The sequence below is a fragment of the Methylotenera sp. genome (assembly GCF_029945705.1).
Classification (GTDB): Bacteria; Pseudomonadota; Gammaproteobacteria; order Burkholderiales; family Methylophilaceae; genus Methylotenera.
This window is the reverse complement of the sequence record NZ_JAQSDC010000040.1, coordinates 1-57,671: the sequence shown is the minus strand read 5'-3', so window position 1 is coordinate 57,671 and position 57,671 is coordinate 1. Positions and strand designations below refer to the sequence as shown.

General features: G+C 43.1%; 59 protein-coding genes (1 of these 59 running past the window's edge). 28 read left to right on the top strand and 31 right to left on the bottom strand.

Annotation, left to right across the window (positions count from 1 at the left end; genetic code table 11):
* The 9 genes from murB to PSU78_RS08560 form a co-directional block, all read left to right on the top strand.
* Window positions 1-825: the 3' portion of a UDP-N-acetylmuramate dehydrogenase gene (gene murB / locus PSU78_RS08600; protein ID WP_300387057.1), read on the top strand. It extends 66 nt beyond the left edge of the window; only the last 825 of its 891 coding nucleotides appear in the window; the start codon falls outside the window, past its left edge; it ends in the stop codon at window positions 823-825.
* Window positions 826-828: 3 nt separating this feature from the next.
* A complete protein-coding gene (locus PSU78_RS08595) occupies window positions 829-1,767 on the top strand; it encodes a D-alanine--D-alanine ligase (RefSeq protein WP_300387055.1) in 939 nt (312 codons plus the stop codon).
* Window positions 1,757-2,590: a cell division protein FtsQ/DivIB gene (locus tag PSU78_RS08590; protein ID WP_300387053.1), complete on the top strand. Its 834-nt coding sequence runs from the start codon at window positions 1,757-1,759 to the stop codon at window positions 2,588-2,590. The genes PSU78_RS08595 and PSU78_RS08590 overlap by 11 nt, the downstream gene beginning before the upstream one ends.
* Before the next feature lie 29 nt (window positions 2,591-2,619).
* Entirely contained in the window at window positions 2,620-3,858 is a 1,239-nt protein-coding gene (ftsA, locus tag PSU78_RS08585) for a cell division protein FtsA (RefSeq protein ID WP_300387051.1), read from the top strand.
* A gap of 91 nt (window positions 3,859-3,949) precedes the next feature.
* Window positions 3,950-5,122 carry a cell division protein FtsZ gene (ftsZ, locus tag PSU78_RS08580; protein WP_300387049.1) on the top strand — a complete coding sequence of 391 codons (1,173 nt, stop codon included), beginning with the start codon at window positions 3,950-3,952 and terminating at the stop codon, window positions 5,120-5,122.
* A gap of 211 nt (window positions 5,123-5,333) precedes the next feature.
* A complete protein-coding gene (lpxC, locus tag PSU78_RS08575) occupies window positions 5,334-6,263 on the top strand; it encodes a UDP-3-O-acyl-N-acetylglucosamine deacetylase (protein ID WP_300387047.1) in 930 nt (309 codons plus the stop codon).
* Between the two features lie 72 nt (window positions 6,264-6,335).
* Window positions 6,336-8,294 (top strand): transglycosylase SLT domain-containing protein, encoded by a 1,959-nt coding sequence (locus PSU78_RS08570; protein WP_300387045.1) that lies wholly within the window; start codon window positions 6,336-6,338, stop codon window positions 8,292-8,294.
* Window positions 8,295-8,344: 50 nt separating this feature from the next.
* Window positions 8,345-9,307 carry a complex I NDUFA9 subunit family protein gene (locus PSU78_RS08565; RefSeq protein WP_300387043.1) on the top strand — a complete coding sequence of 321 codons (963 nt, stop codon included), beginning with the start codon at window positions 8,345-8,347 and terminating at the stop codon, window positions 9,305-9,307.
* Between the two features lie 12 nt (window positions 9,308-9,319).
* Complete coding sequence (locus PSU78_RS08560) at window positions 9,320-10,531, top strand: multifunctional CCA addition/repair protein (RefSeq protein WP_300387041.1); 1,212 nt, start codon at window positions 9,320-9,322, stop codon at window positions 10,529-10,531.
* 8 nt (window positions 10,532-10,539) lie between these two features.
* Here the strand turns inward: PSU78_RS08560 and PSU78_RS08555 are convergent, their stop codons facing one another.
* The 6 genes from PSU78_RS08555 to PSU78_RS08530 all read right to left on the bottom strand — a co-directional run bounded on the left by PSU78_RS08555 (window position 10,540) and on the right by PSU78_RS08530 (window position 15,521).
* Window positions 10,540-10,761, bottom strand: coding sequence for a DUF2788 domain-containing protein (locus PSU78_RS08555; RefSeq protein WP_300387039.1), 222 nt, complete (start codon window positions 10,759-10,761; stop codon window positions 10,540-10,542).
* A 55-nt stretch (window positions 10,762-10,816) separates the two neighbouring features.
* Complete coding sequence (gene slmA / locus PSU78_RS08550; RefSeq protein ID WP_300387037.1) at window positions 10,817-11,380, bottom strand: nucleoid occlusion factor SlmA; 564 nt, start codon at window positions 11,378-11,380, stop codon at window positions 10,817-10,819.
* A 76-nt stretch (window positions 11,381-11,456) separates the two neighbouring features.
* On the bottom strand, window positions 11,457-12,101 hold the full coding sequence (locus PSU78_RS08545) for a pyrimidine 5'-nucleotidase (protein WP_300387035.1): 645 nt from the start codon (window positions 12,099-12,101) through the stop codon (window positions 11,457-11,459).
* 1 nt (window position 12,102) lies between these two features.
* Window positions 12,103-12,987, bottom strand: coding sequence for an acetylglutamate kinase (argB, locus tag PSU78_RS08540; RefSeq protein ID WP_300387033.1), 885 nt, complete (start codon window positions 12,985-12,987; stop codon window positions 12,103-12,105).
* A gap of 60 nt (window positions 12,988-13,047) precedes the next feature.
* The gene (gene argA, locus PSU78_RS08535; protein WP_300387031.1) at window positions 13,048-14,658 is read right to left on the bottom strand and encodes an amino-acid N-acetyltransferase; all 1,611 of its coding nucleotides are present in this window, start codon (window positions 14,656-14,658) and stop codon (window positions 13,048-13,050) included.
* Between the two features lie 128 nt (window positions 14,659-14,786).
* Entirely contained in the window at window positions 14,787-15,521 is a 735-nt protein-coding gene (locus tag PSU78_RS08530) for a 16S rRNA (uracil(1498)-N(3))-methyltransferase (RefSeq protein ID WP_300387030.1), read from the bottom strand.
* Window positions 15,522-15,679: 158 nt separating this feature from the next.
* Here PSU78_RS08530 and PSU78_RS08525 point away from each other — a divergent pair, with 158 nt between their 5' ends.
* Genes PSU78_RS08525 through PSU78_RS08515 form a run of 3 tightly spaced genes read left to right on the top strand, consistent with a single transcriptional unit; the run spans window position 15,680 to window position 17,900 of the window.
* Window positions 15,680-16,234 carry a thioredoxin family protein gene (locus PSU78_RS08525; protein ID WP_300387028.1) on the top strand — a complete coding sequence of 185 codons (555 nt, stop codon included), beginning with the start codon at window positions 15,680-15,682 and terminating at the stop codon, window positions 16,232-16,234.
* On the top strand, window positions 16,231-17,250 hold the full coding sequence (locus tag PSU78_RS08520; RefSeq protein ID WP_300387026.1) for a Gfo/Idh/MocA family oxidoreductase: 1,020 nt from the start codon (window positions 16,231-16,233) through the stop codon (window positions 17,248-17,250). Before PSU78_RS08525 ends, PSU78_RS08520 begins: the two co-directional genes overlap by 4 nt.
* A 50-nt stretch (window positions 17,251-17,300) precedes the next feature.
* On the top strand, window positions 17,301-17,900 hold the full coding sequence (locus PSU78_RS08515) for a chalcone isomerase family protein (protein WP_300387024.1): 600 nt from the start codon (window positions 17,301-17,303) through the stop codon (window positions 17,898-17,900).
* Between the two features lie 2 nt (window positions 17,901-17,902).
* Here the strand turns inward: PSU78_RS08515 and PSU78_RS08510 are convergent, their stop codons facing one another.
* Window positions 17,903-18,763, bottom strand: a complete 861-nt coding sequence (locus PSU78_RS08510) for a DNA ligase (RefSeq protein ID WP_300387023.1) — start codon at window positions 18,761-18,763, stop codon at window positions 17,903-17,905.
* A 166-nt stretch (window positions 18,764-18,929) separates the two neighbouring features.
* Between PSU78_RS08510 and PSU78_RS08505 the strand changes: the two genes are divergently transcribed.
* The 9 genes from PSU78_RS08505 to ppa all read left to right on the top strand — a co-directional run bounded on the left by PSU78_RS08505 (window position 18,930) and on the right by ppa (window position 28,092).
* Window positions 18,930-19,406, top strand: coding sequence for a calcium-binding protein (locus tag PSU78_RS08505; protein ID WP_300387021.1), 477 nt, complete (start codon window positions 18,930-18,932; stop codon window positions 19,404-19,406).
* 373 nt (window positions 19,407-19,779) lie between these two features.
* Entirely contained in the window at window positions 19,780-21,762 is a 1,983-nt protein-coding gene (gene tkt / locus PSU78_RS08500) for a transketolase (protein WP_300387019.1), read from the top strand.
* 169 nt (window positions 21,763-21,931) lie between these two features.
* Window positions 21,932-22,930, top strand: coding sequence for a type I glyceraldehyde-3-phosphate dehydrogenase (gene gap / locus PSU78_RS08495; protein ID WP_300387017.1), 999 nt, complete (start codon window positions 21,932-21,934; stop codon window positions 22,928-22,930).
* Window positions 22,931-23,010: 80 nt separating this feature from the next.
* Window positions 23,011-23,247, top strand: a complete 237-nt coding sequence (locus PSU78_RS08490) for a hypothetical protein (protein ID WP_300387015.1) — start codon at window positions 23,011-23,013, stop codon at window positions 23,245-23,247.
* A gap of 76 nt (window positions 23,248-23,323) precedes the next feature.
* Complete coding sequence (locus tag PSU78_RS08485) at window positions 23,324-24,523, top strand: phosphoglycerate kinase (protein WP_300387013.1); 1,200 nt, start codon at window positions 23,324-23,326, stop codon at window positions 24,521-24,523.
* 102 nt (window positions 24,524-24,625) lie between these two features.
* Complete coding sequence (gene pyk, locus PSU78_RS08480; protein ID WP_300387011.1) at window positions 24,626-26,080, top strand: pyruvate kinase; 1,455 nt, start codon at window positions 24,626-24,628, stop codon at window positions 26,078-26,080.
* 158 nt (window positions 26,081-26,238) lie between these two features.
* Window positions 26,239-27,141: a phosphoribosylaminoimidazolesuccinocarboxamide synthase gene (locus PSU78_RS08475; RefSeq protein ID WP_300387009.1), complete on the top strand. Its 903-nt coding sequence runs from the start codon at window positions 26,239-26,241 to the stop codon at window positions 27,139-27,141.
* An 18-nt stretch (window positions 27,142-27,159) separates the two neighbouring features.
* Entirely contained in the window at window positions 27,160-27,441 is a 282-nt protein-coding gene (locus PSU78_RS08470) for a DUF1232 domain-containing protein (protein WP_300387007.1), read from the top strand.
* A gap of 102 nt (window positions 27,442-27,543) precedes the next feature.
* Window positions 27,544-28,092, top strand: a complete 549-nt coding sequence (gene ppa, locus PSU78_RS08465) for an inorganic diphosphatase (RefSeq protein WP_300387005.1) — start codon at window positions 27,544-27,546, stop codon at window positions 28,090-28,092.
* Between the two features lie 76 nt (window positions 28,093-28,168).
* Here ppa and PSU78_RS08460 read toward each other — a convergent pair whose 3' ends face one another.
* From PSU78_RS08460 to PSU78_RS08450, 3 genes are all read right to left on the bottom strand, one after another.
* Entirely contained in the window at window positions 28,169-28,861 is a 693-nt protein-coding gene (locus PSU78_RS08460; protein ID WP_300387003.1) for a VIT family protein, read from the bottom strand.
* A 141-nt stretch (window positions 28,862-29,002) separates the two neighbouring features.
* Window positions 29,003-31,036 carry a sodium-translocating pyrophosphatase gene (locus tag PSU78_RS08455; RefSeq protein ID WP_300387001.1) on the bottom strand — a complete coding sequence of 678 codons (2,034 nt, stop codon included), beginning with the start codon at window positions 31,034-31,036 and terminating at the stop codon, window positions 29,003-29,005.
* A 298-nt stretch (window positions 31,037-31,334) separates the two neighbouring features.
* Complete coding sequence (locus tag PSU78_RS08450) at window positions 31,335-31,751, bottom strand: DciA family protein (RefSeq protein WP_300386999.1); 417 nt, start codon at window positions 31,749-31,751, stop codon at window positions 31,335-31,337.
* Between the two features lie 44 nt (window positions 31,752-31,795).
* On the opposite strand from PSU78_RS08450, the gene PSU78_RS08445 reads away from it, so the two are divergent.
* The 3 genes from PSU78_RS08445 (at window position 31,796) to PSU78_RS08435 (ending at window position 35,871) form a co-directional block, all read left to right on the top strand.
* On the top strand, window positions 31,796-32,725 hold the full coding sequence (locus tag PSU78_RS08445) for a M23 family metallopeptidase (protein ID WP_300386997.1): 930 nt from the start codon (window positions 31,796-31,798) through the stop codon (window positions 32,723-32,725).
* 154 nt (window positions 32,726-32,879) lie between these two features.
* Complete coding sequence (gene secA / locus PSU78_RS08440; protein ID WP_300386995.1) at window positions 32,880-35,606, top strand: preprotein translocase subunit SecA; 2,727 nt, start codon at window positions 32,880-32,882, stop codon at window positions 35,604-35,606.
* A 67-nt stretch (window positions 35,607-35,673) separates the two neighbouring features.
* Window positions 35,674-35,871, top strand: coding sequence for a DUF1289 domain-containing protein (locus PSU78_RS08435; RefSeq protein WP_300386993.1), 198 nt, complete (start codon window positions 35,674-35,676; stop codon window positions 35,869-35,871).
* Window positions 35,872-35,911: 40 nt separating this feature from the next.
* Here PSU78_RS08435 and PSU78_RS08430 read toward each other — a convergent pair whose 3' ends face one another.
* The 14 genes from PSU78_RS08430 to rsxA form a co-directional block, all read right to left on the bottom strand.
* The gene (locus PSU78_RS08430) at window positions 35,912-36,673 is read right to left on the bottom strand and encodes a putative DNA-binding domain-containing protein (protein ID WP_300386991.1); all 762 of its coding nucleotides are present in this window, start codon (window positions 36,671-36,673) and stop codon (window positions 35,912-35,914) included.
* A complete protein-coding gene (locus tag PSU78_RS08425) occupies window positions 36,670-37,530 on the bottom strand; it encodes a DUF692 domain-containing protein (protein ID WP_300386989.1) in 861 nt (286 codons plus the stop codon). Before PSU78_RS08425 ends, PSU78_RS08430 begins: the two co-directional genes overlap by 4 nt.
* A 51-nt stretch (window positions 37,531-37,581) precedes the next feature.
* Window positions 37,582-37,962 carry a hypothetical protein gene (locus tag PSU78_RS08420; protein ID WP_300386987.1) on the bottom strand — a complete coding sequence of 127 codons (381 nt, stop codon included), beginning with the start codon at window positions 37,960-37,962 and terminating at the stop codon, window positions 37,582-37,584.
* A 45-nt stretch (window positions 37,963-38,007) separates the two neighbouring features.
* Window positions 38,008-38,268, bottom strand: a complete 261-nt coding sequence (locus PSU78_RS08415) for a zf-HC2 domain-containing protein (protein WP_300386985.1) — start codon at window positions 38,266-38,268, stop codon at window positions 38,008-38,010.
* Window positions 38,269-38,287: 19 nt separating this feature from the next.
* A complete protein-coding gene (locus PSU78_RS08410) occupies window positions 38,288-38,845 on the bottom strand; it encodes a sigma-70 family RNA polymerase sigma factor (RefSeq protein WP_300387159.1) in 558 nt (185 codons plus the stop codon).
* An 11-nt stretch (window positions 38,846-38,856) separates the two neighbouring features.
* Window positions 38,857-39,300 carry a DUF1841 family protein gene (locus PSU78_RS08405; protein WP_300386983.1) on the bottom strand — a complete coding sequence of 148 codons (444 nt, stop codon included), beginning with the start codon at window positions 39,298-39,300 and terminating at the stop codon, window positions 38,857-38,859.
* A 66-nt stretch (window positions 39,301-39,366) separates the two neighbouring features.
* A complete protein-coding gene (locus PSU78_RS08400) occupies window positions 39,367-40,458 on the bottom strand; it encodes an FIST C-terminal domain-containing protein (RefSeq protein WP_300386981.1) in 1,092 nt (363 codons plus the stop codon).
* The gene (gene nth, locus PSU78_RS08395; protein ID WP_300386980.1) at window positions 40,455-41,114 is read right to left on the bottom strand and encodes an endonuclease III; all 660 of its coding nucleotides are present in this window, start codon (window positions 41,112-41,114) and stop codon (window positions 40,455-40,457) included. Before nth ends, PSU78_RS08400 begins: the two co-directional genes overlap by 4 nt.
* 5 nt (window positions 41,115-41,119) lie before the next feature.
* On the bottom strand, window positions 41,120-41,800 hold the full coding sequence (locus PSU78_RS08390) for an electron transport complex subunit E (protein ID WP_300386978.1): 681 nt from the start codon (window positions 41,798-41,800) through the stop codon (window positions 41,120-41,122).
* 9 nt (window positions 41,801-41,809) lie between these two features.
* Window positions 41,810-42,457, bottom strand: coding sequence for an electron transport complex subunit RsxG (gene rsxG, locus PSU78_RS08385; RefSeq protein WP_300386977.1), 648 nt, complete (start codon window positions 42,455-42,457; stop codon window positions 41,810-41,812).
* Window positions 42,458-42,474: 17 nt separating this feature from the next.
* On the bottom strand, window positions 42,475-43,494 hold the full coding sequence (gene rsxD, locus PSU78_RS08380; RefSeq protein ID WP_300386975.1) for an electron transport complex subunit RsxD: 1,020 nt from the start codon (window positions 43,492-43,494) through the stop codon (window positions 42,475-42,477).
* Between the two features lie 29 nt (window positions 43,495-43,523).
* Entirely contained in the window at window positions 43,524-45,449 is a 1,926-nt protein-coding gene (gene rsxC, locus PSU78_RS08375; RefSeq protein WP_300386973.1) for an electron transport complex subunit RsxC, read from the bottom strand.
* A 70-nt stretch (window positions 45,450-45,519) separates the two neighbouring features.
* Entirely contained in the window at window positions 45,520-46,092 is a 573-nt protein-coding gene (gene rsxB / locus PSU78_RS08370) for an electron transport complex subunit RsxB (protein WP_300386971.1), read from the bottom strand.
* Window positions 46,093-46,146: 54 nt separating this feature from the next.
* Window positions 46,147-46,740, bottom strand: coding sequence for an electron transport complex subunit RsxA (gene rsxA, locus PSU78_RS08365; RefSeq protein ID WP_013149044.1), 594 nt, complete (start codon window positions 46,738-46,740; stop codon window positions 46,147-46,149).
* Window positions 46,741-47,042: 302 nt separating this feature from the next.
* On the opposite strand from rsxA, the gene dapA reads away from it, so the two are divergent.
* Genes dapA through PSU78_RS08350 form a run of 3 tightly spaced genes read left to right on the top strand, consistent with a single transcriptional unit; the run spans window position 47,043 to window position 50,066 of the window.
* Window positions 47,043-47,936, top strand: coding sequence for a 4-hydroxy-tetrahydrodipicolinate synthase (gene dapA, locus PSU78_RS08360; RefSeq protein WP_300386968.1), 894 nt, complete (start codon window positions 47,043-47,045; stop codon window positions 47,934-47,936).
* Window positions 47,937-47,982: 46 nt separating this feature from the next.
* Window positions 47,983-49,248: an outer membrane protein assembly factor BamC gene (gene bamC / locus PSU78_RS08355; RefSeq protein WP_300386966.1), complete on the top strand. Its 1,266-nt coding sequence runs from the start codon at window positions 47,983-47,985 to the stop codon at window positions 49,246-49,248.
* 44 nt (window positions 49,249-49,292) lie between these two features.
* Entirely contained in the window at window positions 49,293-50,066 is a 774-nt protein-coding gene (locus PSU78_RS08350) for an MBL fold metallo-hydrolase (RefSeq protein ID WP_300386964.1), read from the top strand.
* 82 nt (window positions 50,067-50,148) lie between these two features.
* Here the strand turns inward: PSU78_RS08350 and PSU78_RS08345 are convergent, their stop codons facing one another.
* The 6 genes from PSU78_RS08345 to PSU78_RS08320 form a co-directional block, all read right to left on the bottom strand.
* On the bottom strand, window positions 50,149-50,388 hold the full coding sequence (locus PSU78_RS08345; protein WP_300386962.1) for a hypothetical protein: 240 nt from the start codon (window positions 50,386-50,388) through the stop codon (window positions 50,149-50,151).
* Window positions 50,389-50,591: 203 nt separating this feature from the next.
* Window positions 50,592-51,446: a secretin N-terminal domain-containing protein gene (locus tag PSU78_RS08340; protein WP_300386960.1), complete on the bottom strand. Its 855-nt coding sequence runs from the start codon at window positions 51,444-51,446 to the stop codon at window positions 50,592-50,594.
* The gene (locus PSU78_RS08335) at window positions 51,443-51,949 is read right to left on the bottom strand and encodes a hypothetical protein (RefSeq protein ID WP_300386958.1); all 507 of its coding nucleotides are present in this window, start codon (window positions 51,947-51,949) and stop codon (window positions 51,443-51,445) included. Before PSU78_RS08335 ends, PSU78_RS08340 begins: the two co-directional genes overlap by 4 nt.
* A gap of 44 nt (window positions 51,950-51,993) precedes the next feature.
* Window positions 51,994-53,172 (bottom strand): cupin domain-containing protein, encoded by a 1,179-nt coding sequence (locus PSU78_RS08330; protein WP_300386956.1) that lies wholly within the window; start codon window positions 53,170-53,172, stop codon window positions 51,994-51,996.
* A gap of 15 nt (window positions 53,173-53,187) precedes the next feature.
* Window positions 53,188-53,958, bottom strand: coding sequence for a molybdopterin-binding protein (locus PSU78_RS08325; RefSeq protein ID WP_300386954.1), 771 nt, complete (start codon window positions 53,956-53,958; stop codon window positions 53,188-53,190).
* 2 nt (window positions 53,959-53,960) lie between these two features.
* Complete coding sequence (locus tag PSU78_RS08320) at window positions 53,961-54,773, bottom strand: cytochrome b/b6 domain-containing protein (RefSeq protein WP_300386952.1); 813 nt, start codon at window positions 54,771-54,773, stop codon at window positions 53,961-53,963.
* Between the two features lie 215 nt (window positions 54,774-54,988).
* On the opposite strand from PSU78_RS08320, the gene PSU78_RS08315 reads away from it, so the two are divergent.
* On the top strand, window positions 54,989-57,115 hold the full coding sequence (locus PSU78_RS08315) for a molybdopterin oxidoreductase family protein (RefSeq protein ID WP_300386950.1): 2,127 nt from the start codon (window positions 54,989-54,991) through the stop codon (window positions 57,113-57,115).
* A 77-nt stretch (window positions 57,116-57,192) separates the two neighbouring features.
* Here the strand turns inward: PSU78_RS08315 and PSU78_RS08310 are convergent, their stop codons facing one another.
* Window positions 57,193-57,420, bottom strand: a complete 228-nt coding sequence (locus tag PSU78_RS08310; RefSeq protein WP_300386949.1) for a hypothetical protein — start codon at window positions 57,418-57,420, stop codon at window positions 57,193-57,195.
* Between the last annotated feature and the right edge of the window lie 251 nt (window positions 57,421-57,671).

Here is a 57,671-nt window from a genome sequence, read left to right as displayed (position 1 = left end):
AGCTGGCGCGTGGGTGGTAAGGCAGATCAACTCTACATTCCAGCAGACTTGGAAGATTTACAGGCGTTTTTAAGAAATATTGAGACGAATCAAGCCATCCACTTTGTTGGCTTAGGATCTAACTTATTAGTGCGAGATGGCGGCATACGCGGCACGGTCATCATCATGCATAACGTTTTAACTGGCTTGAAGATGGATGGCGACTTGGTGTACGCCGAGGCAGGCGTGACCTGCGGCAAGTTGGCTAAATTTTGCGCGAAAGAAGCCAAACAAGGTGCGGAATTCTTTGCCGGTATTCCAGGTACTTTGGGCGGTGCGCTAGCAATGAATGCTGGTTGTTACGGCACAGAAACTTGGAATGTCGTGAATAGTGTGACTACGATTAACCGTCAAGGTGAGTTAAATAAACGTGCTGCGGCAGAGTTTATGGCAAGTTATCGCCATGTCGATATGCCCGTGGTGGGCGAGTGGTTTATTGCGGCCTGGTTAGCATTAAAAGCAGGCGATGCGCATGAGTCAGCAAAAAAGATTAAAGATTTATTGGCGACAAGATTAGCTTCACAGCCGCTTAATTTACCAAGTGCAGGCTCAACGTTTAGAAACCCACAAGGTGATTATGCCGCAAGGCTGGTAGAAGCCAGTGGTTTGAAAGGTTACATCATTGGTGGTGCGCAGGTTTCAGAAAAGCACGCCAATTTTATTGTGAATATTGGCGATGCAAACGCGCTAGATATTGAGTTGTTGATTAAACATATGCGCGAAACCGTGTTAGAGAAACAGGGCGTGGCATTGCAACAAGAAGTAAAAGTCATTGGGGAATATTAGGGTATGAATGACAACAGTTTAAGTAAGAAATTTGGAAAAGTAGCGGTATTGCTTGGTGGAAAATCAGGTGAGCGCGAAGTATCGCTAAAAAGTGGAGGCGCGGTGTTAGCAGCATTGCAAGCGCAAGGGATTGATGCACATGGCTTTGACCCACGCGATAAGCCACTGCATGACTTAGAAGTATTTGACCATGTATTTATTAATTTGCATGGACGTTTTGGTGAGGATGGTTGCATACAAGGCGCACTTGAAATGTTGCACATCCCATATACGGGTAGTGGTGTCATGGCCTCAGCCATTGGCATGGACAAATGGCGCACAAAATTATTGTGGCGCGCGATGAACGTTATTACACCAGACTTTGAGTTGGTGACAGCTACGAGTGACTTTGACGTAATCGAGAAAGAATTAGGTTTGCCGTTGTTTGTGAAGCCAGCGAATGAAGGTTCTAGCATCGGCATTAGCAAGGTAAAACAAGCGGGTGGTTTAGAAGCAGCTTATAAAATTGCCGCAGAAGCGGATCCATTGGTGATTGCTGAAAAATTTATCAATGGCGGTGAATATACCGTGGGCATTATTGGTGATGGTAAAGGTGGTTATCAAGCGCTGCCCATTATTCGTATTGTGCCAAAAAATGAATTTTATGATTTTGAAGCGAAATATTTACGTAACGACACTGAGTATTTATGCCCTTGCGGATTAAGCGCAGAGAAAGAAGCACAAATTCAGCAAGAGGCTTTGCAGGCGTTTAGAGCAATAGGCTGCCGTGGTTGGGGACGTGTGGATTTCTTAATGGACGACGCGGGAGATCATTACTTTTTAGAAGTGAATACAAGTCCAGGGATGACAGACCACAGTTTGGTGCCGATGGCGGCAAAAGCGACAGGTATTAGTTTTGAGCAGTTAGTGGTACGTATTTTGGAGCTTGCGGATGTGGGATAAACCTACATTGCTAAATTGGATTGCGAGCCTACTCTTTGCTTTGAGCGTGGTGGTGATGCTCTATGCGGCGCTCTTTGCCGTGGTGCATTTACCAATTTTTCCATTACGTGAAGTGAAGGTTGATGGCGAGCTTAGCCACGTGAATCGTGAGCAAATTAAGCTGATTGTCGCTAAGCACCTAAAAGGTAATTTTTTTACATTGGATTTAGTAAAAGCGCGTAATGCTTTTGAAAAGTTACCTTGGGCACGCAATGTGAGTTTGCGTCGTCGCTGGCCAGATACTTTAGAAGTGATGATCGAAGAGCATCAAGCGTTGGCGCGTTGGGGAACGATTGCATTAGTGAACACACATGGTGAGTTGTTTCATGCAGCTTCTGGTAGTGATTTACCCATGTTTTACGGGCCAGGTGACGGCGTGATTGAAGTGGCATCTCAGTACGGTGAGTTTAGCAAAATATTGAAAACGGCTAATTTAGACATCGCAAATTTAGCCCTTACGCCAAGACGTGCTTGGGAAGTGACAACAACAAATGGCATGGTGGTAGAGCTAGGACGCATAGAAATGCAGCCAAGATTAGAAAAGTTTGTCAGTGTCTATAGCCGCACAATTGCAGGCCTGAATATGAAAGTGACTTATGCCGATTTGCGCTACCCCAATGGGTTCGCAGTGCGTAAGCCAGTGCAAGTGAAGCCCGTCGCAGAAAGTAAGGATTTGGATACAACAATTTTAAAACCAAGTACTTTGAAACCTAGCATTTCAAAACCCAGTGTTTTGAAACCTGGCAAAACTAAGCCAACTGACATTATTAAGCAACAGACATAACCGTGCGCTAAGCACGGAGGGAGCAAGCCATGAGTAGAATAAAGGAAGATAAGAATTTGATTGTAGGCCTAGATATAGGCACATCAAAAATTGTTGCCATCGTTGCTGAATTGCAACCAGAAGGTACGGTGAAAGTCATCGGGCTAGGGCAGCATATTTCACGCGGCTTGAAAAAAGGCGTGGTGGTGAATATTGAATCCACCATGCAATCCATTCAGCGCGCTTTGGAAGAAGCTGAGTTGATGGCTGATTGTAAAATCAACAATGTCTATACGGGCATTGCAGGTAGCCATATCAAGAGCCTGAATTCACATGGCATGGTGAAAATTAAAGATGCTGAAGTCACGCAAATGGATGTAGACCGCGTGATTGAAACAGCCCGTGCGATTGCTTTACCGGCAGATCAGCAAATTCTGCATATTCTCACGCAAGAATTCATCATCGATGGTCAAGAGGACGTACGTGAACCTTTAGGCATGAGCGGTATGAAGCTTGAAGTGAAAGTGCATATCGTCACTGGCGCCGTAGCAGCCGCACAAAATATTGTGAAATGCATCAAGCGTTGCGGTATTGAAGTGAGTGATTTGATCCTTCAACCACTGGCTTCTAGCCTTGCAGTATTAACAGAAGATGAAAAAGAGTTAGGTGTTTGTTTAGTTGATATTGGCGGCGGTACAACGGATATTGCGGTATTCAAACAAGGCGCTATTCGACATACCGCAGTGGTGCCTATCGCTGGCGATCAAATGACTAATGATGTGGCGGTTGCTTTCCGCACGCCAACGCAATCAGCCGAAGATATTAAAGTGAAGCATGGCTGTGCGCTCCGTCAGTTAGCTGACCCACGTGAAATTGTTGAAGTGCCTGGTGTTGATGGCCGCGAGCCACGCCAATTATCAGTACAAACATTGGCGGAAGTACTAGAGCCACGCATCGTTGAATTATATGAGTTGGTACTTAATGAATTACGCCGTAGCGGCATGGAAGAAATGATTGCATCAGGCATCGTGATTACTGGCGGTTCCGCAATGATGAAAGGCATGGTCGAACTTGGCGAAGAAATATTCCATATGCCTGTGCGCATGGGGCTTCCACGCTATGTTGGCGGTCTATCAGAAGTGGTCAGTAACCCTCGTTATGCTACAGGTGTTGGCTTGGTGTTAATGGGTAAGCAGCAGTTAGAAAGACATATTAGTGGGCAAATGGAATCAAGTTCATTTGGAAGAATGTTAGAGAAAATGAAGAGTTGGTTTCAAGGAAATTTTTAAGTAGTAAAAAGTTGTACGAGTAGTTCAGGCAGAAGTAGGTAGTTAACTGTAATAAACAGGCAGATGTAAATTTAAAAAGAGGAGATATTAAATGTTTGAAATTATGGAAAAAAATGCTCAAGAAGCCGTTATTAAGGTCATTGGCGTGGGTGGTTGTGGTGGTAATGCAGTAGCGCACATGATAGAAAAAAGCGTTGGTGGCGTTGAGTTCATTTGCGCCAATACTGATATGCAAGCTTTGAAAAAGAGCCAAGCAAAAACAGTATTGCAAATGGGCGTGGCGATGACCAAGGGCCTAGGTGCTGGGGCAAGACCAGAAATCGGCCGCGATGCTGCTTTTGAAGACCGTGATGCCATTGCAGAGTTAATCGACGGCGCAGACATGCTGTTCATCACAGCGGGTATGGGTGGTGGTACTGGTACTGGCGCAGCACCAGTGATTGCGCAAATCGCAAAAGAAATGGGCATCTTGACTGTTGCAGTCGTGACTAAACCTTTCTCCTTTGAAGGTAAACGCACTAAAGTTGCAACTGATGGTCTAGAAGAGTTGTCAAAATACGTAGATTCACTGATTGTGATTCCTAACGAAAAATTGATGGAAGTATTGGGCGAAGATGTGCCATTTTTAGAAGCTTTTAAAGCGGCTAATGATGTGTTGCATAACGCGGTTTCTGGTATTGCCGAAATCATCAATTGCCCAGGTTTAGTGAACGTTGACTTTGCCGATGTACGTACAGTAATGTCTGAAATGGGTATGGCGATGATGGGTTCAGCTATTGCGTCTGGTCCAGACCGTGCGCGAATTGCGGCTGAACAAGCGGTTGCAAGTCCATTGCTTGAAGATGTTAACCTTGCAAATGCTCGCGGCGTTTTAGTGAATATTACAACTTCTGCTTCTTTCAAAATGAAAGAATATTATGATGTGATGAATACTATCAAAGCGTTTACAGCCGATGATGCAACTGTAATCGTAGGTAACGTGTTTGATGAAGCGATGGGTGATGGCTTGCGTGTAACGATGGTAGCAACTGGTTTAACTGGTGCACAACGTCGTCAACAAAAACCAGAACTACGCGTGATGACACAAGAAGTAGTGCGTAACGGTACAACTAACCAGCCAATGTTTGTGGGCGGTAGTGTGGATGAAGATGATACACCACAAGTGTTCAGTTCAAACAACCGCCGTGCGCAAGTAGAGGCGATGAAAATGTCAGGTGTTGAAGAGTATGATATTCCTGCATTTTTACGCAAACAAGCGGATTAATAGTTAAGATTACTATTTAATAAAACAATAAGTTGTAGGCTATAAGTAGTGCGTGCTATGCGCTCTGGCGCTTAATGCACCTTAGAAAAACTGCATAAAATATGCTACTATATGCTTGATTGCTAAGGTAAAAATTACTTTGTAAAGTAATGCGGACATAGAGTATGCAGCAAAAAGTTTGAACTTAGAGTTTTAGAAATTAGGAATATTGATGTTAAAGCAACGTACATTAAAAAAAGCGATTAGCGCCACTGGCGTCGGTCTGCATAACGGCGAAAAGGTTACTCTTACCCTGCGTCCGGCTGCAGCTGATACTGGTATTGTTTTCAAACGGGTTGATCTGCCTCAACCCAATGAAATCTTAGCGACTCCTAACGCAGTGCATGACACACGCTTGTGTTCTGCGTTAGAGGCCAATGGCGCGCGCGTTGCCACCGTTGAACATATCATGTCCGCACTTGCAGGTTTAGGTGTGGACAATGTTTATATCGAAGTAGATGCCTCTGAAATACCGATTATGGATGGTAGTTCAGGACCATTCGTCTATTTATTACAAGAAGCTGGCATTGTTGACCAAGCCGCCGCCAAGAAATTTATTCGGGTTAAAAAAACAGTAGAAGTGATTGAAGGCGATAAATGGGTGCGTTTTGAGCCTTATCATGGTTTTAAAGTCGATTTCACCATCAATTTTAATCACCCAGTATTTGAGAACTCAGGCAGTCAGGTAAAAATTGATTTCGCTGAAGATTCCTACATTAATGAAATTAGTCGTGCGCGTACCTTTGGTTTTATGCACGAAGTTGAGTATTTGCGTTCCAATGGTTTGGCGCGTGGCGGTAGTTTAGATAACGCCATTGTTTTAGATGAGTATCGCGTGATTAATGCCGATGGCTTGCGCTATGACGACGAGTTTGCAAAACATAAAGTATTGGATGCCATTGGCGATTTATACATGTTAGGGCATCCAATTTTGGGTGCTTTTTACGCCTATAAATCTGGTCATGCGCTCAATAACCAATTGTTACGCGCCCTTATGCAAGATGAAACCGCATGGGAATATGCGACATTTGAAAAACAAGAAGATGCGCCAGAAACCTTTTCGGCACAAGAACCACAATTGTTCGCTGCGCCAGTTTACTGATATACGAAATATCGAACTCTGGTATTGCAGCCAGATTCATCATCAAACCTATAATGAAACAAGGGGCGTACCATGATATTTACTCGCCTTTTACTAGCGTTAGTAACCATTACACTTTCAAGTCAAGCATTCGCCTTATCAGATGACGCCTTGTTTCAGCATGCGCGTGATTCTTATGCTGCAAAGAACGCCATCGCGCTCACTGAAGATGTCGCGCAACTCAATACTCAGCAATACATATTGGCACCCTATGCAGATTACTGGCTCATGCTACTCAATATGGATCAGGCTAGAGATGAAGAGGTTCAGAACTTTTTAGCCAAGTATGTGGATATGCCTTTTAATGACCGCGTTCGTGGTGAATGGCTCAAAAAGCTAGCTAAAAATGAAAACTGGGGACCTTTTTTTGAAGAGCTAAACAATTTCCATCGCGAAGATGTTGCCGTGCAATGCTATGCCATGCTTGGTCATACGCAATTAGCCGATTTTGATGTAGCAAGCCAAGCTAAGACTTTATGGATGACAAGTACTGACTTGCCAAGCAATTGCAATCAATTGTTTGATGCACTACAAAAATCAGGTGCACTAAGTAATGATGATATTTGGGCAAGATTTAGACTAGCATTGCAAGATGGCAAACTAAGCTTAGCTAAAAACGTGATTACGCGTTTGCCCAATGTGGAGCTAGCCACGCTCAAACTGCTCGATAAAGCCCATCAGTCGCCACAGCTTATATTAGATAAAAAAACCGTTTCTTTCAAAACACGCTTTGGCGCAGAAGTGAATCTATACGCGCTTGACCGTTTAGCACGTAGTAAGTTAGATGCAGCCATTGGTACTTACAATAAAGTGCAAAATCTATTTGATGTTGATAACCGCGCTTTTGGATGGGGACGTATCGCCTATCACGCTGCACGCGGACATAACCCGCAAGCGCTTGAGTTTTATGCTTTGGCGGAAAATAGCGTCTTAGATAAAGAGCAACTTGCTTGGGAAGTACGTGCAGCCTTGCGTGCTCAAGATTGGCCTGTGGTGTTAAAAACTATTTCTGCTATGCAAGCTAAGCAGCAAGAAGAAAGCGCTTGGCGTTATTGGAAAGCGAGAGCGCTCAGAGAGACGGGCGATGTGGTTGAGCCGAATACAATATTCAGCAAGCTCTCAACTGAGCGACATTACTATGGCTGGTTAGCTGCGGAAGAGCTAGAAAGTTTGATGAGCAGCCAAGCTATCGAGTATAAAGTAACCGACAATGAAGTCACCGCGATTGCCAGCCAGCCAGAAATCAAACGCGCGCTGGAGTTGCAACGTTTGGATATGCGTTGGGAAGCTAAGGCCGAATGGCTTTGGGCAACAAGGCAGTATGATGATAAACAGTTATTAGCCGCAGCGGAATATGCCATGCGTCAGAAATGGTATGACGTTGCGATTAGCACTGCAGATAACACCAAGCAAACACATAATTTTAACTTGCGCTATCCAACCCCCTACCGAGATTTGTTCCGAAAATCAGCCAATGAGGTGAGTTTGGATGAGGCTTGGGTATACGGCATTACACGCCAAGAAAGCCGCTTTATGCACTATGCAAAATCAGGTGTTGGGGCTGCAGGCTTAATGCAGCTGATGCCTGCTACGGCAAAATGGGTCGCCAAGCGCATGGGTAAAGATGGCTACAATAATAGTATGATTCATGATTTAAGTACTAATATTGAGTTTGGGACTTACTATATGCGCTACACCTTAGATTTAATGGGTGGGCAAGCTGTGATGGCGACTGCTGGCTATAATGCTGGACCCAGCCGTGCGAAACGCTGGATGGCTACTGAGCCAATGGAGGCGGCTATTTACATAGAGAGCATTCCATTTACGGAAACTAGAAACTACGTGCAAAAAGTAATGGCCAATGCGCAGATTTACGCACCACGCTTAGTTAGTGAGAATAAAAGTGTGAGGATTCAAACATTGAAAGCACGTTTAGGCATCATTCCTGGAACTGGAAAACCAGAGGATACTAGCGCAGATGATGACCAATAATGAAACAAGATGGCACGGAATTTTTTGAAAGTATTAGCTTAGGAACACCCATGTTTAAAACAAAAGATCAATTAAAAGAAGTTTGCGTATTAGGCGGCTCAGGTTTTGTCGGTAGCGCGATTGTGGCAAAGCTTGATGCAGCCGGCTATTCAGTGAAAGTGCTTACGCGCCGTAGAGACTCTGCCAAGCACTTATTTTTGTTGCCTAACGTTCAGGTAGAAGAATGCAATGTTAACGATTACCATTCTTTGAACTCAGCTTTAAGAGGTGCCGATGTCGTGATTAATTTGCTGGGTATTCTGCATCAAAATCGACATTCAACTTTTAATGCCATTCACCATCAGTTGCCAGTGCAGTTAGCGAAAATCTGTGTAGATTTAAACATTAAACGCTTGATTCACATGAGTAGTTTGCGTGCAGGTCAAAGCGCGCCTAGTCAGTATTTGCGTTCTAAAGGCGCAGGTGAAGAGGCTTTGCTTGAGTACCAAAATCAATTAAATATCACAATCTTTAAGCCTTCTGTTATTTTTGGCCGTGGTGATAGTTTTATTAATTTATTCGCAACGCTTATCAAGACTTTACCAGTCGTCATGTTAGCTAAACCTGATGCCAAGTTTCAACCCGTCTGGGTAGAAGACGTCGCTAGTTGTTTTGTTGCGAGCATCGCTAATGACGCTACTTATGGTCAAGTTTATGAATTAGCAGGACCAAAAGTGTATACGTTCCGTGAGTTGGTTAAATCAGTGATGAATGCCTTGCAAGTACAGCGACCAATTATCGGCCTTAACGATACACTTTCATATGCGCAAGCTTTTATGATGGAGCTGATGCCAGTTAAACTGATGTCACGTGACAATGTGCGCTCCATGGAAATTGATAGCGTGAGTGAACAAGCTTTTCCAACTGTTTTTAATATCACCCCTACCGCGATGGAAACGGTAATTCCACAATACCTAATCGATCAAACACCTCGTGGTGCTTATGATCGCTTTCGTCGCAACGCCGCTAGGTAAATAGGTCGCGTCATGCAGATTTACTTGGTCGGTGGCGCAGTACGTGATGAGTTGCTGGGCTTGCCTGTCAAAGACAAAGATTATGTCGTGGTTGGCAGCACGCCAACGGAGATGGAAGCCGCTGGCTATAAACCTGTAGGCAAAGACTTTCCTGTTTTTTTACATCCTAAAACGCATGATGAATATGCATTAGCGCGCACTGAACGCAAAACCGCAAAAGGTTATAAAGGCTTTGCAGTCCATGCTTCAGTAGATGTTACCTTAGAAGAAGATTTAGCACGACGCGATTTAACCATTAACGCGATGGCAAAATCTGAAGACGGTCAGTTAATTGATCCGTATAAAGGTTTAGCGGATATTCTGTCTAAAACCTTGCGCCATGTAAGTGCTGCCTTTGCTGAAGATCCAGTGCGGATATTACGCACAGCTAGGTTTGCAGCCAGATTCGCAGGCTTTAGTGTAGCGCCAGAAACCAATCAGTTAATGCAAGACATGGTAAGCGCAGGCGAAGTGGATGCTTTAGTTGCGGAGCGTGTATGGCAAGAACTTGCTAAAGGCTTGATGGAAGCCAAACCAAGCCGTATGTTTGATGTGTTGCGTGCTTGTGGTGCACTCAAAAAAATATTGCCAGAGTTAGATAAGCTATGGGGTGTGCCGCAACCACCACAGCATCATCCTGAGGTCGATACAGGCGTGCATGTGATGATGGTGGTAGATTATGCTGCCAAGGAAAATTTTAGCCTGCCTGTGCGCTTTGCCGCCTTAATGCATGATTTAGGTAAAGGTACTACGCCAGCAGATATATTACCTCGACATATCGGCCATGAAGAACGTAGTGTTAAGTTGCTAAAAGATATATGTAAGCGTTTACGTGTACCGAATGATTGCAAAGAGCTCGGTCATATTGTGGCTAAGTTCCATGGCAAGTTGCACCAAGCACCTCAAATGAAGCCAAGTACCTTGTTAGAGTTTCTAGTCGAGTTGGATGCCATTCGCCAACCCGCTAGATTTAAAGATTTTTTAAAAGCCTGTGAGGCTGACTCACGTGGGCGAACTGGTTTTGAAACCTGTACAACGCCAGCCGCAGATTTAATGCTTAAAGTGCTAGAAGCCTCAGCTAGTGTAGATGCGGGCGCTATTGCAAGTGCATATTCAGAGCCAGAAAGAATAAAAGCGGCTGTATTTGAAGCAAGACTCAAAGCGGTAAAGCAAGCGTTGCAATAGCTAGAAGCTTATATTCCCAAAAAGTGTTCAATGAGGAGTTTGATGACAAACCCTGCGACACCAAGTGTTAATCCAATAAATAATGCGACGCCACCAAACTTACCTGCTTTTGAATCCCACGCGAGCTTGGCGACGATAATCATCATTAATATCATTAGCCCTGTCACTGCGTAATTCATGCCAAATTGGCTAATTTGTGCTTCTGTAAATCCAAATATCGTACCTTGCAATTTAAGTCCCCAGTATTATCTATATCGTTTAATCAAATTTATTAGTCACAAGCACTTAATAATTAATAAGTGTTGTAATTTGTTGTTGTACATACTCTGTTGGTTTGCGTTTAAAACCACTTTTAGCAAACTGCTGCCAGCGACCAATGATGTAACAAACTATTAAGTTGGCCTGTGCTTCTGCATCGCCCTTGCTACCACTTTGCGTTTCAGCAATGCGTAAACTTTGTTTGAGTGTGACTTCAATTCTGTCATAAAGTTGGTTAATGCGTACCTGAAGTTTTTCGTCTTCATTGACTAAAGCATCGCCAATTAACACACGAGTCATGCCCGGATTTTTCTCTGCAAACGCAAGTAGCATGGTGATCGTGCGTTGAATTTGTCTTAAGCCGTCGGTTTCTTCGCAGACAATTTTATTAATTAAACCAAAAATGGTTTCTTCGATAAAGGAAATTAAACCCTCAAACATTTGGGCTTTATTGGCAAAGTGGCGGTAAAGCGCGGCTTCACTTACTTCAAGTTTTGCCGCAAGTGATGCGGTTGTAATTTTTTCACGCTTTGGCGCCTCTAGCATTTTGGCGAGCGTTTCTAAAATCTGCTGTTTCCGTTCCCCTGCCATCTTTTTCCCCTAAAATACTTATATTGAGCTTGTTATTAAGTTTTGGTGATGAAGTCTTACTTATTATTTTTCGAAATTATAACTTAAGGTGAGTAAGTGCTAACACTTCACTTAATCGATAATCCACAAAATTTGGTTTTTGTAGTTTTTTTGTTACCCAAATTGTTCTCATGCCTAATCGTTTTGCCGTCATTAATGCAGCGAGGTTATCTTCTAACATAACGCAGTCACTGGCTTTTACCTTAATCGTTTTGAGTAACATCTGAAAGCCCCGTATTGAGGGTTTTGCATGAAATTTTGTTGACTCCACGCTAAACACAAGTTCAAAACAATCAGTGATGCCCAGAATATCCAGCACGCGAATGGCATAACTTTTAGGCGCGTTGGTGAATACTAACTTACGTCCTGGAAGGTTTTGCAGCATGTGACGCAAACGTTTTACCTCAAGCACCATCTCGGGCAAATCAAGAAACTTGTGCGTTTCTTCAAGAAAATGATGCGGGCTAGTACCGTGATGACGCATCAAGCCTTTGAGTGTGGCACCATAGACACGCCAATAGTGCTGGCGTAGTTGGTGCGCTGCTGTTTCGTCCATATTCAGATGGCCCATGATATATTCCGTCATGGTGCGGTTCATCACTGGGAAAATATGCGCAGAAGCGTTATGTAATGTGTCGTCTAGGTCAAAAATCCAGACTTTTGACCTATGGATTAAAGCCAATTTATTTGGCCTTAATCAGCGTACCAACACCTTCATCTGTTAATACTTCTAGCAATAACGCATGCTCAACACGGCCGTCAATAATATGCACAGCTTTTACGCCGCTACGTGCTGCATCCAAAGCCGAGCTGATTTTAGGTAACATACCACCAGAAAGGGTACCATCTGCCACTAGGTCATCAATTTGTTTGGGCGTTAAGCCCGTTAATAGTTCGCCGTTTTTATCTAAAACACCAGGTGTATTCGTAAGCAGAATCAATTTCTCAGCGCCTAAAATTTCAGCCAATTTACCTGCCACGACGTCTGCATTGATATTGTAAGTTTCGCCATCTACACCTACGCCAATTGGCGCAACGACTGGGATAAAGTCACCTTTGTCTAAGAAGTTGATAATGCTTGGATCAATTGCGCTGATTTCACCTACTTGACCAACGTCTATCATTTTAGTTGGGTCGTTCATGTCTTCCATCAGTAGTTTGTGGGCATGAATGAAATTACCATCTTGGCCTGTTAAACCTACCGCTTTGCCACCATGACGGTTAATCAAATTCACGATTTCTTTGTTGACTTGACCGCCCAGCACCATCTCAACCACATCCATGGTTTCTGCATCAGTCACGCGCATGCCTTGAATAAACTCACCTTTTTTACCAAGTTTATCGAGCATTTCGTTAATTTGTGGGCCGCCGCCATGTACAACCACAGGGTTCATGCCTACAAGTTTTAGCAATACAACATCTTGCGCGAAACACTCTTTAAGATGCTCGTCAGTCATGGCATTTCCGCCGTACTTAATGACGATGGTTTTATCAAAAAAACGTTTGATATAAGGCAGCGCTTCGGCAAGCGTGCGTGCTTTTTTTGCGGCAGTTGTTTGGCTTAACATAAGTTTTCCATGAGCTTGAATTTAGTAAATGCAATTTGTGTCATTGTAACTAAAAATTGCTTATAAAGTTTTGCTAAACACCTTTGATTTACGCTGAAAGTTGTAAAGTTTTTGTTTTTCAGTAGGTAGCTTTTCTACATTTTGTTCGGTGAATCCGCGTTCTAAAAACCAATGCTCGGTGCGTGTCGTGAGGCAGAATAGGCTTTTAAAGCCTAATTCTTTGGCTTGGCTGGCACAGTAATAAAATAATTTATCGCCACGGCCGCCGCCTCTGTAGGCGGGGTCAATGGCCAAGCAGGCAAATTCAGCTGTACGCTCAGCGTTAAATGGGTATAAAGCGGCGCAACCAATAATTCGATTGTCGTGCTCCATTACATAAAAATGTTCGATCTCCATTTCAATATGTTCGCGCCCCCGCCGAACCAAAAAGCCTTCAGCTTCAAGTGGCTCAATCAGCTTTAATATGCCGCCTACATCGTCAATATTGGCTTGGCGCATACTTTCTAAGCTAAGTTCGGTCACCATAGTGCCAATACCGTCAAGTGTGAAAAGCTCTTGAATGATAGCGCCATCGATGTGCCGTGAAATCAGATGAGTACGTGCTACGCCGTGTTCGCAAGCTCTTACTGCTGCAGGCAAATAGTAGTTAATATCTTCAGAAATATTGATCGCTTGCTCATTGCCTGTCACATTACGCAGTAAATTTTTAGCTTTTCCTGCGGTCATTTCACGCAATAATTCGCCACGTAGATTATGTACACCTTCAGAGTCCATCAAAAAAATCAGCTTGTCAGCATCTAGCGCAACCGCAGCACTCACCGCCACATCCTCTAAGCTTAAATTGAATGCCTCGCCAGTCGGTGAGTATCCCAATGGCGATAACAAAACTAATTCATTGTCATCAAGACGTTTTTGTATGCCAACTGCATCTACCCGACGTACTTCGCCTGTGTGCTGCAAGTCGACGCCATCACGCACGCCCATGGGTTTTGCAGTCACAAAGTTGCCACTCGCTACGCGAATGTCAGAGCCTGCCATCGGTGAGTTAACCAAACCCATAGACAATAACGCTTCAATTTCAACACGAATAACGCCATTGGCTTCTTTTACGGCTTCCATCGCCGCATCATCGGTCACGCGCAGACCATTCACAAATTTGGTTGAAAGTTTATCGCGGCGTAGGCGCTTTTCAATTTGTGGGCGGCTGCCGTGCACTAATACTAGCCTCACTTCTAGGCTCGCAAGTAAGTTTAAGTCATGTGAAAGTGCAATAAATTGCTTTTCATTAACGACTTCGCCGCCAAATGCAATCACAAAAGTTCGACCGCCAAAGGCGTGTATATAAGGCGCAACAGACCTAAACCACTGCACGAAGTCTTTAATGTTAGACGTACTATTTTTGCTAGGCACTTGCGATAAAGTGGTGAGATAAGGCTGACGATGCTCTTGCACGGATAATGCGGTTTTTGGCATATCACTTTGTGCGTACAAATAAGCTGGTGTGCAATTGAGCGCCTCGGCGACCTTGCGTAGACTATTTTCGTTAATCCCTAATTCACCGCGCTCAATACGCGACAAATTGCCTGCATCCGCTCCAACTTGATTGGCGAGGTTTTGCAGCGTAATGTTCAGCGACTTGCGCCGAGTGCGTATAGAGTGGCCAATAGACATGGTGATGTTAATCTAAACCTAAAGCATAAAGTGTAATTATTACAATAATATAAAATATTTATGTAATTAATGCAAATTATTTTATACTAAGGTTTGCTCTAATGCTAAGAACTTCACAACTAAGCCACCTAAAAATCTCCCCAAAGTGATTGCAATGCCGCAATCGCAGTTGGCCCAGCTGTTTCTGTGCGTAAGATTCTTGGCCCAAGAATGACAGATTGAAAACCCTGCGAAATAGCTAAATTGATTTCCGCTTGGGTTAAACCGCCCTCTGCGCCGATGAGTAATTGAATCTCGCTACTTGGTTTATCCAACTCTGCTAAGCGTTTTGCACCAATTGGGTTAAGCAAAATGCGCGTAGCGCTAGATGCTAAATTAGTTGATAACCAATTAGCTAAAGTTTTTGGCGCGAATACTTGAGGAATCGTCGCGCGACCGCATTGCTCGCAGGCGGAAATGACAACGTTTTGCCAATGCTCCAATCGTTTTTCGGCACGCTCGGCAGAAAGCTTAACCACACTACGTTCAGTGGCGATTGGCTGTATTTGTTTAACGCCCAACTCTACCGCCTTTTGAATGGAGTAATCCATGCGGTCACCACTAGAGATGCCTTGCAATAAAATAATGTTGAGTGGTGACTCAGTATCACGAGCTTGGCTAGCATTAACCTTGGCAATCACTTCGCTTTTTTTAACTACCATCAGCTCGCATGCGTAATCAAAACCATCGCCATTAAATAAATGAATATGATCACCTACATTTAAGCGCAGTGCACGCGTGGCGTGAGTGGCGGCGTTATCGCTCAGTTTAACGGTAGAGCCAATGCGCAGATTTTCTACACTGTAAAAACGAGGGTTAGGCATTTTGCAAAGCTTAAATTTTGAATAAAAGTGATAGTATCTTAAAAACGACATTCCGTGCTACGACACGGAATCCAGCGGCGTTTAATGTCACTAGATACCGACCTTCGTCAGTATGACAGAAAAGGTAATTAGCTAAAAAATTGAAATAAGGAAAAAGTATGGCAAGTTTAAACCCACCTGTGTGTGATTTTGGCTGGCAAGCGCCAGATTTTAATCTACAAAATATTGATGGCAGCATGATTTCACGCGACCTCATCATGGGCAAAAATGGCTTGTTAGTCATGTTTATTTGCAATCACTGCCCCTATGTAAAAGCCATTTTTCCAAGGTTGGTCGGTGACGTTCGTGAGCTGAAAATGCTCGGTATTAACACAGTGGCGATTATGTCTAACGACCCAACAGACTATCCAGAAGATAGCTTAGAAAATATGCAAATAGTCGCGCACAAAATGGAGTTTTCATTTCCATATTTGTTGGATAAAACGCAAGCAATCGCAAAAGCTTATGACGCGGTTTGTACTCCAGATTTCTTTGGATTCAACAACGAAGGCGAGTTGCAATATCGTGGCCGTTTCGATGAAAGCCGCAAAGAAACTGCGCCTAATAGCACGCGTGATTTATTTCATGCCATGAAGCAGGTTGCTGAAACGGGAATGGGTCCTAAAGAGCAAGTTGCCAGTATCGGATGTAGTATTAAATGGAGTAATGTATGACTAAACTTAAATGGGGCATTCTAGGCGCAGCACGTGTAAACGAGCGCTTACTCCCCGCAATTATCGAAGCATCAAATTCTGAATTAGTCGCAATTGCTAGCCGCCGTGATGGCGCGGCAAAAGCTACTTTGGATAAGTACGCGCCTTGCCATCCAAACGTCAGCTGTTATGATGATATGGATGCTTTAATCTCAGATAAAAACGTCGATGCTATTTACTGTCCAATGGCGAATAACGAGCATGCAGCGTGGGCGCTTAAAGCCATCAATGCAGGTAAACATGTGTTGATAGAGAAACCGATGGCGTTGACCGTTACAGATATTAATGCGATTGAAGCGGCTGCAATTAAAAATAACGTGAAGGTGATGGAAGGTTTTATGTATCGCTTTCATCCGCAGCATACGCGTGTTAAAGAGATTGTTGAGTCAGGTTTGATTGGCGATGTGTTGTCCTGCCGAGCTTCTTACTCGTTTTTGATGCGCCCAGCGCGTATGTATCGCATTGCTAGCGGGGTTAAAGAGGGTGGCGGGGCGATGTGGGATATTGGGCCTTACGCGATCCATTCGTTACGCTGGGCTTTTGGTTTAGAGCCGGTCAGTGTGGTTGCACATGCTAAGTTGAATGAAGTCGGCGCGGATATTGTCACCAGTGGCGTGTTAGATTTTGGGTGCGATGCAGAAGGCCGTGCCCGATTTGGTCATTTTGATATTAGCTTTGAACGTAGTCGCAAATCAGAATATGAAATCATTGGCACTAAAGGTTGGGTGAAATGTCTCGCAGCTTGGGTGTTTCAAAATGATGTGCCTGTTATTTCATGGGCGTTGGAAGATGGTAAATACGCCGAAGAACGCTTTGCGCCAAGCAATCACTTTACTTTAGAAATTGAGCATTTCAGTGATTGCGTGTTGAATAATAAAACGCCGCATTTAACCTTTGCAGACGCGAAAGCTAACTGCAAAACGATAGAAGCTGTGTTGCAATCTGTGAGTAGTGGTGGTCAAGTGAGCTTAGCCTAAGCTTTAAATATTACGGGTTGGAATATAAAGGTGCTTTTATGAGGTTTGCTATGAAATTTGGATTTAGTCAGCTTAGTGTTGGGCAAATTCTCGTTAGAAGCTCAATTTTTGCAATATTATTAGTGCTTACTTTGTCTGCTCAAGCGTTAGAAATCAAAGGCGTGAAAATTGACGAAACCGCGCAAGTTAGCGGTAGTGCTTTACTATTAAACGGCGCTGGTTTGCGTACTAAAATGATGTTTAAGGTCTATGCTGGTGCGCTTTATTTGACGCAAAAGCAAACTGATGCAAATGCCGTGATTAATGATCATGGCAATAAACGTATAGCGATGCATTTTTTACGTGATGTCAGTTCAGCGCAGTTGTTGCAAGGGATGAACGAAGGTTTTGCCGACAATAACACTCAGGCAGAAATGTCTTCAATTGACACACAAATGAAGTCATTTCAGAAAATGATGACCTCTGCAAAAGAAGTGAATGAGGGTGATGTTATTTTGTTAGATTGTACTTCAGCAGGTACGAAGGTGAGTTTGAATGGCAAGTTGCTAGGTAACATTGACGGCGAGTTGTTTAATCAAGCTTTATTGCGCGTTTGGCTGGGCGATCATGCAGTTGATACTAATTTAAAAAAGGCGTTACTTGGGCTGTAGTTTCATTGCTCATTGCGTACTCGTAAGAAGCTGGCAAACTTTGGCTTGCCAGCTTTAGTTTTATCGCGATATGTGTAGGTAACAGTGCTGCCAATTTTTGGTGGGTTTTCCCGTTGCGCATCGGTGAAGCCTGTGCCTAACTTAAAGCGTATGCCTTCTGGCGTTTCTACCTCTAGCGCCCCAAGCTTGCCTTTGTATTTTCCTTGTCCCGCGGTATGCGCTACTACGATAGCTTCGGCATCGTATAACAATTTTAATTTAAGTAGCACATCACTGCGGCCTGTCAAGTAAAGCGCGTTGGCGCGATGTAGCATTAGCCCCTCGCCACCTTGTGCCACTATTTGATTGAGTAGTTTGTGTAGCGCTACTTCGTCACTCACTCTAAATTGCTTCACAGCTTTTAAGTGCGGACTATTTGCCAGTTTGACGATATTGACAATCGCTTTTGCACGCTCGGCGAAAGTGCCTTTTGCATTTGGCAATTCAAACACCATGTAGGAAATGCCTCGCCATTCTTCGTCAATCGGCACATCTTTTCTCACTGCACCCGAAAGCGCCTCGAATTTGCCGTGCCCAAGCCATAGTTCGCCGTCCAATGGTGTTTTAGGTAGGTCTTTAGTGAACCATGCTGGCGCCGCAATCACATGATCTGTGCGCGTATGAAAAGTGCCGCCATCCCATACTGCACGTACTCCATCAAACTTTTCACTGACCAAGTATTGCTGTACATCCGTGCCTAGCTGATAAGTTTTCGCCAGCAATACGTTGGCGTCACTTTGCTTGGCGTTAATCTGCATAGCGAATAAGGTGAAGAAAGTCGCGCTTGCGACAACAATTAAAAATAAATGGCGTATAGATTTCATCAAGCTAGTTTAAGGTAATACGCCAAATTAAGGCGTAAATTAATGTTGGATCCAAGATGCGTTTGAAAGAAATTAATAATTAAATGTAAGGAACTTGATGTACTACAAGACTAAGGGTTGCAAGCAAAATTCTTTTTCAAATAGTGGTTATTCAGGAGATATTAAGATGAACATTCAAATTAAAAACGTAGTATTAGTGGCAGTGACATTACTTTCAGCTGGCGTTCTCTCAGCGCCAGCGTTTGCTGCAGATGCAATGTTAGGTACAGGTGGATATGCGCGTGAATTTAGCAAAATGGGCATGATGAAAATGTTAGATGCTGATGGCAATCACATGGTAACGGCTGCCGAAGCTGATTCTTATTACAACAGCATTTTCGATGAGCTTGATAAAGACAAAGATGGCTCAGTTGATGCAAAAGAATGGGCTGGGCCAACTAAGCACTCTAAACTTGATCTTGCAACTGGCGGTTATAGCAGAGAGTTACGCTCAATGAAAATGATGGGAACAATGGATGCTGATGGCGATCATAAAGTCACAAGAGCGGAATTTTTAGCTTTCCATCAAACCATTTTTGCGCATAAAGATACTTCAGGTGACAAAGAGATTAGTGCACAAGAGTGGGCAGCTAAACTTTTGTAGTTAAGCTTGGTGTAAAAGATGAGTCATCAAAGTGATGGCTTGATTTCTTAAAACTAGTTGTAATTTATAAAGCCAGCTTATTTGCTGGCTTTATTTTTTATGGCTGCAATTTACGCAATCAATAAATATTCAATTTAGTGAAATGCTAAATAAATATTATTATCTACGCGCCAAATACAGCCTAAGCCCTTGCCGAAAAAGGGTAATTAAGCAATAATTTCACTTTTACCAAAAAGCAGTGCATAACGCTGACTTTTTAAAGAATTCAATCAAGGTTTTATTCGATTTTCTATAAGACTTGCAGTGATGTTCAAGTAATTAGTTAGTCAGATTCGAATCGTAAAACTACAAGTTAATTATTAGGGAGAAATCTATGGCAACACGTAAAGACCTAGCCAACGCCATCCGTGCGTTATCTATGGATGCGGTACAGAAGGCTAACTCTGGTCACCCAGGCGCACCTATGGGCATGGCAGAAATTGCTGAAGAGCTTTGGAATCACCATCTAAGTCATAACCCAAAAAATCCAAACTGGTCAAATCGCGATCGTTTCGTGCTTTCAAATGGCCACGGTTCAATGTTGATCTACTCATTGCTACACCTAACTGGTTATGCATTGCCAATGGACGAAATCAAAACATTCCGTCAATTGCATTCAAAATGTGCTGGTCACCCAGAATATGGCTATGCTCCTGGCGTTGAAACAACGACTGGTCCACTAGGCCAAGGTATTGCAAACGGTGTTGGTTTCGCAATGGCTGAAAAATTATTAGCTAACCAATTCAACAAACCAGGCCATGAAATCGTTGACCATAGCACATACGTGTTCTTAGGTGATGGTTGTATGATGGAAGGCGTTTCTCACGAAGCTTGTGCTTTAGCTGGTACTTGGGGCTTAGGCAAGTTAACAGCATTCTGGGATGACAACGGTATTTCTATCGATGGTCATATCGAAGGCTGGTACACAGACGATACTGCTAAACGCTTTGAATCATATGGTTGGCACGTTCAATCAGTAGATGGTCATGACGTAGCTGCTATTGGTGCGGCAATTGAAGCGGCTAAAAAAGTGACAGACAAACCATCATTAATCTGCTGTAAAACAGTTATTGGTATGGGTTCACCAAACAAATCTGGTTCACATGACTGCCACGGTTCTGCACTAGGTTTAGAAGAAGTTGCTGCAACACGTGCAAACATTGGTTGGAACCACGAGCCATTTGTCATTCCAGCAGATGTATATGCTGGTTGGGATGCAACGGCTAAAGGCGCTGCTGATGAGTCTTCATGGAATGATAAATTTGTAGCGTATGCAAAAGCATTCCCAGCTGAAGCTGCTGAATACACACGTCGCATGGCAGGTGACTTACCAGCTAACTGGAAAGAAGCTACTGATGCAATCATCGCAGCGACAAACGAAAAAGCTGAAGGCGTTGCAACACGTAAAGCTTCGCAAAATGTTATCGGTGCATTAGCGCCATTGTTACCAGAGTTCTTAGGCGGTTCAGCTGACTTAACTGGTTCAAACTTAACTTCAACAGGCAGCTTTGTGCACGTTGATGCTAAAAAACCAGGTAACTACATTTCATACGGCGTACGTGAATTCGGTATGTTCGCCATCATGAACGGTATGGCATTGCACGGTGGTTTGATTCCATTCGGCGGTACATTCCATATGTTCTCTGACTACGCGAAGAGCGCATTGCGCATGGCTGCATTAATGAAACAACGTGTTATTGCGGTGTTGACTCATGACTCTATCGGTCAAGGTGAAGATGGTCCAACACACCAACCAATCGAAAATACTGCGGGCTTACGTTTGATTCCAAATATGGACGTATGGCGTCCAGGTAACTCAACAGAAACTGCTGTGTCTTGGGTAGCTGCGGTTGAGCGTAAAGATGGTCCTTCGAGCTTGGTATTAAGCCGTCAAAACGTTGCAGGTATGAAACATGATGCTGCACAATTTGCGTTAATGCGTAAGGGTGGTTATGTATTGTCTGATGTTGCTGGCGCACAAGTTATCATTATCGCTAACGGTTCTGAACTTGAATTAGCGGTTAAAGCGGCTGCTGAGTTAAATGCTGCGGGTACTAAAGTACGCGTAGTTTCAATGCCATCAACTAACGTATTTGATCGTCAAGACAAAGCTTACAAAGACAGCGTATTAACTCCAGGCGTTAAACGCGTGGCTGTTGAAGCTGGTGTAACTGACTTCTGGCGTAAATATGTAGGTTTAGAAGGCGCTGTTGTAGGTATCGATACATTCGGTGAATCAGCGCCTGGCGGCGTGTTGTTGAAACACTTCGGTTTCACAGTTGAAAATGTAGTTGCAACTGTTAAATCGGTGCTGTAATTTAAGGTGCTTTAATTTTAAGCGCTGCAGTTTAATTAGCAGCTAAGTTTAATAGGGCATCTCACTTGTGAGGTGCCCTATTTGTTTATGAGATTAGTATTTCTTTACGTCATTTAATCATTTTTTTCGTTTACATGGCGATTATTGACATCAAAAATTAGGAATTATCATGGCAATTCGCGTAGCAATTAATGGTTTCGGTCGTATCGGTCGCATGGTGTTTCGTGCGGCAATCAAAGACTTCACAGATATTGAAGTGGTCGCAATTAACGATTTGTTAGAGCCAGATTATCTAGCTTATATGCTTAAATATGACTCTGTGCATGGTCGATTCAAAGGTGATGTGTCTGTCAACGGTAATCATTTAGTGGTGAATGGCAAAACGATACGCTTGACTGCTGAAAAAGATCCAGCCAACCTGAAGTGGGACGAAGTTCAAGCTGATATCGTGATTGAATGCACGGGCTTCTTTTTAACACAAGAAACGTGTCAAAAACATATTGATGCAGGCGCTAAAAAAGTAGTGCAATCTGCACCAGGTAAAGATGACACACCGATGTTTGTCTATGGTGTGAATCATAAGGAATATAAAGGTGAGGCGATTGTTTCAGCCGCATCATGTACAACTAATGGTCTAGCGCCAGTAGTTAAAGTATTAAACGATGCCTTTGGCATTAAACGTGGCTTAATGACCACAATTCATGCGGCAACAGCAACGCAAAAAACCGTAGATGGCCCATCAAATAAAGACTGGCGCGGTGGTCGTGGTATTTTGGAAAACATCATCCCATCCAGCACGGGTGCGGCTAAAGCAGTTGGTAAAGTGATTCCAGCGTTAAATAAAAAACTCACAGGCATGGCTTTCCGTGTGCCAACATCAGATGTTTCAGTGGTTGACTTAACTTGCGAATTAAATAGTGATGCAACTTACGAAGCCATTTGCCAAGCCATGAAAACAGCCTCTGAAGGCGAGTTAAAAGGCGTGCTTGGTTACACTACTGAAAAAGTTGTTTCTACCGATTTCCGTGGTGAAACCTGCCCATCAGTATTTGATGCAGATGCAGGTATTTTGTTAGATCCAACCTTCGTAAAAATAGTCGCTTGGTATGACAATGAGTATGGTTATACCTGTAACTTGATGCGATTAGTACAACATATTGCCAAGTAATTGTTGCAAGTTGTGTCAATAGAATAGGCTGATTTCAGCCTATTTCGATTTGATTCCAAATTTTAAAGGTAAGGAAATAGATGATTACGCTGAAAGATAAAAGCAATAATCGTTGGTTAGGCCAGATTAGCTACGCCCAATTAAAGTTTTTGAATGATGAGTTAGCCGAAGAACATAAAGATGACCAAGAATATTGGGTAAATCGTGATGCTTTGGAAACACTAAAAGCGCGTGGTGCTGATTTGGATTTAGCCGCGATTATAGAAAAAGCGATGGGCGATAAAGATGAAGTTGAGTTTTACTGGATAAAATCATAAAAAGTACAGTAAATAATAGCTGTGTATAGCCATAGATAGCCGTGTGTAATAGATAGACTTTGGGGAGTTTCAGGGTATGAATGTAATTAAAATGACGGATTTAGATTTGAGTGGAAAGCGCGTTTTAATACGCGCAGATTTAAATGTACCAGTCGCCGATGGCAAAGTTACCTCTGACGCACGTATTACGGCATCGATGGCAACGATTGAATATGCGCTTAAAGCTGGTGCAAAGGTGATGGTAACATCGCATTTAGGTCGTCCTGAAGAAGGTGTTTATTCAGAAGAAAACTCATTAAAACCTGTGGTTGATGTAATTTCTGCCAAACTAGGTGACTTTTATACTTCAGTAAAACCTGTACGTTTAGTTAAAGATTGGGTAGATGGTGGTTTTGAAGTCGCTGCTGGTGAGTTGGTTGTATTAGAAAACTGCAGATTTAATAAAGGTGAGAAAAAAAGCAACGACGAATTGTCACAAAAATATGCCAAACTTTGTGACATATTTGTCATGGATGCATTCGGCACAGCGCATCGTGCAGAAGCTTCAACGCATGGTGTGGCTAAGTTCGCGCCTGTTGCCGCCGCAGGTATTTTATTGGTGAATGAGTTAGATGCCTTAACAAAGGCGCTGCTAAGCCCAGCACGTCCGATGGTGGCAATTGTTGGTGGTAGTAAAGTTTCCACTAAACTGACCGTGCTTGAGAGCTTGTCAGAAAAAGTCGATCAAATGGTGGTGGGTGGTGGTATTGCCAATACTTTTTTGAAAGCTGTAGGAAATGAAGTGGGTAAATCACTGTGTGAAGATGATTTAGTGCCAGTGGCTCGCACCTTAATGGACAAAATGAACCAAAGAGGAGCGGCGGTGCCTATTGCAGTAGATGTCGTTTGCGGTAAGAAATTTGATGCGAATGAGCCTGCAATCAAGAAAGATGCAGCTGATGTGGCTGCCGATGATATGATTTTTGATATTGGCGCGAAATCTGCTAATGAAATAGCAGAGATCATTAAAAATGCAGGTACTGTGGTTTGGAATGGTCCAGTAGGTGTTTTTGAATTTGACCAATTTGGCGAAGGTACAAAAACAATTGCTCACGCCATTGCAAACACAAAAGCTTTCACATTGGCAGGCGGTGGTGACACGATTGCCGCGATACAAAAATATGGTATCGAAGATAAGGTCGATTATATCTCCACAGCAGGTGGTGCATTTTTAGAGTTTTTAGAAGGCAAAAAATTGCCAGCCGTTGAGATACTTGAGCAAAGAGCCTCAGCTTAACTTTTCTCAAATTAGCAATACAAAAAATGGGGCGATAAGCCCCATTTTTATTTGAATTTTAAGCTTATACTTATAGTAATAAAGAGTTGAAAAGGCATTGCATTGACATTACGTAAAACAAAAATTGTTGCAACACTAGGCCCATCCTCTAATAGTGAGGAAATGCTGGCACGCATGATTATGGCTGGTGTAAACGTAGTGAGATTAAACTTCTCGCATGGAAGCGCAGAGGAACATATTAATCGGGCAGAAATGGTGCGTGCCATTGCCTTGAAATTGAACCGCCCGATTGGCGTACTGTGTGATTTGCAGGGGCCGAAAATACGTATTGGTAAGTTTGAGTTAGGCAAAATCACTTTAAAAACAGGTGACATTTTTATCCTAGATTCTGATTGTCAGTTAGGTAATCAAGATCATGTGGGTTTGGATTACAAAACATTACCGCAAGAAGTTGTAGAGGGCGTTATTCTGCTGCTAGATGATGGCCGCATTACCATGCAAGTGGATAGAGTAAAAGGCAATCAGATTCATTGCTTGGTGATGAATGGTGGCGTATTAAGCAATAATAAGGGTATTAATCGCCTTGGCGGTGGTTTGTCGGCTGAAGCGCTTACGGAAAAAGACCGTGAAGATATTCTAACGGCAGTTGCACTAGAAGCGGATTATGTTGCCTTGTCATTTCCTAGAACAGCATTAGATGTGGAGCTTGCTCGCGTGTTAGTGCAACAGGCTGGTGGTAAAGCCAGTATTGTTGCCAAAATTGAGCGTGCGGAGGCAATTGATAATTTAGAGTCTATTATTGATGCCTCCGATGCGATTATGGTTGCGCGAGGCGACTTAGGGGTGGAAGTCGGTGATGCCGCTATTCCAGGCTTGCAGAAACGTATGATACGCATGGCGCGTGAGCAAAACAAATTAGTGATTACGGCTACGCAAATGATGGAGTCTATGATTACCAGTCCAATTCCAACGCGGGCTGAGGTCTCTGATGTGGCTAATGCAGTATTAGATGGTACGGATGCGATCATGTTATCGGCTGAAACAGCGGCAGGACAATATCCCTTAGAAAGTGTGCAGGCAGTCCATCGCGTGGTAATGGAAGCCGAAAAAGAATATTACATTCAACCGCATGTGCGAAGAGTAGAGCAAGTATTCCTTAAGACTGATGAAGCGATAGCCGCAGCTGCAATTTATACCGCGCAGCACTTAAAAGTGAAGGCGATTGCGGCACTTACGCAGTCTGGAAATGCTGCACAATGGCTATCTCGAGCAGATTCAGAAATGCCGATTTATGCACTCTCACCAGATAAATATGCGCGAAGGAAGCTTACCCTGCATCGCGGCGTTTATCCGTTTCCTATTGAGCAAGGCACAAAAAATAGAGATGAAATTCTACGAGAAATGGAGCAAGTCTTATTGCAACAAAAGGCGGTTGAGTTGGGCGATATAGTTTTACTCACATTTGGCGAGCCGATTGGTAGCCCAGGCGGGACAAATACACTCAAAATAGTGAAAATTGGTGAGAATAAACAAGCCCAGTTAGATTCATTAGCTTGATGAGTATCTGGCGCCTCAACCAAAACGAATCAGCTGAATTCGTCAATTCGTCGCTCAAGTTTATATAGATAAAGTTTATAATAAGATAACTGTGTTTTTATCTGCATTACTTAACTCACCTTATAAATAAACTGTATAAACAAAGCAAAAAAATTAATATGAACAAACCTTTATTAGAAACTTCCATCCAAAGTCTTAAACGCATCCATCAAGGTAAAGTGCGTGATATTTATGATATTGATGCTAATACCATGTTGTTGGTCAGCACAGACCGCCTGTCTGCTTTTGATGTGATACTGCCGACGGGCATTGCTAATAAAGGCGCTATGCTGACGCAGATGGCTAACTTCTGGTTTGAAAAGCTTAAAAATGTTGTGCCAAATCATTTAACTGGAATTGACCCAAAGTCTGTGGTGAGCAGTCCTGCAGAACAGGCTCAGCTTGGCTCGCGTGCGGTAGTCGTAAAAAAGTTAAAAGCTTTGCCTATCGAAGCGATTGTGCGTGGTTATTTAGTAGGTAGCGGCTGGAAAGAGTACAAAGCCAAAGGCACAGTGTGTGGTATTACATTACCAGCTGGACTGCAAGAAGCCTCTCAATTGCCTAAGCCAATTTTTACGCCATCCAGCAAAGCGGCCGTGGGTGAGCATGACGAAAATATTAGCTTGCAGCAATGTGCCGATTTGATTGGTCAAGACATGGCTGAGCAGGTCGCAAAAGTTGCTATTGCGCTCTATCAACAAGCCGCGGAATATGCGCTGACTCGCGGCATTATCATTGCCGATACTAAGTTTGAGTTCGGTTTAGATGCAGATGGTGTATTACATGTGATGGATGAAGTGCTCACGCCAGATTCATCACGTTTTTGGCCAGCGGATAGTTATGCTGTCGGTAGCAACCCACCAAGTTACGATAAGCAATTTGTACGTGACTGGCTGGAAAGTACAGGCTGGAATAAAGTGGCTCCAGCACCGGCCTTACCTGCAGATGTCGCACAAAAAACCAGTGAAAAATACATGGAAGCGTTTGAGCGTTTAACTGGCCACCCGCTTGTTGCTGATTGAGTTGTTTAGTAATGAAATATGTTTGAAAAACTAAAGTCGTTAACTAAACACCTTAAACAGGAGTTTGAGGTTTATCGCTTGGTGCTTAAACACCCCCGAACGCCTCTGCCTGCAAAGATATGTTTATGGCTAGCAATAGGTTATTTGTTGTTGCCGTTTGATTTGATTCCAGATTTTATTCCAGTATTAGGTCAGCTAGATGATGTCATCATCATTCCACTTTTGCTGTATATCGCGTTATTCTTCATTCCCAAAGAAATCATACAAAGCTGCCGAGAGCAGGTTAAAGTCATAATTTAGTTACAAGCCTTTGATACGATGGTCAATCTGCTTGCTATAATTGCGGCTCAAAATTAGATCTCAGAAAATTAACCAATACATTTTATTCTCTAGGAAAAAGCAATGTCGTTAAATGATGTGCCAACCGGCAAAGACGTACCAAATGACTTCAATGTCATCATTGAAATCCCGATGCAAGGTGATCCAGTTAAGTATGAAGTTGATAAAGAAAGCGGCGCGATTTTTGTAGACCGTTTTATGGGTACTGCCATGCAATATCCCACTAATTACGGCTACGTGCCGCATACGCTTGCTGATGATGGCGATCCTGTAGACGTATTGGTGATGACGCCAGTGCCTTTGATTCCTGGCGTAGTTGTGCGTTGCCGTCCATTAGGTGTGTTGTTAATGGAAGATGAAGCAGGTCTAGATGCTAAAGTGTTAGCTGTGCCAGTTGAAAAAGTATGTGGTTTGTATGGCCATTTGAAAGCGCACACAGATGTTTCTGACTGGCGCTTGAATATGATTTCACACTTTTTTGAGCACTACAAAGATTTAGACAAAGGCAAATGGGTAAAAATCAATGGTTGGGGTGATATTGACCAAGCGAAAAAAGAGATTCTAGAAGGTGTAGAAAATTATAATAACGCTATGGTAAAACCAGCGTTTTAAAGTTTGAGTTAGACTTTAAGTTATCAATAAAAAGGCAGCTTTAGCTGCCTTTTTATTTACTTCGTTTCGTAGTTGATTAGGCTATAGCAACACCAAACAGGCTACCAACGCCAGCCGTAGCGGCCATTGCCAATGCTCCCCAAAATGCAACCCGTCCAGTGCCTATCCAAATGTTAGCGCCTCCCACTTTAGCCGCTAAACCGCCAAGTAAAGCTAGAAATGCTAGTGATGTCACTGCGACAAAAGGCACAATATTAGCTGCGGATGCAAAAAATGCGATGAGTAAAGGTAATGCAGCACCAATCGCAAATGTGCCTGCAGAAGCCAATGCGGCTTGTATAGGGCGTGCATTCATGGCATCTATAATTCCAAGTTCATCTCTCGCATGCGCCGCAAGTGCATCATGTGCTGTGAGCTGAGTCGCCACTTGTTTGGCAAGCTCATGCGTTAAACCGCGCTGCATGTATATACCCGTGAGTTCTTCTAGCTCATGCTCAGGTTGGGTCGAGAGCTCATCTTGCTCGCGGACTAAATCTGCTGTCTCGGTATCCGCCTGTGAGCTCACTGAAACATATTCACCAGCAGCCATCGCCATGGCGCCAGAAACCAAGCCAGCCATACCAGTCAGTAAAATATTTTGATGGGTGGCATGCGCGGTCGCAATGCCAATAATCAAGCTGGAAGTTGAAATGATGCCATCATTTGCGCCTAAAACTGCCGCTCGTAGCCATCCAATGTGGTGTGAGCGATGAAATTCAGAATGTCTCAAGTGGTTTCCCTAATTTAACGGAGATGACGATAGTTGCATCATCTTCATACAGTGCTATCTATTAGATTGCTATTTTATCCTAGCCCATAAAAAAGGCGACCGAAGCCACCCTTTTTATTTTAACTTTGTTTATCAAGTACCTTACATATGCAGCAATGGCACAATCAGTAAAGCCACAATGTTGATGATTTTAATCAACGGATTTACCGCAGGGCCTGCCGTATCTTTGTACGGGTCACCAACAGTGTCGCCAGTGACAGCGGCTTTGTGCGCTTCTGAACCTTTACCACCATGGTTGCCATCTTCGATATATTTTTTCGCATTGTCCCAAGCACCGCCGCCTGTACACATAGAAATTGCAACAAATAAACCTGTCACAATCGTACCCATCAATAAGCCACCTAGTGCCACAGGGCCAAGTAATAAACCTACTGCAACAGGTACAGCCACTGGTAAAAGTGAAGGAATCATCATTTCTTTAATCGCGGCAGTGGTAAGCATATCTACTGCTTTGCCGTATTCTGGTTTAGCTGTGCCTTCCATAATGCCTTTGATGTCGCGGAATTGGCGGCGTACTTCTTCAACCACAGCACCAGCTGCGCGGCCAACGGCCTCCATCGCCATCGCAGCGAACAAGAACGGAATTAAGCCACCAATAAACAAGCCAATAATCACCATTGGGTCGCTTAGGTCAAACTTAACGTCGATACCCGCACCTTGTAGCTTGTGTGTGTAATCGGCAAACAACACCAATGCCGCTAAGCCAGCAGAGCCAATCGCATAGCCTTTAGTTACAGCTTTGGTGGTGTTGCCAACCGCATCTAACGGGTCAGTCACATCGCGTACTTCTGCGGGTAAGCCTGCCATTTCAGCAATACCGCCCGCATTGTCAGTGATAGGGCCATAAGCATCTAAAGCCACTACGATACCCGCCATGCTGAGCATAGAGGTTGCCGCAATTGCGATGCCGTATAAGCCGCCTAAATGGTGTGACACGAAAATCGCCACGCACACTGAAAGTACTGGCCAAGCAGTCGATTTCATTGAAATTCCAATACCCGCAATGATATTAGTTGCGTGACCTGTTGTGGAAGCTTGTGCAATGTGCTTCACAGGCGCGTAATCCGTACCTGTGTAGTACTCGGTAATCCACACTAATGCCGCTGTGAGGACTAAACCAACTGCGCAAGCGCCAAATAATTGATTTGCAGAGATAGTCAAATCACCAGCAATCAAACCTTCAGGGAACATTTTCATGGTGACAAAGTAAAATGCAGCCAAAGATAAAGTACCCGCTACAGCTAAGCCTTTATATAAAGCGGGCATCACATTTCTCATGCCAGGTGATGCTTTGACAAAGAAGCAGCCAATGATAGAGGCTACAATAGAAACAGCAGCCAGCATCAACGGGTAGAGTGTGCCATTGGCACCAGCATTAGTGAGTAACAGGCTGCCTAACACCATGGTCGCAATTAAAGTCACGGCGTAAGTTTCAAACAAGTCGGCTGCCATGCCGGCGCAATCACCCACGTTATCGCCTACGTTATCGGCAATTACGGCAGGGTTACGGGGGTCATCTTCAGGAATACCTGCTTCAACTTTGCCTACTAAGTCTGCGCCAACATCAGCTCCCTTGGTAAATATCCCGCCACCTAGACGTGCAAATATGGAGATAAGTGATGAGCCAAAAGCTAAGCCAATAAGCGGATTCAAGTCTGTTGCAGCTTCGCCACCCAAATACCAGTAGAAGCCTGCCACGCCTAAAAGCCCTAAACCAACCACCAGCATACCTGTGATTGCGCCACCTTTAAATGCTACATCTAATGCAGGAGCAATACCGCCAGTTGCGGCTTGTGCCGTTCGTACGTTAGCTTTGACTGACACATTCATGCCGATGAAGCCGCAAGCACCAGATAAAACAGCGCCGATAACAAAGCCAATAGCAGTGGTGATATTAAGAAACACGCCAATTAAAATGGCTAGAATAATACCGACGATGGTGATGGTTTTATATTGGCGAGCTAAATATGCCGCTGCCCCCTGTTGAATTGCGCTGGCGATTTCTTGCATGCGCGCATTGCCTGCTGGTAAATTGCTAATCCATTTACTCATTACTACACCGTATAACACCGCTAGAATAGCGGCACCGACGGCAATCATTATTGGTGCTGACATGACTTCTCCCTATCTAAATTTTTATAAATCGCTAACTTAAAACAATATTTAAAAACTAAATTTAAAATGTTAAAAATAAAACAAATACAAATTTAAGACTAAGTGCCAAAAACCTTACCAAATCTGATGCTGCAATTTACTTCAATCAAGTGACTTTAATAATGTAAATAATTTGTAACAACGGTTCATTATTGCACTATTAAGCGCGGCTAACAACCTATAGATTAATGGATGGTTTTTGGATATTTGACGATAGAAAAGAGGTGGGAGGAGTTCTAGAAACAGTATGATTTATATTTCACTTCGCTTTTGTAGCTAATCGAGCCAGCGCCTCACCAAGCGGCGTGCCAGAGAGTTTTTCGGAGAGTTGATTTAGTTCGGTTGCAGCATGCAAACTCAGCATTTTAATGCGTTTTGCTTTAGGTGGTGGGGTAGATTTTACTTGCACTTTCACCTGAATTGAAGTAACTTCACACCCTTGGTTTTCTAGCTTAATCAATAAGCTAGGTATAAAAAGTTTAATTTTTGCGGCGACAGCATTGTTGTCAGCAAATAAATTAAATTGTTTATTTTTAATGCTGCTTGCATGGCTAAATTTTGCCAAACTATCAGGCGCAACCGCTTTCCAGATTTCTTGTGCAGCTTGAGCCTCTAAGTTGCGCGCATTTAATGCAATTAGCTCGGGTTGTTTAAGTAGCGAGTTAAACTGGCGCATGATAAAGGCCGGTATGAATAACTGGAGTGGTAATTAGGGCTGCTATGAATATCATTTTTGTCTCAAATAACATGGCGAAAGCAAAAACGCTATCAACGCTACAAGTAGGTTTGATAGCGCTAATACTAATATTGTTACCAGTAGTCATCATTCTATTTCTGATTGTGCCACAGGAGTCTGCAACGCAACAAGGGGATAAATCACTGATTCCCTCAAAACTTAAACTTGCATTCGGTATTAATAATCCACAAAAACATTTAGATGCTTACGCGCTACAGTTGGGTGAGTTGCAGGCACGCATTATGCGCCTTGATGCGCAAAGCGAGCGTCTTGCTAAGTTGGCTGGTGAAAAAAAACCTGTAGCAGACAAAATTGCGCCAATAAGCCCTAATCTAGGCACTAATGCTGGTAAGGCTGACCCCGCTAGTCGTGGCGGCCCGTTGGTGCTTAATGCTCCAATTACCGAGTTAGATTTACAGCAAAAAATCACTGAAACCATGGCTAAAATTGATTTTGATACTGACTATCTAAGTGATATAGAAGCAAAGTTGTTGCAACAAGGTGTATTGAAGGGCATGTTACCTAACAGTAGCCCGATCAATGCTGCGTTTAATTCATCTAGCTATGGCTGGCGTATTGATCCATTTAATGGCAATAAGGCGTTTCATGAAGGCTTGGATTTTTCTGCGTCTGAAGGTACACCAATCTATGCAGCGGCTGGCGGTATAGTCACAACCGCAGAACGTACACCAGATTATGGTAACATTGTAAAAGTTGATCACGGGTCTGGTTTAGAAACACGCTATGCTCATGCTTCAAAACTAATGGTTAAAGTTGGTGATCGTGTAGAAAAAGGCCAAGTGGTGGCATTGGTTGGTAGTACAGGGCGCTCGACAGGCGCACATTTGCATTATGAAATTAGGTTAAATGGTAATGCATTAGACCCTAGAAAATATCTTAAAGCTAGCAATTGAATTTATAAGAATAAGCCCAATATATGAGGCAACTAAACGTTAAGAAGCATCCTAAAATATAAAGTAAAGAATTTTGCACTTTGCGGTGCAGCTTATAAAAACTATCCTTCATTAAAAAAGCATTTATCCTCTCAAGTCGAAAGTCACTCATTTCATGATATCTACGTTGTTCAAAAAATTATTTGGTAGCCGTAACGACAGGTTAGTTAAGCAATATGCGCAAAAAGTACAGCAAATTAATGCGCTAGAGCCTGCCATGCAAGCTTTATCAGATGAAGCTTTAAGAGCTAAGACTGAAGAGTTCAAGCAGCGTTATGCCAAAGGTGAGACCTTAGACCAATTAATGCCAGAAGCCTTTGCTGTGGTGCGTGAGGGTGGTAAACGTGCGCTCGGTATGCGTCATTTTGATGTGCAAATGATAGGTGGCATGGTGCTCAATGCTGGAAAAATCGGCGAGATGCGTACTGGTGAAGGTAAAACTTTATGTGCGACATTGCCAGTTTACCTCAATGCGTTAGCGGGTAAGGGCGTTCATGTCGTGACAGTGAATGACTATCTGGCTAAACGTGATGCTGAGTGGATGGGCAAGCTTTATAATTTTTTAGGTCTCTCAATCGGTATCAATTTATCGCAAATGCCAACGGACTTAAAGCGCCAAGCTTATGCGGCGGATATTACTTACGGTACTAATAATGAATACGGCTTCGATTATCTGCGCGATAACATGGTGCACAGAAGTGAAGATCGCGTTCAGCGCGGTTTAAGTTATGCTTTGATTGATGAGGTTGACTCAATTCTTATCGATGAAGCACGTACGCCGTTGATTATTTCTGGCCAAGCGGATGACAGTATTGCGCTCTATAATCAAATTAATGTGGTTGCGGCTAAGTTGGTTGCACAAACTGAAGAGGAAGGCTCTGGCGATTTCTGGGTTGATGAAAAAGGCCAAAATGTTGTCATGTCTGAAGAAGGCCATGAGCACGCTGAAAATTTACTGACAGAAGCTGGTTTGCTTGCAGAAGGTTCAAGTTTATATGAAGCTTCTAACATTACTTTAGTGCATCACTTATACGCATCATTGCGTGCGCGTAATCTTTATCACAGAGATCAGCATTATGTTGTTCGTGATGGTGAAGTTACGATTGTGGATGAAATCAATGGCCGTATGATGCCAGGCCGTCGCTGGTCCGATGGTTTGCATCAAGCGGTTGAAGCTAAAGAAGGCGTTGAGATTCAAAAAGAAAATCAAACGCTGGCTTCTATCACATTCCAAAACTACTTCCGTATGTATACCAAACTTTCTGGTATGACGGGTACTGCAGATACCGAAGCGTATGAGTTTAATCAGATTTATGCGTTAGAAACAGTGGTAATTCCAACGCATCGCCCTATGCTGCGTAAAGACAATATGGATAAAGTGTACCGTACAGCGCAAGAAAAATATGCTGCGGTTATTTTAGATATTAAAGACTGCCAAAGTCGCGGTCAGCCAGTATTGGTCGGTACTACTTCTATTGAAAATTCAGAGCTGATTTCTAAGTTATTGAACGCTGAAAAATTAGAACATCAAGTGTTAAACGCGAAACAACATGAGCGCGAAGCGCATATTATTGCCCAAGCAGGCCGTGCTGGTGTCATTACTATTGCTACTAATATGGCAGGTCGCGGTACCGATATTGTTTTAGGTGGTAATCCTGAGACTGATATAGAAGCCGTTAGACATGATGCAGCAATTAGCGATTCTGAAAAAGAAACTCGAGTAGCGCAACTTAAAGCAGAGTGGCAACAACGTCACGAAGCTGTATTGGCCGCTGGCGGCTTGCATATTGCAGGTACTGAGCGCCATGAGTCACGTCGTGTGGATAATCAGTTACGTGGTCGCTCTGGTCGTCAGGGTGATGCGGGTTCAAGTCGCTTTTACCTTTCATTAGAAGATCAACTACTGCGTATTTTTGCCTCTGATCGTGTTTCAGCGATTATGGAAAAGCTAAATATGCCTGATGGTGAGGCTATTGAGCATCCATGGGTCACGCGTGCAATTGAAAATGCGCAACGTAAAGTTGAAGGTCGTAACTTTGATATTCGTAAACAATTGCTTGAATACGATGACGTAGCAAATGATCAGCGTAAAGTGATTTACGAGCAACGCAATGAGTTATTAGAAGCGGCTGATGTTGCTGACACTATTAAAGCGATGCGTGAAGATGTGCTGACGAGCATGATTGCAACCCACATTCCACCGAACAGTGTTGAGGAGCAATGGGATATACCAAGTCTAGAGCGTGAGCTGAAAGCTGAGGCAAATTTAGATATTCCGTTGCAAAAAATGCTGGAAGATAATCCAGATCTGCATGAAGAAACCTTACGTGAGCGCGTGATTGATACGGCGAATAGCCTTTATGTTGAGAAAGAGCAACAAGCTAGCCCTGATGTGATGCGCCAGTTTGAGCGTTCTGTGATGTTGCAAAGTTTAGACAACCATTGGCGTGAACACTTGGCTGCACTAGATCATTTACGTCAAGGTATTCATTTGCGCTCATATGCACAAAAAAATCCTAAGCAAGAATATAAACGTGAAGCATTTGAATTGTTTGAAGGTTTACTCAATACCGTGAAAAGCGAAGTGACTAAAGTGACGATGCTCGTTCAAGTGAAAACTGAGGCAGATGTTGAAGTGGTTGAAAAGCCAGTGGAATTAGAAAATGTGCATTATCAGCATGCTGACTATGATGAAGCTTTAGCCAATCCAGAGGATACTGAAGCAGCACTATTAGCCAACGGTCAGCCAGTTATACGTGATGGAGTAAAGGTCGGCCGTAATGATCCATGCCCATGCGGTTCTGGCAAAAAATATAAACAATGTCATGGCGTATTGAGTTAATTAAAAATTAAGCTAATTAAAGTCAAGTTAATTACACCCACACTAAATTCTGAAAAGCGTTAATTTTATGTCTGACAATATACAAGCAGAAGTTAAGTCACCTTGCATAGGCGTTTGTGCAATGGATGATGAGAGTGGTTTGTGCCATGGTTGCTATCGCACTATTGATGAAATTAAAGCTTGGTGGGATATGGGGCGAGACGCGCAAAAGGAGTTGCTAGTCACGCTTGAAGAACGGCAGTTGCAGCAAGTGAGCTTTGATTAATCAGGCTTTAAGTTCTAACTTACAAGGTTAAGCAACAACTTCAATACACCCCAAGAATCACACCTTGGCTTCTTAAGTCTTCCAATATATCTAAGCCAAACTGGATAATGCTTTCAGTTTCGACCTGATTTATCTCGATTGCAAGCATGGTAAGTGCTTGCTCACAATTTACTTTATTTTGCTTCAGTATTTCAATTAATCTATAAGTAATGCTATTGAGTTCTATAAACTTTACTTCAAGCTCTGTATTTCGGAAGACTAAAAGCTGTGTATTTTCTTTCACGCTAGGTTTATAACGAGGAGATATTTTTTGCACGGCATATTCGTAATTGAGTAGCTGCATTGCGGGTTCAAATGCAGGCTGATTCATACGTAAATTACCTATTGCATTGATATTACGTTTATCTGTTTCATCCTTCATAGTTGAAACTAGCAATTCAACCCACTCGTAGTGACAAAGGCTTGTTAGATAAGGTGGGAAATTCTCTGGCGTAAGTGCATGAATGTTTGACAGGTATGCAAGAAACTCTTCAGGAATCTTTCTAAAAATAGGCGTTGATGAAGAGTGTTCACTAAAGAAGCCGCGGATTAACTTATGCCATGCACGCTTGCCGATGACCTTTTGCACGACAGGAAAACAAGCTGAAACTGATTCAAAGAGGTTATTGAATACAATCTCTTTGTAAACATCCATGCCCTTGTTTTTTACATTTTTTGGCCTAGGTTGATTGAGTGGGTCGCGGATATGCGAAGTGAATGCCAGTTGGTACTTCTGAAAGCTAAGCAAGTCCTTAGTCATCATTTGACATGTCGTTGATAGTCAGCAATTTTGTTCACTTCACGCATCAGCAATGGCAAAAGCGGTATGTTATTGTCACGCTCCAAACAGGTGGGGAATGCGCCAAATAATTGGTAAGCCTCTTCCAGCAACGCCCATACGGGGTCTATTACATCGGCACCATGGGTATCAATCAGTAAGTCTGGCGCTTGCTGATAATGTCCAGCCATGTGCGCATAAACAATACGTTCACCAGGAATACCTCGTAAAAACTCATGCGCATCAAAGCCGAAATTAACACTATTCACGTAAATATTGTTGATATCTAAGTGCAGTAAGCAATCAGCCTCAGTCAACACAGCATTTAGAAAGCTCAATTCATCCATACTGGAGATGGGTGCTTGCACATAAAAAGACGCATTTTCTATCGCGATGCGTTGCCCAAGAATGTCCTGAGTTTGGCGTATACGTTTAGCAACATAATGCACAGCCTCTTCAGTGAATGGAATCGGTAGCAAGTCATATAGATAACCTTGTTGACCTTTATATCCATCAGTTGAGTAGCTTAAGTGTTCGGTATAGAGCGGAATATTGTATTGCTGTAGAAACTGCTTCACTTGGTGCAAGAAGTTTATGTCGAGTGGCGCTAGGCCGCCAAGTGAAAGACATAAACCATGGCAAGCTATGGGATAGCGCTCAGCAAACCAATCAAGTTGCTTTGCTGCTTTGCCGCCAATATCTATCCAGTTTTCTGGTGCGATTTCAACGAAATTAAGATTGGCAATAGAGTTATCGCCAAAAACGGCTTGGATTTGAGGAATAAGCTCACGCTTTAGCCCCAAGCCCACGCCGTTAATTCTGCTGATTGTCTGATTAAACATCACCATATTAACGGCTAAAACAGTGATGTTTCATCAGATAACACATCAATATTATTTTGCTTTGTTTTTCATCTCAGCACTGCAATTACCATCTTTCATTTTTTCGGCACTGCAAGAGCCTTCATGCGCTTTTTCTGCAGAAGCTTTCATTTCTGCACTACAAGAACCGTCCTTCATCTTCTCAGCGCTGCATGAGCCTTCTTTTGTTTTTTCAGCTTCTGCTTTTTTCATCGCAGCTTTTTTGTTTGCACCACATTTGCCAGTGCTGCATTTGCCATCTTTCATTTTGGTATCGGCATCAGCCACTTGATAGCCAGATGATAATGATTTTGCCGCAAATGGATTTTGCGCTGCAGCCATTGAAGTCGTTGCGATTGATAAAGCGAATGCGCCGCTAAGAGCAAGAGCGATAGTTTTTTGCGTGTTGTTCATGATAAATCCTTTAAAAAATTAAATGATAAAACTTAAAATATGCGTTTAATGATGATTAGAATCAATTGCCTGACTAATTCTGGCTTTCGCGTCTACAGTAAGTTGTATAGTGTCGTCATTTTCAGTGTCATGTTTCATGCGCTGAACTACAGTTTTAATTAAATGTAATTGCTGATTGAAACGTGTGCAAGCATTACAAATAAACAAATGAAACTTTAATTTCATGCGGTCAGACCGTGACAAAGGATTATCTAATGACTGCGAGATAATCTGGCTGGCTTGTTTACACGTAAGCATTAATTTCATTTTATGAGTTTCCATATTACTAACCTGTAATCCAGTTTATTTCCAGACATTTTCTTAATCCCATTCGAGCTCTATACAACATCACCCAAGCATTGGTCGCGGTAATATCAAGTTCCTTACAAATATTTTCATTATCAACTTCATGGACATCCCGCATCATGAAAATAGCCGCTAATTTAGCTGGCAGCTTGTCCATACAGCCACTTAGAATACTAAGAAATTGTTTTTGTTCAAGTGCGTTTTCTGGCATGTCCAGTGTTTGTGGTTTATCCAGCCAATGACCGCTCTTATCAAAAAAGTCATCCATACTGCTGTCTGATGCATCTAAATCTATTAGATCAGAAAGCGGTTGTTCACGAATTTTTTTACGTTGCAAATCGATAATTTTGTGTTTGAGTATGCCAGTTAACCAAGTTCTGGCAGAAGAGTTGCCTTCAAAGCTATCACTCTTAATCGCGGCCAGCATGGTTTCCTGTACAGCGTCTTCAGCCTGATGAGGATCACGTAGCCTTGCTAAGGCAAAGCGATATAGATAGTCGCCATGGTCATTTAGCCAGTCATTGACATTTTTATTCATTCGATTTTCAATCATGTCATTAGTCCTGACCTTTGTTTTAGTAAGTTCAAATAATGTTCAGAATCTAAAGCTTGACTATTACGCTGCGATTGCCAGATGGTTTCTGCTAGGCAATCGATTAAATCGTGATACGCAAGATGCGTATCGTTGTGCTGCAGGCGTAATTTATCATAAATCTGCGCGATGCCAATTGGCTGGTTAATGCTGATTTGCTCTATCACTGATAAATGCAGGGTGATATGCAGGAATGGATTAGTTTCGCCCATTTCAGGAAAATACTGTTGGTGCATAAAACGCTCTGGCGAATCCAATATCACATGATATTCAGGATGCATTTGTATGACTTCTACCGCTATTTTCTCTAAATCAGTCAGACTTAATTGCTGTTTGAATTTAGACCAAGCATCAAACAAAAATTGACGGGCTTGATCGCGAGTAGGATTGTATAAACTCATAAAATTATAAATAGGACTTTGAAATAGGCTGTTTTTAAATAGATTGTATTTTAAATGGATAGACTCTTAAATTAAGTCACTGTCTTCTGCAAATAAACTGAGTACAGCCGAGTAAGGCAGCAGCTGGTTTTTACCTGCAATATTCGAAATCTCACCGTTTCCATAAAACCCTAACAATGGCATATTGGGTAGTTGTTGGGCAATGACTTTTAAATCATGATCAATGCCGTCATAAAAGGGTCCGCGACCTAAACAAGAGAACAATAGCCCAAATGCTGGCGTCGCGCCTAGCTCATCAGTTAATTGTTGCGTTGTTAATACCAAATCTGCTTCAGCAACAACTTGGTCGCGTAAGCCCCAACTTAAAAACTGTCCCACTCTAAGTGGCTGCGCTAAGGTAATGCTGCCGGTATTTTCATCAATACTGATTAAGTTGGTTTGATTAAATTCGCCCTGGTTAATCGCTTCCGCACTATCGGAATAGATGGCCATCATTAAGTGTAGCGGGGCTGGGGCATTAATCTTGCCATGCGTCTTCCAAGCCTTTTGTAAGGTAGTTAACGGTGGTTTATTGTCTAATTGCGTAATGTCAAAGTCATTGGTTTGTTGAATTTGTTTGGGTTTGGTGAGCATTTTAAAGCCATGGGACGCTTTGGTTGCCAACTTCACGCCAGAAATGTATGCATCTACTTTTCCTTTATTTCCACCTTTAGCATTTTGCCAGACCGAGAAGGGTCCTTGGCCCACAACATCACCAGATATACCACCGTAACGAGCATTGCCGTCATTCAGCCAAGTACTATTAATCGCATTGGGGGCGCTAATGGTGAGTAGCACTTGTTCAGGCTGATGATGCTTTGCAGTTTGTATACTCACATCGCCCTCAAACACCATCACAGCGGCAGCGGGAGAATCTAAAACCCAGTCTTCCTCTGTAAATATACCCGTCGCTGAGCAGCCAAACACTTGTGTGCAGTTTGCGGCTTTTGCTGCGGCAGTAATCGCGGGTTGCGGGTCATCTGCAAATTCGGAGGTAAGGAGTAGTAACACACTTGATGCAACGGTAATGTCCGCCTTTAACATGGCGATAGATACGGCTTCAGCCACCAAGGCAGGGCTGGCTTTATTGCCGAGTACTAGGGCGGTCGCGACTTTCATGACTGACTTGAAGTTGGATAAGTAGCGTATTCTTTTGCGCCGTACTCGCATAAGTCTTGAATACAACATTCGGCACATTTTGGTTTACGCGCGGTGCAAACATAACGCCCATGCAAGATGAGTAAATGATGCGCATCTTGCATAAATTCTTTGGGTATCGTTTTTAGATACTTCATTTCAACTTCTAAAACAGTTTTGCCTGTTGCCAGTTTAATGCGATTGCCTAGTCTGAATAAATGCGTATCTACTGCAATCGTGGGTTCACCAAACGCAGTGTTTAAAATCACGTTGGCAGTTTTGCGACCAACACCAGGTAAAGCCTCTAAGCTTTTTCGATTATTAGGTACTTGCGAATCATGCTGTGTAATCAGCATTTGGCAGGTGGCAAGCACGTTCTTTGCCTTTGCGTGATATAAGCCTATCGTTTTAATGTAAAACTCTAAACCATCTACACCTAAGGCCAGAATGCTTTCTGGTGTATTGGCGATAGCAAATAGTTTATCGGTGGCAAGGTTCACACCCTTATCAGTCGCCTGAGCGGATAAAATCACCGCAATTAATAGCTCAAACGTACTGCTATGCTTGAGCTCTGTCGATGGATTCGGGATAGCTACGCTTAAGCGCTTAAAGATTTCAAAGCGTTTTTGCTCATTCATGAATATTAATGACTAAGTGCTGGTTTGAGATTAGGCGCAGGCGTATTAATTTTAGCGGTTTTTCTAATTTCTATCCAATTACGCACCGCGATGAGTGTACCTAAACCTAAAAATGCGCCAGGTGGTAATACGGCTAATAAGAAGCCATGATAGTCAGGAATGATGTAAAGCTGTTTAGGCATGTTGCTAAATACTAAATCTAAGCCTGATAATACCGTGCCTTTACCTATAAGCTCACGCATAGCACCTAGCAAACCTAGCACCAACGTTAAGCCCAAGCCCATCATAAAACCATCCAACATCGATGGTACAGGTGCATTCTTCGCGGCAAATGACTCTACACGTGCCAGTACAATACAGTTCACCACAATGAGTGGAATAAAGATGCCTAATACTTTGTGCAATGAGTGAGCGAAGCCGTTGATCGATAAGTCAATCACTGTTACGAGTGCCGCAATGACCAAAATAAAAACAGGCACGCGGATTTCGTTAGGTACAAATCTACGCACTGGTGAAACAGAGCCGTTGGCAGCGGCCATGACTAATGCGGTGGCAAAGCCTAAACTTAATCCATTCACTGCGCTAGTAGTTACGGCTAAGGTTGGGCACAAGCCCAGCAACTGAACTACGCCAGGATTTTGTTTCCACAGACCATTGATGCTAATTTCTTTATAAAGGTTGCTCATGGCTAATTCCTATTGATTTTTTGACTCAATTGCAGCAACTGCAAAAAGTGTTGTTTTATTCACATCATAAAATTGCAACGCTTTATAAACAGCTTTCACAACTGCGCGCGGTGTGATGGTTGCGCCGACCATATAATCAAATTTACCACCATCTTTTTTTACATGCCATTGCTCAGTTGGTGTTTTATTGACAGATTCATCATTGAATAGTTTTATCCAGTTACCACGTGCAATATCAATATAATCGCCTAGTCCAGGGGTTTCTTTATGCGTGAGTACGCGGACGCCACTGATTGAGCCATCTGCACGAATCGCAATCAGTAATTTAATGTCGCCGCTGTAACCATCATGTGCAATGGCTTCTAGTATTACACCCGCAGTTTTGTTGTTGAGTTTTGCGATGTTGGCAACTGTGGGTTGGTGATTGCCCAGTTGTTCATTCGGTGCAATTTCAACACTATCTTTTAACAAATCGTTATCGTAGGTGCTTTCAGGCAATATTTGTTTGAACAGTGCCAAGCGCGCTTCTTTTTCGCTAGCTTCGATAGGCGCACGCGTAATGTCGAATACGTAAGCAAGCATTGCCGTACCAACAAAAGCAAAGGCTACCAGCGTGATGGCCGTTTTTACTGCATGTTTAAATATGGTTTCTTGCATACTGTTTTATGCCCAGACTATTTTTTATGACCAAAGACGCGAGGTTGTGTATGAGCATCAATCAATGGCACACACATATTCATTAATAACACCGCAAATGCCACGCCATCTGGGTAGCCACCATATACACGTATTAAATAAGTGAGTATGCCAACACCTGCCGCAAAGTAAAGTTTGCCGCGGGGTGTGGTTGGCCCACTGACTGGATCGGTAATAATAAAAAATGCACACAACATTGATGCGCCGCTCATTAAGTGAAATAGCGGGTTAGCGTAATGAGCAGGGCTGATGGCATAAAACACAAGTGAGATTGTCGCTAAAGCTGCTAGAAATGCGGTTGGTAAATGCCAGCTAATAATGCGCTGTTGGATTAAGTACAAACCACCAAGTAAGTAGGCGCCAGTCACGACTTCGCCACCTTTTGCGCCAAACTGTCCAAATATAGGCGCCTCTGTAATGCTGGCCACTTCATGTTTAAGCATCAATTGTGTTTTTAGGTAGTCGAGTGGTGTAGCGGAAGTAATCGCATCTACTTTAATATCATTTGGCAGCACATGGCTAAAAATAAAGTTTAATTGTTCCATAAAACTTAACGGGTGATCAGCCAATAATAAGGGTGCTGGCCACTTAGTCATTATCAATGGAAAAGAAATCAACAATACCGCATAGCCGACCATTGCAGGGTTAAACGGGTTATAACCTAAGCCACCGTATAGTTGTTTAGCAATGACAATGGCAAAAAATGTCCCTACAACGACTAACCACCAAGGCGCTAATGGTGGCAATGCCAAAGCTAGTAACCATGCAGTTACTACGGCACTCATGTCCATTAAATAAGGCTTAATTGGACGCTGGCGGATTTTAAGTAACATGGCTTCTGCCACTAAAGCCGTTGTAGTCGCGATGGTAAGAGACACTAAAATGCCGCCGCCATAAATCCATGTGTAAGCGATAATGCCCGGCACCAACGCCAGCAGCACTTTGAGCATAATAATGCTGACGGATGGTGCGTCGGTGATGTACGGTGAGCGGTTCAAATGATTTTCCTATTCATTCTGGCTTTTTGTTATTCCGGCTTTTTAGTTTCTGTAGCCAAGTTTACTTTTTCGCGTATTGCCTCAGTTTGATTAATTTCGGCCTGAACAGCCGCACTTACGTTTTCAACATTTTTAGGTGCTACGCCTGCTTGTGCCGCGGCTAACTTTTGCGCTTTTGCGCGTTCAATCGCGGCGGCGATAAGTGCTTGTTTGTCCTGTTTGGCTTTCAGTTCTGCGGCTTCTGCCTCTGGCGTTTTAGTGGTTTCAGTAGCTGCAACATTTTCTTTTGGCGATTCTGCTGCATTCGCCGAGGCTAATTTCTGCGCTTTAGCACGAGCAATCGCTGCAGCAATGGCGGCTTGTTTGTCAGTGGCTGCAGTGGTATTCGCTTCAGTATTGGGCATAGCTTCCTGATTTTCTGAAGGTTTCTCTTTCGTAGTTTCTGCTGATGAGGTTTCAGTCGATTTAGCTTCTGCCTTGCCAGCTTGCGCACGCTCAGCATGTTTTTGCGCGCGTTCTAGTTTTTCACGTTCAATTCGCGCTAATCTAAAATCATTGCGCTCGCGTGCTAAGTCAGCGGCTTCTTTGGCTTTATCCAAGGCGATAATTTCACTTTTTGCATAGCGATAATATTGCACTAATGGAATATCACTTGGGCATACATAAGTGCAGCAACCACACTCTATGCAATCAAATAAATTATAGTCGCGCGCTTTTTCAAAATTATCTGCCTTTGAAAACCAATACAACTCTTGCGGTTGTAAGTTAACTGGGCAAGCGTCCGCGCAACGCGCACAACGTATGCAGGGCATGGCAGGTGGCGGCGCTGCAAATAAATTGGGTGCTGCAGCAATAATACAGTTTGCCGCTTTTGTAATCGGCACTTGCTCGTTAGGTAAATCAAAGCCCATCATTGGGCCGCCCATGATGTAATGTGTGGTATCAACTTTGGCACCGCCAGCTGCGGCTATTAACGATTGCAGGGGCGTGCCAAACAACACTTCAAAATTTTGCGGCTTAACAACATTGCCAGTCATCGTCACTATGCGGTTGATGGAAGGTTCGCCGAATTCAAAATAACGATAAACCGCCAGCAAAGTGGCAATGTTAAATACTTGTATGCCAACGTCAGTCGAGCGTTTGTCATTAGGAATTTCAACATCAAGTAGCAGATGAATCAAGCGCCGCGCATCACCACTCGGATAAAGTGTAGGGACGACTTTTACTTGCATCGCTTTATTGGCGCAAGCAACTGACATTGCACTGGCGGCTTGAGGTTTATTATCCTCAATGCCAATCATACATTTTTCTGCTCCTAGCAAAGATTGTACGATTTCTATGCCTTTGATAATTTGCTCTGCACGTTCGCGCATCAGCATGTCATCGCAAGTGATATAAGGCTCGCACTCGGCTGCATTGATCACTAAGGTATGTACGTTAGACTTGCCGTTTGTGCGCAATTTAATGTGTGTAGGGAACGTTGCTCCACCCAAGCCCACAATGCCTGATGAACGTAGGCTATCTACTAGCACTTTTTTATCGGTATTTCGCCAGTCTAATGGTTGTAATTGCGCCCAAGTATCTTTGCCATCTGGTGCTAGCATGATGCACATATCTGGCAGACCAGATGGATGAGGAATAACTTGCTCGCTAATGGCGGTAATCGTGCCAGAAGTTGGCGCATGGATTGCGGCAGACAATGCGCCCTCAGGCTCTGCAAGCATTTGACCTTTTAGTACAAAGTCGCCCACTTGAACTAAAATTTTAGGAATGTGACCAACATGTTGGCGCAATGGCAATATGAGTTTTTCTGGCATAGCAAGCTGGGCGATAGGCAGCGTGGTTGACTCCGCCTTGTGATCATGCGGATGTACGCCACCATTGAATTTAAAGACATCTTTATTACTAGAGACGCCGTGAATTAAATTGCTAGCAAAGTTGATAATTGCATTCATGCTTAAGTTTTATTTATCTTGGATTTATTTTTTGGTTTTATTTATTTTGTCTAAAGTTTAACTTTTATTATTAGCTAGCATTCGTAACCTCAAAAGGCACAGCTGTAATGGGTATTACAGGATATTTCCATTTCCAATTATCTGGATTCTCCGCGACTGGTACCATGGTAATGCAGTCTACGGGACAGGGCGCTAAACACAGCTCGCAACCCGTACACTCAGAGCTAATGATAGTGTGCATGTGTTTAGCTGCACCTAAAATCGCGTCTACTGGACAAGCTTGTATGCATAAAGTGCAGCCAATACAGGTGGCCTCGTCAATAAAAGCCACTGCTTTGGGTTTTTCTACGCCATTAGCTGCATTGATAGGCTTATATTCCACACCCATTAAATCGGCTAATGCGTGTGCACCAGCATCACCCCCAGGTGGGCATTGGTTAATGTCCGCCTCGCCAGCGGCAATGGCTGTTGCATAAGGTTTGCAACCAGGGTAGCCGCACTGTCCGCATTGAGTTTGTGGCAAAATTGCGTCGATACGCGCTACTAACGGGTCGCCCTCTACCTTGAAGAGTAAAGCGGCTATGCCTAATAAAGTGCCTAGCACCAAAGCAAGGCCAAGCATAATGTAAAGTGAAATTAGCATGTAGATGTTCTTGAATACTTAATATTTAACCTGATATTTAGCTTAATGCTTGGTCTAATATTTATCTAGGCCAGCAAAACCCATAAAAGCTAAACTCATCAGCGCAGCAGTCACCATGGCAATTGCGGAACCTCGAAGAACCACTGGTACATCAGCCGCTTCTAGTCTTTCACGCATGGAGGCGAATAATATAAGTACAAGTGAAAATCCAATTGCGCCACCCATGCCAAACAGTAAAGACTCGAGAAAGCTATGGCTGGCTTGAGCATTCAGTAGTGGAATGCCAAGCACCGCGCAGTTGGTGGTAATTAAAGGTAAAAATATGCCTAAGCCTTGATAAAGCGGAGGGAAATTCTTTTCCATAATCATTTCTGTCAATTGCACTACGCTGGCAATAATGACAATGAACGAAAGCGTGCGCAGGTACTGCAAGTTATTCGGCTCAAGCAGATACTGATTAACGCCCCAGCTTGTCATTGAGCCTATACTCAATACGAATGCGGTCGCACCCGCCATGCCAATGGACGCTTCTAGTTTCTTAGAAACGCCCATAAACGGGCAAAGCCCTAAGATTTTGACCAGCACAATGTTGTTTACAAGCACTGTGCCAATTAAAATCATAATGTAATGGTGGAAATCAATAGTCATATGCGCTTCTGGGCAATACTGATTAAGTAAATGTATGTAAAAATTCAGTGCGAATTATACCGCGTTTATGCTTGGTCGCGAATCCTAAAAGACTATTCAAAAATAGTGCTGATAGCATTGTGACGCCTAATCTAGCGCTAAGTTTTGCACTTAACAAAGTATCTATAATTATACAGATATAACGATATTGAATATTCATTAGCAATCAGCAAATTAGCAGGCAAATAAGTTTGCACATAGAAGCTGTTTATTTACTGAATTTTTAAGTTAAAATGCTGAATTACAAATAGTTTAGGTTTGCTATGCTGCAAGGTAGTTCTGTCGCTCAAGGTAGTCTAGTTGCTATCGTTACGCCAATGTTTGACGATGGGCGTTTAGATATACCCTCATTGAATACGCTGATTGATTATCATATTGATCAAGGGTCCGATGGTATTGTCATCGTAGGCACGACAGGTGAGTCACCTACTGTCGATTTTGATGAACATTGTTTGTTGATAAAAACGGCAGTGAGCCAAGTGAATGGTCGAGTGCCAGTCATTGCGGGAACTGGCGCAAATTCAACAAAAGAGGCCATTGAACTCACGCAGAAAGCCAAGGACCTTGGTGTAGATGCTTGTTTACTAGTCGCACCTTATTACAATAAGCCTACACAAGAAGGTTTGTATCAGCATTTTATGGCCATTGCCAATGCTGTAGATATTCCACAAATTTTGTATAACGTACCAGGTCGCACGGGTTGTGACCTGACCAATGATACTACGCTACGTTTAGCTGCCCATAAAAATATCATCGGTATTAAAGATGCTACTGGCGGCATTGAGCGTGGAACAGATTTGATTTTACGTGCGCCAAAAGACTTTGCTGTATTAAGTGGCGATGATGCGACCGCAATGTCTTTAATGCTGCTTGGTGGTAAAGGCGTGATTACTGTGACTGGTAACGTAGCGCCAAAATTAATGCACGAAATGTGCGTTGCAGCCGTTGCGGGTGATGCGATTAAAGCACGTGAAATTAATGCTAAGTTGTTTCAGTTACATCAAAAACTATTTGTTGAAGCTAACCCAATGCCCGTTAAATGGGTGTTAGCGCAGATGGGCTTAATTAAAATGGGTATTCGTTTGCCTATGGTGCATTTGTCTGCGCAATATCATGATGTATTACGCGATGCCTGCAAACCAGCCGATATTTTATAAGCAATATTTTTTATATAAAGCAAAATCGTTTTCTAAAGAGGTCTGAATGAAACAAATGCATATCCAGCGCACCGTCATTTACATGCTGCTCACTGCCACTTTAGCTGGCTGTGACTCTATTCCGTTCATTAATAACGAGTCAGACTATAAAGGCGCTAGTAGATCTAAACCATTAGAAGTGCCGCCAGATTTAACTGCTAGTCCAGTGAGCGATGCATACTCTATTCCTGGCAATACTAGTTATTCAACTTATAGCCAAGCGCAAGATAGCCAAGACGCTGGTGTTGAAAAGGTACTGACGAATCCTGACGGCGTTAGATTAGAAAGAGCTGGTGCGCAGCGCTGGTTGGTGGTTAATGCTCCAGCTGAAAAAATATGGCCAGTGATACGCGAATTCTGGACAGACCAAGGTTTTGCTGTGCGTTCAGAGGATGCGCAAATCGGTGTAATGGAAACCGAATGGATCGATGCTGAAGCTATTAAAAAAGATGACTCAGGCAATGTTGGCGAGAAGTTTGATAAATGGCTAGATAAACTATCTGGTTTTGCGGATAAGAAAAAATTCCGTACGCGTTTAGATCGTGGTGACGAAGCAAATACGACTGAAATCTACATGACACATCGCTCAGTGAGCGGTGCGCCAGATGATGGTAAAAATCGTGTGCAAACGCAACTAGGTGAAATTGATACTGGCTATAAAGCCGATGCAAAGTCTGCACCTACTGCAGACGCCAGAGATGCTGAGCTAGACGCAGAGTTATTACGACGCTTAATGGTAAAACTTGGTGTTGAAGAGCAAAAATCTAAAACCATTTTGGCGCAAGCGACCACGCCAAAACGTGCTGATGTTGTGAAGGAGCCAGATGGTAGCGCAACATTAATGTTAAATGATGCTTTTGACCGCGCATGGCGCCGAGTGGGCTTAGCTTTAGACAGAGTTGGCTTTGTGATTGAAGATAAAGACCGTTCGAATGGTTTGTTCTTTGTGCGCTATGCCGATGTGGATATTGACGATACGCCACAGAAAAAGAAAGGCTTATTCGAAACCCTGAAGTTCTGGGGTAATGATGACAAAAAAGAGGCTTCTGGCGCTAATAAAGAGGCCAAAGAAGAAAAAAGCATGGTTGAAAAACTAAAATTCTGGGGTAGTGACGATAAGCAAAAAACTAATCCAGAAAAACAATATCGCATCAAAGTTGCTGAAGGTAATGCAGGTGGGACGGCAGTGACCGTGGTTGATAAAGATGGTGGCCGTGTTAAAACGACTACAGCTAATCGTATCATCGCACTCATGTACGAGCAGCTAAAATAAGGTTACCTGGGAATTGACCTAGGTAAAGACCTGACAAGTATACGATGCGCTTTGCTTCGCTGGGTAGCGGCAGTGCTGGCAATGCGCTAGTCGTAGAAGTTAATCAAACTAGACTCATGCTGGATTGTGGGTTTAGTATTAAAGAAACGCTCGCTAGAATGGCACGCTTAAATCTACAGCCAGATGAATTGGCTGGCATCGTCATTACGCATGAGCATGATGACCATGCTGGCGGTGCGTTTAAATTTGCCGCTAAGTACAAAATCCCCGTGTGGCTCACCTATGGCACATTCAAAATGTCTAGCAGATATATTCCCACACAGCATGATCTTCAATTAAATGTTGTGGATAGCCATAGTGAGTTTTCTGTAGGTGATATTCATGTTCAGCCATATCCCGTGCCGCATGATGCGCGCGAGCCGATGCAATGTGTTTTTTCGGATGGTAACCACAAGTTGGGTGTGCTCACGGATGTTGGACGCACAACACCGCATATTGCTGAAACGTTAAGTGGTTGTAAGGCATTGGTGTTGGAATGTAATCATGACGCCAGTATGTTGCAAGCTGGGCCGTATAGTTGGGCGCTTAAAAAGCGCGTCGGTGGTGATTTAGGGCATCTTGAGAATCAAGATTCGGCAAATTTATTATCTAAGTTAGATAACAGTCAGTTGCAACATATTTTGGCTGCGCACCTAAGTGCAAAAAACAATACACCAGCGCTTGCTAAGGCTAGCTTAGCAAAGGTACTAAGTTGCCAAGACGATTGGATTGGAATTGCTGATCAGCTAGAAGGCTTTGATTGGCGAGTGATTACTTAGACTTACTCTCATGTGTTTAAAAGCAATAGACGTAAAAAAGCCGACTAAAAGTCGGCTTTTGTCACTTCTGACTAAAGGCTAATTACTTAGCAGCTTCAGCAGGAGCAGCTTCAGCAGCAGGAGCCATTTCAGCAGCAGGTGCAGCTTCAGCAGCAGGTGCAGCTTCAGCAGCAGGAGCAGCTTCAGCAGCAGGAGCAGCTTCAGCAGCAGGAGCCATTTCAGCAGCAGGAGCAGCTTCAGCAGCTGGAGCTTCAGCAGCTTTTTCACCACAAGCAGTTAAAGCAAGAGCTAATAATGCAGCAAGTAAAATAGAACGTGTCATTTTTTTATTCCTTAAGGTTTATAACTAGTTAAAAAAACTTTTTCGATAACCGCTTAAAAGTTTTACCTAATTAGCTATACCGAGTGACGCAAATTTTACCAGTTTTTTTTTAAAAAACTAGTGTCTTTCAAGAAGAAAGTGACAAAATTTCCAACAAAATGTATTATTTTCACAACAATTAACAATTCTGTATCAATTTCATCCTATTCCACGCGAATAGACAGTCCATTGCCTTGAGACTGTTGGCCATTTTGCTTACTTAAAATGGTGCGGCTGACCTCATCTTTTTGCTGCATGGTTCCACCTAAATCAAGCCATTCACCACGATTCACTCTAACAATCGTACTGAGCTCTTCAAAGTCTATGACTCTATTTTGCTTTAGCTGCGCAATTCTTGGTGTGATTTCTAGTTCGATTTGATTGCCAATGCTGCGAGGTCGCACGGAGAATCCAGTGCTAATATCCACAAACTCGGTAGTGTGCTGAATGCTGGCATAGCGACGCGTCAGTGTGACCCATTCTTGGGTATAGGGTACAGATTGCCCAACGCGAATAAACGCGCGCTCACCATCCATCACATTAATGAATTGGTTACCATTGCTGCGTACGCTACTTTGATTGCTTTCAATATCAAGCTGTACGCCATCAGCCGCACTTCTTGGATATTTATTTGTCCCTATTGTGACGTTGCCTATGCGTTTTCGACCACTTACTACAAGGTTATCATCGTTAGTTTGTGAGTTATTTTGATGGCTGACGGTAATTTTCAGGTTTTGACGTTCAACATCTAATGTCGAAATGATTTGCTCTATTTCGATCATTTTTTCTGGGCTAGCCCGAATGATTAAGTGGTTTTGCATGCCAGTTGCAGTCCCGTCGCTGCCAACTAAAGGCTGAATGATAGGCAGAATATCTTCAGCAAAATGATGTTGTAAGTCAATAATCTTAAACTCAGTGGCCGCTAACGCATTGGGTGAAAAGACTGAGAGCGTTAGTAAATAGCCTGCAAAGGCAAATAATCGCGTCCATCTAACTGTTGTAAAGTCGTTTAGCTTCATAAACCTAGCCTTGAAATAGTCACAACATCTTGTGTCGCTTCAAGCAATTCTTTGAATCTAGTATTGAGTAAGCCTGCGGTTGCAAGGTCATCCAAGCCATACCTAAAGCGCGCTTGGTCGATGTGTATACGTTTAACGTAATGTCTGTCATCTGCCAATATGAAACAGTCTTTTGCATGTTTTGCCGATTGATTGGTTTCGTACACGGTCATTTTGTGTCCGTAAATGGTGAGTAAATCTAACAGGCGTGGGCATTTGCCTTGAAAAAATCCACTATCTTGTAAAACTATCGTTAATTGATTACTTGGACTTTTATTTAAGAACTGTTGAAACAGCTCATATCTTTGCTTACTGGCAAAATCACCATGACTTAGATCTTGGTCAAAAATCAATAATTCGCGCTCAGCACTGGTTAAAATAAGATTAATGGCCTCGGCGTAGAGATGCTCGCCGACCATAATCTGATCTGGAATTAGCTCACTATTAATCTCGTTAGTCGTCATAGGTTTAAATCTCTAAATTTGACTGAATTATTTTGAATGTCTTATCAAGAATCAAAACTCAGGTAACCAGCAATATACCAATCATAAAGCTGCTGCAATAATGGTGCATCTTGAATGTTGCGAGCCTCAATATAACGTTGGTCTGCAAGCTTAGTAAGAATATTTGCAGGCTCGCCAACCCACGTGGTGACTTCGCCATTGAGGTAAAAGTTATCTGTGGAAAATAGCATTTGGCTTTTTAAATCTAGCGCGATGCCGATTTTTGCTAGTTTCTCAGTAAAGTTACGCATAGCCATTTTTTTGTTGGGCTCAAACACCACATCAGCTTTAGGTTCAGAAAGATAGGTCCCTAGAAACTCGGCAATTGCTTCGTTTGACCATTTAATTTTTTGTAAATTCGCACTGACTTTGGCAATCATTTCTTTGCCGATTTCGGCAGCATGGTCTTGTAATTGCAAATCGGCATCTTGATATATTCCGTTCAGTACAAGTTTGTCTTGATTCAGCTGATCCTGCATAAATCCTAAAAACTCCGTGGCAAGCTCTTGGTTTTTAGGCGCCCTAAAGCCAATTGAATATGTCATGCAGTCATCATCTCCATCCGACACCGCAATGCCCCAATGTGCAAGATGAGGTGGCAAATAGAGCATATCACCCGCTTCTAGCAACCACTCTTGCGAGGTGTCAAAATGCTGCAAAATACGTAGCGGTGCGCCGTCAACTAAGCTTAAATCCGTTTGCTCGCTAATGCGCCATAAGCGCTTGCCTTGTCCTTGCAATAGAAATACATCATAACTATCAAAATGCGGGCCTACGCCACCGCCATTGGGGGCGTAGCTCACCATTAAGTCATCAAGCCTAGCGTGTGGAATAAAGTCGAATTGCTGTAGTAATGCAGCGCCCTCAGGTAAGTGATGGTTCACACTTTGTACGAGTAAGGTCCAATTATTATCTACCGTTGGCTTCTCAGGTAAGTTTGCAAAATCATCTTCATCAAAAGGCCCCTGGTCTGCATACCATTGACCTTTTTTATATTTAACAATGCGAGACTGCACCGCATCTTCGCAAGCTAAGCCTGCGAGTTCATCGGGAGTCAATAAGCCTGCAAAATCAGAGATAGCATTTTTAATTAACAAAGGTTTTTTTTGCCAATAGTCTGCTAGAAATGTCTCTGGGGCTAAACCGCCTAATAGTTGTAATGAGTTATTTTTTTTCTTTTGCATAATATTTAAGTTGATTTAGATGCCTGCATACCACTCATAGCCAGCGGAGTCTTCCCAATAGCCGCCTTTTCCTTGCGCGATATGATCAAGCTTTTCAACGAGCTCAATGCGCATAATGTACTTAGCTTGCTTATAGCCAAGCTGGCGTTCAACGCGTAAGCGAATAGGGGCGCCATTTTTAACGGGTAAAGTTTCACCATTGAGTTTGTAGGCAAGTATGGTTTGCGCATGCAAAGCATCGACCATATCAATGCTTTCATAATATTTATCTGTGCCATCATCATTCATTGGGTCAGCACAATAAAACACAACATATTGCGCCTTGGTTAATGGCTTAGCCAAGTCTAAAATTTCATGCAAAGGCGTACCTGTCCATTTGCCAATGGCGCTCCAGCCCTCTACACAATCATGTCTAGTAATTTGTGTGCGGCTTGGTAATGCTTGAATGTCGGCCAGTGTTAACTTAAGCGGCTTTTCCACTAAACCATTCACCTCTAAAGACCAGTCTACGAAGTTATTTTTCTCCAATGCAATATATTCTGCGCTGTTGGGCATAGACGTACCATTGCTTCTAAAGCTAGGAGATAAATCAGCCTCGCTAAATTCTTGCGCCATTGATTTAGGATTATTCAACAGTCCTCGTGCATTTTTGCTAAAGCTTTCGCCAGTTTTGAGTAATCCAGTAAATGTTTGCGAGTTTGAAAGTTTATCGCAGCCGGCAAGTACTACTGCACTTGCGCCTAACATCATACGTTTAAAGAAGCGCCTTCTGTCATATTGGTGCATGATTATTGACCCTTTTTATGAGAGGTGTCGATGTAATATTGACCAGTAATCATCGAGCGAATATTGTTCCAAAGCCCTGTGATAATCACTTCAAACACATGAATAAACACAAAGCCAACCAACAACCACGCGACAATAAAATGAATGGTGCGCGCTGTTTGTCGGCCACCAAATAAGTCAACCCAACCAGGGATGAGTGAGTTTAAAAAAGGTGACATTGCCATGCCCATTAAAATGATGAGTGGCAGCAAAATAAAAATCACACTCAAGTACGCTATTTTTTGTAGTACGTTATAGGGAATCGCATCCTCGCCTGTTGGGTGTTTAAATCTGGCATGATCTTTAACAGATTGCCAAAAAGAAGCGCGGTCTTTCTTGTTGACCAGTAAGTCGCGTTGAACGTGCTTACTTAAGAAGGAGTGCGTTAAATAGCTAGCGCCATTAATCACGAACAACCAAGCAAAGAAAAAGTGCCAATGTCTCGCCATCGCTAGCCATTTTGGACCAGGAATGGTCAGCCAAGAGGGAAATCCGCGCTTAATCATGTTGCCGTTTGGCCCTGTTGAGGCGCCAAGGACGCCTGTTGTATTAAATTCGTAGCCCAAAATATTTGTCACACCGATTAGCTCACCTTTGCTATTTTGTCGTGATTTTATTTCAAAGACTGGTGCTAGACCGTTATAAGAAGATTTGCCGATATTGAGCGCCGAGTGCGCGTTAAATATATTAAGCCCTGTCATAAACAACACAATAAAGCAGGTCACATTAATCCAATGCATGATGCGAGTAGGCAGTTTGTGGCGATATATAAACATAGCTTTTCCTATATTAAAGGGTTGATTTACAAACGCTAGTTATTAAAATTTTAGTAGATTCTACACCAACTGCCACGATTAATTTACAAATCTACTTTTGAGTTGTATGCACAAATCTGAGCGAAAAAGGCACATATTGCATTGCTATACTGATGAGTATATATTAACTAAAAAAGCAGTTTACAACTCAATATTATTTGGTGGAGAAGACTAGCATGGATGGAGATCAAAGCATCAAAACGTTTCACGGTGGCTGTCCGCATGATTGCCCAGATACGTGTAGCATGGTGTATACCGTGAAAGATAATAAGCTTATTTCAGTCACTGGCAATAAAGACCACCCCATGACACGCGGCGGCTTATGCGTCAAACTCAAAGATTACGAAAAGCGTCATTATCATCCTGATAGACTTCTATATCCACTCAAGCGCACTGGCGCTAAAGGTAGCAAACAGTTCAAGCGCATTACGTGGGATGAAGCGCTGACTGAAATCACCAGTAAATGGAAAGCTATTATCGCCAGCGATGGTCCGCATGCCATTATGCCCAACAGCTATCTGGGCAATCAAGGCTTGGTACATGGTCTCAATGGAGGCGATGCTTTTTTTAACCGCATGGGTGCAACTGTGTGCGAACGCACTTTTTGTGGCGAGGGTTCCTGTACTGCATGGTTATTAACCGTTGGTCCAACTGCTGGCGTTGACCCTGAAAGTTTTAGCCATTCTAAATACATTGTTATTTGGGCATGTAACTCAGTAAGTACTAACTTACATCACTGGCATATCATTCACGAAGCACAGAAACGTGGTGCCAAAGTCGTGGTGATTGATTCTTATGCCTCTAAAACTGCAAAAGAAGCTGATTGGCATATTGCGCCAAAACCAGGCACAGATGGCGCACTCGCCATGGCGATGATGAATGTGATTATTGCAGAAGGCTTGGTTGATCAAGACTACGTGGATAACTACACAGTTGGTTACAAAGAGTTAGCCGAACGCGCTAAAACAAGAACGCCAGAGTGGGCGGCAGAAATTACAGGTATTTCTGCTGATGACATTCGTAAATTTGCACGTGAATACGCTACCACGCCACCAGCGGCAATTCGTTTGGGCGTAGCACTTGAAAGAAGTTACGGCGGCAGTCAAGCCATTCGGGCGGTCACATGCTTACCTGCGCTGATAGGCGCATGGCGTTACGTAGGCGGTGGCGCTTTACAGTTTCCAGTATGGGAACATCCCTATAAGTTTGATGTAATCTCCCGCCCAGATTTAATCCCAGAAGGCACGCCAGTGGTGAATAATTTACAGTTAGGCCGCGTACTCACTGGTGAAACCAAGCTTGATACGCCGATTAAATCAATGATGGTGTGGAACACCAACCCCATTACCCAAGCACCCGAAACCGATAAAATCATTAAAGGTTTAGAACGTGAAGATTTATTCACCGTGGTCGCCGAGCATTTTATGTCTGACACCGCAGCCTATGCCGATATTGTGCTGCCAGCCGCCATGGGTGCGGAGATGGAGGATATGGTGCTGTCATGGGGGCATCTATACTTAACTTACAATGAGAAATGTATAGACCCGCCGGGCGAGGCGCTGCCTAATAATGAAATCTTCAGGCAGCTTGCTAAACGTATGGGTTACGAAGATGATAACTTCAAATGGAACGACACCGAATGCCTAGAAAACTACGTAGACTGGGCATCACCCACCTGCGAAGGTATTGATTTGGATTATCTACGTCAACACGGCTTCGCACGATTAAAAGCCTTTGGCGATAAAGATACCCGCGCTCGACATGCCAAAGGTGAGTTCCCTACGCCAACGGGTAAGTGTCACTTTATGGCAGAAGGCGCTAAAAACTTTGTGGCAGGACCTTTCCGCCAAATGTACGAAGGCTTTCAACCAGGCGAGGATATAGACCCACTACCTGATTATGTGGCCTCGCGCGAAACGCCAGCCAGCAACCCAGCATTGGCGGCTAAATATCCTTTGAATATTATTTCGCCCAAAAGCCATGGCTTTTTAAACTCATGCTATGCCAATGTGGCGGAGAAAATTAAAGGGCAGGGCGAGCAGTTCGTGATGATTAATCAGCTTGATGCCACAGCACGTAATATTAAAGCAGGTGATGTGGTGAAGGTGTTTAATGACCGAGGTGCGTTTGAGGGTTTGGCTAAAATTTCAGATGATGTGAATGCGGGGATTATTGTGGCAACGCTTGGCTATTGGCGCCAGTTGAATAATGGTACGGTGAATTGTATTAGTTCAGCGGAGTTTGGGGATATGGGGCATTCGACTACGTTTAGTGATAATTTGGTGGAGTTAGCGTTGGTTTAGCATATCACAAAGGCGGGGCGTGTTTTAGCTCGCCTCGTCTAGTGTCTATGCAAGGGCGTCAAAGTGACAGAATCGATTCATAGCTTACTGATTTTTATGTTCTTCTTATCCCGTTTTGAATCTCGCCAGATTTCAACGCGAAATTGATTAGTTGGAATATCTTGCTTAGGATTAGGTGCGCGTGTAGGGTCGTTCTTCTTTCTATCATCGTTGCTGCCATTTAATTCGTTTTCTTCAACTTTAAACAGAGGCTCCTGTTTTGGATACTTAGGTGAATTTTTAAGTGCTTCATTTAGTGTTTTCATGAACTCTGGAGAAGAGTCCGCCTCACTCCCAAGAATACGTTCTGCTTCTATCATTGCTTGTTCTGCCGTCAGCTCGCCTTTCTGAACTTTCTGAAACAGTCTATGTAAAAGTGATAACGTACCAGCGTTGTTTCGATAAGTGGTCTTAACATTGCTTTGTTCAAATGGTGATACTGCACTTTCTACTAGCTTATTGTTAATGACCCCTGTTGAATAAAGTGGACACTACCACTTCAGACAAGCTCTTCCTG

Bases quoted from the DNA above. Each gene is read 5' to 3' on its own strand.
- PSU78_RS08525 (WP_300387028.1), top strand. From the start codon at position 15,680: ATGGCAAGTTTAAACCCACCTGTGTGTGATTTTGGCTGGCAAGCGCCA.
- rsxC (WP_300386973.1), bottom strand. From the start codon at position 45,449: ATGAATGCAATTATCAACTTTGCTAGCAATTTAATTCACGGCGTCTCT.
- PSU78_RS08445 (WP_300386997.1), top strand. From the start codon at position 31,796: ATGAATATCATTTTTGTCTCAAATAACATGGCGAAAGCAAAAACGCTA.
- PSU78_RS08455 (WP_300387001.1), bottom strand. From the start codon at position 31,036: ATGTCAGCACCAATAATGATTGCCGTCGGTGCCGCTATTCTAGCGGTG.
- PSU78_RS08590 (WP_300387053.1), top strand. From the start codon at position 1,757: ATGTGGGATAAACCTACATTGCTAAATTGGATTGCGAGCCTACTCTTT.
- PSU78_RS08320 (WP_300386952.1), bottom strand. From the start codon at position 54,773: ATGTTTATATATCGCCACAAACTGCCTACTCGCATCATGCATTGGATT.
- PSU78_RS08390 (WP_300386978.1), bottom strand. From the start codon at position 41,800: ATGAGCAACCTTTATAAAGAAATTAGCATCAATGGTCTGTGGAAACAA.
- ppa (WP_300387005.1), top strand. From the start codon at position 27,544: ATGTCGTTAAATGATGTGCCAACCGGCAAAGACGTACCAAATGACTTC.
- gap (WP_300387017.1), top strand. From the start codon at position 21,932: ATGGCAATTCGCGTAGCAATTAATGGTTTCGGTCGTATCGGTCGCATG.
- PSU78_RS08595 (WP_300387055.1), top strand. From the start codon at position 829: ATGAATGACAACAGTTTAAGTAAGAAATTTGGAAAAGTAGCGGTATTG.
- rsxA (WP_013149044.1), bottom strand. From the start codon at position 46,740: ATGACTATTGATTTCCACCATTACATTATGATTTTAATTGGCACAGTG.
- PSU78_RS08510 (WP_300387023.1), bottom strand. From the start codon at position 18,763: ATGAAATCTATACGCCATTTATTTTTAATTGTTGTCGCAAGCGCGACT.
- PSU78_RS08325 (WP_300386954.1), bottom strand. From the start codon at position 53,958: ATGCACCAATATGACAGAAGGCGCTTCTTTAAACGTATGATGTTAGGC.
- PSU78_RS08410 (WP_300387159.1), bottom strand. From the start codon at position 38,845: ATGAATAAAAATGTCAATGACTGGCTAAATGACCATGGCGACTATCTA.
- PSU78_RS08490 (WP_300387015.1), top strand. From the start codon at position 23,011: ATGATTACGCTGAAAGATAAAAGCAATAATCGTTGGTTAGGCCAGATT.
- secA (WP_300386995.1), top strand. From the start codon at position 32,880: ATGATATCTACGTTGTTCAAAAAATTATTTGGTAGCCGTAACGACAGG.
- PSU78_RS08310 (WP_300386949.1), bottom strand. From the start codon at position 57,420: ATGAAAACACTAAATGAAGCACTTAAAAATTCACCTAAGTATCCAAAA.
- PSU78_RS08330 (WP_300386956.1), bottom strand. From the start codon at position 53,172: ATGCAAAAGAAAAAAAATAACTCATTACAACTATTAGGCGGTTTAGCC.
- lpxC (WP_300387047.1), top strand. From the start codon at position 5,334: ATGTTAAAGCAACGTACATTAAAAAAAGCGATTAGCGCCACTGGCGTC.
- PSU78_RS08450 (WP_300386999.1), bottom strand. From the start codon at position 31,751: ATGCGCCAGTTTAACTCGCTACTTAAACAACCCGAGCTAATTGCATTA.
- PSU78_RS08345 (WP_300386962.1), bottom strand. From the start codon at position 50,388: ATGACACGTTCTATTTTACTTGCTGCATTATTAGCTCTTGCTTTAACT.
- PSU78_RS08505 (WP_300387021.1), top strand. From the start codon at position 18,930: ATGAACATTCAAATTAAAAACGTAGTATTAGTGGCAGTGACATTACTT.
- PSU78_RS08570 (WP_300387045.1), top strand. From the start codon at position 6,336: ATGATATTTACTCGCCTTTTACTAGCGTTAGTAACCATTACACTTTCA.
- argA (WP_300387031.1), bottom strand. From the start codon at position 14,658: ATGTCTATTGGCCACTCTATACGCACTCGGCGCAAGTCGCTGAACATT.
- PSU78_RS08560 (WP_300387041.1), top strand. From the start codon at position 9,320: ATGCAGATTTACTTGGTCGGTGGCGCAGTACGTGATGAGTTGCTGGGC.
- PSU78_RS08470 (WP_300387007.1), top strand. From the start codon at position 27,160: ATGTTTGAAAAACTAAAGTCGTTAACTAAACACCTTAAACAGGAGTTT.
- PSU78_RS08515 (WP_300387024.1), top strand. From the start codon at position 17,301: ATGAAATTTGGATTTAGTCAGCTTAGTGTTGGGCAAATTCTCGTTAGA.
- PSU78_RS08400 (WP_300386981.1), bottom strand. From the start codon at position 40,458: ATGAAAGTCGCGACCGCCCTAGTACTCGGCAATAAAGCCAGCCCTGCC.
- bamC (WP_300386966.1), top strand. From the start codon at position 47,983: ATGAAACAAATGCATATCCAGCGCACCGTCATTTACATGCTGCTCACT.
- tkt (WP_300387019.1), top strand. From the start codon at position 19,780: ATGGCAACACGTAAAGACCTAGCCAACGCCATCCGTGCGTTATCTATG.
- PSU78_RS08430 (WP_300386991.1), bottom strand. From the start codon at position 36,673: ATGATGACTAAGGACTTGCTTAGCTTTCAGAAGTACCAACTGGCATTC.
- PSU78_RS08420 (WP_300386987.1), bottom strand. From the start codon at position 37,962: ATGAACAACACGCAAAAAACTATCGCTCTTGCTCTTAGCGGCGCATTC.
- PSU78_RS08530 (WP_300387030.1), bottom strand. From the start codon at position 15,521: ATGCCTAACCCTCGTTTTTACAGTGTAGAAAATCTGCGCATTGGCTCT.
- PSU78_RS08565 (WP_300387043.1), top strand. From the start codon at position 8,345: ATGTTTAAAACAAAAGATCAATTAAAAGAAGTTTGCGTATTAGGCGGC.
- rsxB (WP_300386971.1), bottom strand. From the start codon at position 46,092: ATGCTAATTTCACTTTACATTATGCTTGGCCTTGCTTTGGTGCTAGGC.
- PSU78_RS08335 (WP_300386958.1), bottom strand. From the start codon at position 51,949: ATGACGACTAACGAGATTAATAGTGAGCTAATTCCAGATCAGATTATG.
- argB (WP_300387033.1), bottom strand. From the start codon at position 12,987: ATGTTAAGCCAAACAACTGCCGCAAAAAAAGCACGCACGCTTGCCGAA.
- PSU78_RS08405 (WP_300386983.1), bottom strand. From the start codon at position 39,300: ATGAGTTTATACAATCCTACTCGCGATCAAGCCCGTCAATTTTTGTTT.
- nth (WP_300386980.1), bottom strand. From the start codon at position 41,114: ATGAATGAGCAAAAACGCTTTGAAATCTTTAAGCGCTTAAGCGTAGCT.
- slmA (WP_300387037.1), bottom strand. From the start codon at position 11,380: ATGGCAGGGGAACGGAAACAGCAGATTTTAGAAACGCTCGCCAAAATG.
- ftsZ (WP_300387049.1), top strand. From the start codon at position 3,950: ATGTTTGAAATTATGGAAAAAAATGCTCAAGAAGCCGTTATTAAGGTC.
- PSU78_RS08520 (WP_300387026.1), top strand. From the start codon at position 16,231: ATGACTAAACTTAAATGGGGCATTCTAGGCGCAGCACGTGTAAACGAG.
- PSU78_RS08425 (WP_300386989.1), bottom strand. From the start codon at position 37,530: ATGTTTAATCAGACAATCAGCAGAATTAACGGCGTGGGCTTGGGGCTA.
- PSU78_RS08350 (WP_300386964.1), top strand. From the start codon at position 49,293: ATGCGCTTTGCTTCGCTGGGTAGCGGCAGTGCTGGCAATGCGCTAGTC.
- PSU78_RS08315 (WP_300386950.1), top strand. From the start codon at position 54,989: ATGGATGGAGATCAAAGCATCAAAACGTTTCACGGTGGCTGTCCGCAT.
- ftsA (WP_300387051.1), top strand. From the start codon at position 2,620: ATGAGTAGAATAAAGGAAGATAAGAATTTGATTGTAGGCCTAGATATA.
- PSU78_RS08415 (WP_300386985.1), bottom strand. From the start codon at position 38,268: ATGAAATTAATGCTTACGTGTAAACAAGCCAGCCAGATTATCTCGCAG.
- dapA (WP_300386968.1), top strand. From the start codon at position 47,043: ATGCTGCAAGGTAGTTCTGTCGCTCAAGGTAGTCTAGTTGCTATCGTT.
- PSU78_RS08485 (WP_300387013.1), top strand. From the start codon at position 23,324: ATGAATGTAATTAAAATGACGGATTTAGATTTGAGTGGAAAGCGCGTT.
- PSU78_RS08340 (WP_300386960.1), bottom strand. From the start codon at position 51,446: ATGAAGCTAAACGACTTTACAACAGTTAGATGGACGCGATTATTTGCC.
- rsxG (WP_300386977.1), bottom strand. From the start codon at position 42,457: ATGCAAGAAACCATATTTAAACATGCAGTAAAAACGGCCATCACGCTG.
- PSU78_RS08475 (WP_300387009.1), top strand. From the start codon at position 26,239: ATGAACAAACCTTTATTAGAAACTTCCATCCAAAGTCTTAAACGCATC.
- PSU78_RS08435 (WP_300386993.1), top strand. From the start codon at position 35,674: ATGTCTGACAATATACAAGCAGAAGTTAAGTCACCTTGCATAGGCGTT.